This window comes from Pseudomonas sp. GZD-222, assembly GCF_049310525.1.
GTDB lineage: Bacteria > Pseudomonadota > Gammaproteobacteria > Pseudomonadales > Pseudomonadaceae > Aquipseudomonas.
In genome coordinates this window covers 1-46,096 of sequence record NZ_JBMOWO010000135.1, presented here as the reverse complement: position 1 = coordinate 46,096, position 46,096 = coordinate 1, and the positions used below count along the sequence as shown (strand labels likewise).

Annotated in this window: 38 protein-coding genes and 2 tRNA genes; 18 read left to right on the top strand and 22 right to left on the bottom strand. The window is 59.9% G+C overall.

From position 1 onward, the window contains the following. Positions 1 to 213: 213 nt before the first annotated feature. On the top strand, positions 214 to 486 hold the full coding sequence (locus tag ACO6VD_RS25645; RefSeq protein WP_157191111.1) for a TfoX/Sxy family protein: 273 nt from the start codon (positions 214 to 216) through the stop codon (positions 484 to 486). A 229-nt stretch (positions 487 to 715) separates the two neighbouring features. Beyond that, the gene (locus tag ACO6VD_RS25640) at positions 716 to 1,033 is read left to right on the top strand and encodes a Rieske (2Fe-2S) protein (protein ID WP_422422693.1); all 318 of its coding nucleotides are present in this window, start codon (positions 716 to 718) and stop codon (positions 1,031 to 1,033) included. Here ACO6VD_RS25640 and sfsA read toward each other — a convergent pair. Next, entirely contained in the window at positions 1,023 to 1,736 is a 714-nt protein-coding gene (gene sfsA, locus ACO6VD_RS25635) for a DNA/RNA nuclease SfsA (protein WP_422422692.1), read from the bottom strand. The two genes, ACO6VD_RS25640 and sfsA, sit on opposite strands and share 11 nt — an antisense overlap. After that, entirely contained in the window at positions 1,736 to 2,908 is a 1,173-nt protein-coding gene (locus ACO6VD_RS25630; protein WP_422422691.1) for a pyridoxal phosphate-dependent aminotransferase, read from the bottom strand. The genes sfsA and ACO6VD_RS25630 overlap by 1 nt, the downstream gene beginning before the upstream one ends. Positions 2,909 to 3,119: 211 nt before the next feature. On the opposite strand from ACO6VD_RS25630, the gene dksA reads away from it, so the two are divergent. The 15 genes from dksA (at position 3,120) to ACO6VD_RS25555 (ending at position 24,000) form a co-directional block, all read left to right on the top strand. Beyond that, positions 3,120 to 3,566, top strand: coding sequence for an RNA polymerase-binding protein DksA (gene dksA / locus ACO6VD_RS25625; protein WP_422422690.1), 447 nt, complete (start codon positions 3,120 to 3,122; stop codon positions 3,564 to 3,566). A 72-nt stretch (positions 3,567 to 3,638) separates the two neighbouring features. Continuing rightward, a complete protein-coding gene (gluQRS, locus tag ACO6VD_RS25620; protein WP_422422689.1) occupies positions 3,639 to 4,532 on the top strand; it encodes a tRNA glutamyl-Q(34) synthetase GluQRS in 894 nt (297 codons plus the stop codon). A 261-nt stretch (positions 4,533 to 4,793) separates the two neighbouring features. Continuing rightward, a complete protein-coding gene (locus ACO6VD_RS25615) occupies positions 4,794 to 4,970 on the top strand; it encodes a hypothetical protein (protein ID WP_003250005.1) in 177 nt (58 codons plus the stop codon). Beyond that, the gene (locus ACO6VD_RS25610) at positions 4,954 to 7,908 is read left to right on the top strand and encodes a sensor histidine kinase (protein WP_400170267.1); all 2,955 of its coding nucleotides are present in this window, start codon (positions 4,954 to 4,956) and stop codon (positions 7,906 to 7,908) included. Before ACO6VD_RS25615 ends, ACO6VD_RS25610 begins: the two co-directional genes overlap by 17 nt. A 22-nt stretch (positions 7,909 to 7,930) precedes the next feature. Next, positions 7,931 to 9,370, top strand: coding sequence for a sigma-54-dependent transcriptional regulator (locus ACO6VD_RS25605; protein ID WP_422422688.1), 1,440 nt, complete (start codon positions 7,931 to 7,933; stop codon positions 9,368 to 9,370). Between the two features lie 701 nt (positions 9,371 to 10,071). Next, the gene (locus tag ACO6VD_RS25600; RefSeq protein WP_400170269.1) at positions 10,072 to 11,460 is read left to right on the top strand and encodes a polynucleotide adenylyltransferase PcnB; all 1,389 of its coding nucleotides are present in this window, start codon (positions 10,072 to 10,074) and stop codon (positions 11,458 to 11,460) included. 2 nt (positions 11,461 to 11,462) lie between these two features. Beyond that, complete coding sequence (folK, locus tag ACO6VD_RS25595) at positions 11,463 to 11,939, top strand: 2-amino-4-hydroxy-6-hydroxymethyldihydropteridine diphosphokinase (RefSeq protein ID WP_422422687.1); 477 nt, start codon at positions 11,463 to 11,465, stop codon at positions 11,937 to 11,939. Positions 11,940 to 12,191: 252 nt separating this feature from the next. Then, positions 12,192 to 12,992: a 3-methyl-2-oxobutanoate hydroxymethyltransferase gene (panB, locus tag ACO6VD_RS25590; protein ID WP_422422686.1), complete on the top strand. Its 801-nt coding sequence runs from the start codon at positions 12,192 to 12,194 to the stop codon at positions 12,990 to 12,992. Further along, entirely contained in the window at positions 12,989 to 13,846 is an 858-nt protein-coding gene (gene panC / locus ACO6VD_RS25585) for a pantoate--beta-alanine ligase (RefSeq protein WP_422422685.1), read from the top strand. Before panB ends, panC begins: the two co-directional genes overlap by 4 nt. Positions 13,847 to 13,970: 124 nt before the next feature. Further along, positions 13,971 to 15,635, top strand: coding sequence for a glucose-6-phosphate isomerase (gene pgi, locus ACO6VD_RS25580; protein WP_422422684.1), 1,665 nt, complete (start codon positions 13,971 to 13,973; stop codon positions 15,633 to 15,635). Positions 15,636 to 15,722: 87 nt separating this feature from the next. After that, positions 15,723 to 17,657, top strand: coding sequence for an acetate--CoA ligase (gene acs, locus ACO6VD_RS25575; RefSeq protein ID WP_422422683.1), 1,935 nt, complete (start codon positions 15,723 to 15,725; stop codon positions 17,655 to 17,657). 39 nt (positions 17,658 to 17,696) lie between these two features. Next, entirely contained in the window at positions 17,697 to 18,566 is an 870-nt protein-coding gene (locus tag ACO6VD_RS25570) for an oxygenase MpaB family protein (protein WP_422422682.1), read from the top strand. A 125-nt stretch (positions 18,567 to 18,691) separates the two neighbouring features. Beyond that, positions 18,692 to 19,870 carry an acetyl-CoA C-acetyltransferase gene (locus ACO6VD_RS25565; RefSeq protein WP_422422681.1) on the top strand — a complete coding sequence of 393 codons (1,179 nt, stop codon included), beginning with the start codon at positions 18,692 to 18,694 and terminating at the stop codon, positions 19,868 to 19,870. A 79-nt stretch (positions 19,871 to 19,949) separates the two neighbouring features. After that, positions 19,950 to 20,966 carry a class I SAM-dependent rRNA methyltransferase gene (locus ACO6VD_RS25560; protein ID WP_422422680.1) on the top strand — a complete coding sequence of 339 codons (1,017 nt, stop codon included), beginning with the start codon at positions 19,950 to 19,952 and terminating at the stop codon, positions 20,964 to 20,966. 91 nt (positions 20,967 to 21,057) lie between these two features. Continuing rightward, the gene (locus ACO6VD_RS25555; protein WP_422422679.1) at positions 21,058 to 24,000 is read left to right on the top strand and encodes a DUF748 domain-containing protein; all 2,943 of its coding nucleotides are present in this window, start codon (positions 21,058 to 21,060) and stop codon (positions 23,998 to 24,000) included. A 114-nt stretch (positions 24,001 to 24,114) separates the two neighbouring features. Here the strand turns inward: ACO6VD_RS25555 and ACO6VD_RS25550 are convergent, their stop codons facing one another. The 16 genes from ACO6VD_RS25550 to rlmE all read right to left on the bottom strand — a co-directional run bounded on the left by ACO6VD_RS25550 (position 24,115) and on the right by rlmE (position 40,053). Further along, positions 24,115 to 24,465: a BON domain-containing protein gene (locus ACO6VD_RS25550; RefSeq protein WP_400170279.1), complete on the bottom strand. Its 351-nt coding sequence runs from the start codon at positions 24,463 to 24,465 to the stop codon at positions 24,115 to 24,117. Positions 24,466 to 24,723: 258 nt separating this feature from the next. Beyond that, on the bottom strand, positions 24,724 to 26,829 hold the full coding sequence (pnp, locus tag ACO6VD_RS25545; protein WP_400170280.1) for a polyribonucleotide nucleotidyltransferase: 2,106 nt from the start codon (positions 26,827 to 26,829) through the stop codon (positions 24,724 to 24,726). A 250-nt stretch (positions 26,830 to 27,079) separates the two neighbouring features. After that, positions 27,080 to 27,349, bottom strand: a complete 270-nt coding sequence (rpsO, locus tag ACO6VD_RS25540) for a 30S ribosomal protein S15 (protein WP_010222985.1) — start codon at positions 27,347 to 27,349, stop codon at positions 27,080 to 27,082. Positions 27,350 to 27,502: 153 nt separating this feature from the next. Then, a complete protein-coding gene (gene truB / locus ACO6VD_RS25535) occupies positions 27,503 to 28,420 on the bottom strand; it encodes a tRNA pseudouridine(55) synthase TruB (RefSeq protein WP_400170281.1) in 918 nt (305 codons plus the stop codon). Positions 28,421 to 28,423: 3 nt separating this feature from the next. Next, entirely contained in the window at positions 28,424 to 28,825 is a 402-nt protein-coding gene (rbfA, locus tag ACO6VD_RS25530; RefSeq protein ID WP_400170282.1) for a 30S ribosome-binding factor RbfA, read from the bottom strand. 121 nt (positions 28,826 to 28,946) lie between these two features. Continuing rightward, positions 28,947 to 31,445 carry a translation initiation factor IF-2 gene (infB, locus tag ACO6VD_RS25525; protein WP_422422678.1) on the bottom strand — a complete coding sequence of 833 codons (2,499 nt, stop codon included), beginning with the start codon at positions 31,443 to 31,445 and terminating at the stop codon, positions 28,947 to 28,949. Positions 31,446 to 31,472: 27 nt separating this feature from the next. Further along, positions 31,473 to 32,954: a transcription termination factor NusA gene (gene nusA / locus ACO6VD_RS25520; protein WP_038606771.1), complete on the bottom strand. Its 1,482-nt coding sequence runs from the start codon at positions 32,952 to 32,954 to the stop codon at positions 31,473 to 31,475. 59 nt (positions 32,955 to 33,013) lie between these two features. Continuing rightward, positions 33,014 to 33,472, bottom strand: coding sequence for a ribosome maturation factor RimP (rimP, locus tag ACO6VD_RS25515; RefSeq protein ID WP_400170284.1), 459 nt, complete (start codon positions 33,470 to 33,472; stop codon positions 33,014 to 33,016). A gap of 129 nt (positions 33,473 to 33,601) precedes the next feature. After that, positions 33,602 to 33,678 (bottom strand) — tRNA-Met (locus ACO6VD_RS25510). 97 nt (positions 33,679 to 33,775) lie between these two features. Further along, positions 33,776 to 33,861, bottom strand: a tRNA-Leu gene (locus tag ACO6VD_RS25505). Between the two features lie 19 nt (positions 33,862 to 33,880). Further along, complete coding sequence (secG, locus tag ACO6VD_RS25500; RefSeq protein ID WP_400170285.1) at positions 33,881 to 34,267, bottom strand: preprotein translocase subunit SecG; 387 nt, start codon at positions 34,265 to 34,267, stop codon at positions 33,881 to 33,883. Positions 34,268 to 34,270: 3 nt separating this feature from the next. Further along, positions 34,271 to 35,026, bottom strand: coding sequence for a triose-phosphate isomerase (tpiA, locus tag ACO6VD_RS25495; RefSeq protein WP_422422677.1), 756 nt, complete (start codon positions 35,024 to 35,026; stop codon positions 34,271 to 34,273). A 66-nt stretch (positions 35,027 to 35,092) separates the two neighbouring features. Then, complete coding sequence (gene glmM / locus ACO6VD_RS25490; RefSeq protein WP_422422676.1) at positions 35,093 to 36,433, bottom strand: phosphoglucosamine mutase; 1,341 nt, start codon at positions 36,431 to 36,433, stop codon at positions 35,093 to 35,095. 16 nt (positions 36,434 to 36,449) lie between these two features. Then, on the bottom strand, positions 36,450 to 37,301 hold the full coding sequence (folP, locus tag ACO6VD_RS25485; RefSeq protein ID WP_422422675.1) for a dihydropteroate synthase: 852 nt from the start codon (positions 37,299 to 37,301) through the stop codon (positions 36,450 to 36,452). Positions 37,302 to 37,309: 8 nt separating this feature from the next. After that, positions 37,310 to 39,217, bottom strand: a complete 1,908-nt coding sequence (gene ftsH / locus ACO6VD_RS25480) for an ATP-dependent zinc metalloprotease FtsH (RefSeq protein ID WP_400170289.1) — start codon at positions 39,215 to 39,217, stop codon at positions 37,310 to 37,312. A 212-nt stretch (positions 39,218 to 39,429) separates the two neighbouring features. Further along, the gene (gene rlmE / locus ACO6VD_RS25475) at positions 39,430 to 40,053 is read right to left on the bottom strand and encodes a 23S rRNA (uridine(2552)-2'-O)-methyltransferase RlmE (protein ID WP_422422674.1); all 624 of its coding nucleotides are present in this window, start codon (positions 40,051 to 40,053) and stop codon (positions 39,430 to 39,432) included. 101 nt (positions 40,054 to 40,154) lie between these two features. Here rlmE and yhbY point away from each other — a divergent pair, with 101 nt between their 5' ends. After that, positions 40,155 to 40,463, top strand: coding sequence for a ribosome assembly RNA-binding protein YhbY (gene yhbY, locus ACO6VD_RS25470; protein WP_038606752.1), 309 nt, complete (start codon positions 40,155 to 40,157; stop codon positions 40,461 to 40,463). 12 nt (positions 40,464 to 40,475) lie between these two features. Here yhbY and ACO6VD_RS25465 read toward each other — a convergent pair whose 3' ends face one another. The 4 genes from ACO6VD_RS25465 to carA all read right to left on the bottom strand — a co-directional run bounded on the left by ACO6VD_RS25465 (position 40,476) and on the right by carA (position 45,840). Further along, entirely contained in the window at positions 40,476 to 40,871 is a 396-nt protein-coding gene (locus tag ACO6VD_RS25465; protein ID WP_422422694.1) for an MFS transporter, read from the bottom strand. A 28-nt stretch (positions 40,872 to 40,899) separates the two neighbouring features. After that, on the bottom strand, positions 40,900 to 41,382 hold the full coding sequence (gene greA, locus ACO6VD_RS25460; protein ID WP_422422673.1) for a transcription elongation factor GreA: 483 nt from the start codon (positions 41,380 to 41,382) through the stop codon (positions 40,900 to 40,902). Next, positions 41,379 to 44,600 carry a carbamoyl-phosphate synthase large subunit gene (carB, locus tag ACO6VD_RS25455; RefSeq protein WP_422422672.1) on the bottom strand — a complete coding sequence of 1,074 codons (3,222 nt, stop codon included), beginning with the start codon at positions 44,598 to 44,600 and terminating at the stop codon, positions 41,379 to 41,381. Before carB ends, greA begins: the two co-directional genes overlap by 4 nt. A 103-nt stretch (positions 44,601 to 44,703) precedes the next feature. Further along, a complete protein-coding gene (gene carA, locus ACO6VD_RS25450; RefSeq protein ID WP_422422671.1) occupies positions 44,704 to 45,840 on the bottom strand; it encodes a glutamine-hydrolyzing carbamoyl-phosphate synthase small subunit in 1,137 nt (378 codons plus the stop codon). Between the last annotated feature and the right edge of the window lie 256 nt (positions 45,841 to 46,096).

Genomic DNA, 46,096 nt, shown 5'->3' with positions numbered 1-46,096 from the left:
TTTTGTTTCTTTTTCCTCCTCTCCCCCCCCCCCCCCCCCCCCCCCCCCCCCCCCCCCCCCCCCCCCCCCCCCCCCCCCCCCCCCCGCTCCCACAGAGACCGTTTTCCAGCTTCGATGGCAAAACGCCGCGTATTTTCCAAGTGCCGCTACACTGCTCATTGACCCGCCAGCGATTCCTTCTGAAGACCCGTTCAGCCGTCGCAAGGAGGCTTGATGAACGATGAACTCCAGCATCTGAAAAACCTTGGCAAGACTTCTGCGCAGTGGCTGCATGCGGTCGGCATCCACAGTGCTTCGGATTTACGCCGTCTGGGGGCGGTAAATGCCTACAAAGCGGTGCGCACCCGTGGCTTCCGGGCCTCGAAGGTACTGCTCTATGCGATTGAAGGCGCCTTGCTCGACGTACACTGGAATGACATTCCGGCCGAACGCAAGGAAGCCCTGAACCAACAGCTCGACGCAAAAGCCGTTCAGAAAAATAATTGAAAATAGTGAGTCACGGCAGTTGACACCGTAATGAGAATCGTTATGATTATCACAACTGGTCGCGAGACTGGTTGGATAACCTGAAAGCCCCTGGTTCGGACTCTCAGATTATCTCCTCATCAGGCTAATCACGGTTATTGACCCGGCTCTTTGCCGGGTCTTTTTTTTGCCCGGAGTTGGTATCGTTTGATAGCGTCAAACCAACAGTGACTCCAGGTAACTCCCCGCTATGCATTTTCTCTGCTCATCCGACCAATTAGGCGAAGGCCGCAGCCGTGGCTTCAGCGTTGACGACAGCGCCGTGTTTGCCGTGCGCCGCGCGGGTCGTGTTTACCTGTACCGCAACCGCTGCCCTCACCGCGGCATCCCGTTGAACTGGGAGCCCGACCAGTTTCTCGACAGCAGCGCCAGCCTGATCACCTGTGGTCGGCACGGTGCACTGTTTCTGATCGAATCTGGTGAATGTGTGGCCGGTCCTTGCGCAGGTGAACAGCTGGATGCCCTGGACTGCCTTGAAGACAGCCAGGGTATCTGGCTCATTCCCTAAGCAGTACCGGCAACGCCCGATCGACGTAGACCTGCTCGCCATCGATCCGCGTGCCGTAGGCCAGTACCTCGACGCCGTCTGCCACTGCAGCTCGCAATGCCTGCGCATACGCGGCATCGATCTCCTCGGCAGGCCGCACGGCCTCGATTCCACTGAGATTTACACAGTACAGCTGTACCGCCCGAACGCCTTGCCGGGCCAGTGCCGCCAGTTCACGCAGGTGCTTGGCGCCGCGCTGGGTAACCGCATCGGGAAAGGCCGCGACGGTCGAGCCGTCAAAGCCCAGGGTTACGCTCTTGACCTCGACATAAGCGGGCCCATCGGCGAACTCCAGGCGAAAGTCCACGCGGCTGCGTTCCTCGCCGTAGGCTACTTCGCGCTTCAACCCGGTAAAACCGGCAAGCTCGCGGATAACCCCAGCCCGAAGGGCTTCCTCGACCAGAGCATTGGCCCGCCCGGTATTCACACAGGCCAGGCGGCCCTGCGGCGTTTCACTGATTTCCCATGTCCCCGGCAACTTGCGCTTGGGGTCATTGGAACGGCTGAACCAGACCTGCCCGCCTTCGACCATACAATTGAGCATTGAGCCGGTATTGGGACAATGGATGGTGATCTGCTCGCCGCTGGCCAGTTCAATGTCGGCCAGAAAGCGCTTGTAGCGGCGCAGTAGACGTGCGGTTTCAAGGGATGGAGAAAAATGCATCAGCCTTGCCAGCTCCGCAGACCACGGGCAATTCGCTCCACCGCTTGCTGCAAACGCGGCAGGCTTTGGGTGTAGGCAAAACGAACGTGGTGCCCGGCCTGGTAGCGGCCGAAGTCCAGGCCCGGGGTAAAGGCTACATGCTCGGTTTCAAGAAAGTGCTGACAGAACGCGAAGGCATCACCACCAAAGGCGCTGACATCGGCGTACAGGTAAAAGGCACCCTGCGGCTCCACGGCAATCTTGAAACCCAGTTCGCGCAGGGCGGGCAGCAGGAAGTCGCGGCGACGGGCAAACTCGGCGCGGCGCTCTTCCAGAATCGCCAGTGTTTGCGGCTGGAAACAGGCCAGCGCGGCATGTTGCGCCATGCTCGGCGCACTGATGTAGAGATTCTGCGCCAGCTTTTCCAGGTCACCTACAGCTGCCGGTGGGGCCACCAGCCATCCCAGGCGCCAGCCGGTCATTCCGAAATACTTGGAAAAACTATTCAGGACGAAGGCCTGGTCATCGACCTCCAGCACACTGGCGGCCTCCATCCCGTAGGTCAGCCCGTGATAGATCTCATCGACCACCAGATGGCCATTGTGAGCACGGGTCGCCGCCGACAGGCCGGCCAGCTCGCTACGATCGAGCACCGTGCCGGTCGGATTGGCCGGGGACGCCACCAATGCGCCGACGGTGTCCTGATCCCAGTAACGTTCAACCAGGTCCGCAGTGAGCTGGTAGTTGACTTCAGGGCCTACTGGCACCAGTTGCGCACCGCCTTCAACGAGGCGCAGAAAGTGCCGGTTGCAGGGATAGCCGGGATCCGCCAGTAGCCAGTGCTTGCCCGGGTCAACCAACAGACTGCTGGCCAACAGCAAGGCGCCCGAACCGCCTGGGGTAATGAGGATTCGCTCAGGATCGATGCTCAGGCCATAGCGCTGCTGATAAAAGCCGGCAATGGCTTCACGCAGTGCCGGCAAACCGCGGGCGGCCGTGTAGCGGGTGTGCCCGGCAGCCAGTGCAGCCTGGCCAGCTGCAACGATCGGCGCAGCCGTGGTGAAGTCCGGCTCGCCGATTTCCAGGTGAATCACATCATGGCCGCTGGCTTGCAGCTCGTTGGCGCGTGCCAGCAGGGCCATGACGTGGAAGGGTTCTATGGCGCGGCTGCGCGCACTGTAGGACTGGGCCATCAACCTTCTCTCAAATGGGTCTAGAATAATGATTCTACCCGTGTGCCGAGGCGAACGTGTGGCTAAACCTGCTGTCAACCACGAAGACAACCGGGAGTAGCGCGCCCCGATTCGATCTGGTAAGTTCGGCGGCTCGCAGTCGCAGGGCCGGCGGGCGCCGGAGATGGAGCAGCCTGCGCAATGGATTAGAAGAGTGAGAGGCGGTCTATTCATGTCCACCCAAGAAAAGCAACAAAGCAGTCAACTCGTTCGCGGCTTCGAACCCTATAAAGAATCCAAGGGCGAGGAGTACATGGGTGTCCCAATGCGCGCGCACTTCACCAAACTCCTGCACAAGTGGAAGCAGGAGCTGATGGAAGGCGTAGACAAGACTGTGGACCACATGAAAGACGAGGCAGCCAACTTCCCTGACCCGGCCGATCGCGCCAGCCAGGAAGAAGAGTTCGCCCTTGAGCTGCGTAATCGCGACCGCGAACGCAAGCTGATCAAGAAGATCGACAAAACCCTGCAACTGATCGAAGACGAAGAGTACGGCTGGTGCGAAAGCTGCGGCGTGGAAATTGGTATTCGCCGCCTCGAAGCACGTCCTACCGCAGACCTGTGCTACGACTGCAAAACCCTGGCGGAAATCAAGGAAAAGCAGGTCGGCAAAGCCTGATCTGACCAGAACGGGGCGCTCAAGGCGCCCCGCTTCATTTATAGCTGTGACGATTGCCCAGTACCTGCCTCCATGAGCACGAACAACCCTCGCTACATCGGGCGCTTCGCCCCCACCCCCAGCGGCTTCCTGCACTTCGGCTCATTGGTCGCGGCACTCGCCTCCTGGCTTGATGCCCGAGCGGTCGGCGGCCAGTGGCTGTTGCGCATGGAAGATATCGACCCGCCCCGTGAAGCCCCGGGTGCCCAGGCGGCGATTCTGCACACCCTGGAAAGTTATGGCCTGGAGTGGGATGGCGAGGTGGTCTATCAGAGCCACCGCCACGCTGCCTACGCCGAAGTGGTTGAACGCTTGTTCCGCCAGGGTCTTGCTTACGCCTGCACCTGCTCGCGCAAGCAGCTGGAAGGCTACAACGGGATTTATCCCGGCCTCTGCCGCAATGCCGGTCATGGCCAGCAGGATGTCGCCATTCGCCTGCGTGTACCGGAACTGACCTACCGCTTCGAAGACCGGGTCCAGGGGCATTTCGAGCAGCACCTGGGGCGTGAGGTCGGCGATTTCGTCATCCGCCGTCGCGACGGCCTGTATGCCTATCAACTGGCGGTCGTACTGGATGACGCCTGGCAAGGCGTGACTGACATCGTGCGCGGCGCCGACCTGCTGGATAACACCCCGCGCCAGCTTTACCTGCAAGAACTGCTGGGCCTGTCGCAACCGCGTTACCTGCACGTCCCGCTGATTACCCAACCCGATGGCCATAAGCTGGGCAAAAGCTACCGCTCCGCGCCGTTACCCTCCGAGCAAGCCACCCCACTGCTCCTGCGGGCCCTGCGTGCACTAGGACAACCGACCGAGGCGAGCATGCTGCAAGGCACGCCGACAGAAGTGCTGGCGCATGCGGCATCGCACTGGAACCCCGACGCTATCCCCCGGCGCCTGAGCGTGCCTGAAGCGGACCTGCACTGACGCTAGTTGTAGGAGCGGATTCACCGGGGCGCCGGACCGCCGCGATGGACTGCGTAGCAGTCCCGGCAATTTGGGGCCGCGCTGCGCCCCATCGCGGATAAATCCGCTCCTACCACAGACCTCACCCAAAGCAGTTGCCCCTGCCCGGAAAGCTCAATAAATTCAATTCTTTGGCAAAAACGCACAAGCCCGTTACCATCGCCTCAGCCATTTGCGCCAATAATAAGTTCAAGCCGCAGCGCCCTAACCTTTGAGGCCAGCATGTATATCTATCGTTTGGTCCTGCTTCTGGTCGTGGGGATCTATCTGTTCTCCCCGGCCATCATGGACTGGTGGATCGAGCCAACCGGTGCCTGGTATCGCCCGTACCTGCTCTGGCTGATCCTGATCGTCGTGACCTTTATCCTGCAGAGCCAACGTGATGCCGATGAGCTTTAGCCTGACCCAGATGATCCTGATCAGCGCCGCCTACCTGCTGGTGCTGTTCGGCGTGGCCTGGGTCAGCGAACGCGGCATGATCCCGCGCTCGATCATTCGCCACCCCCTGACCTACACCCTGTCGCTGGGTGTCTACGCCAGTGCCTGGGCCTTCTATGGCTCGGTCGGTCTGGCGTACCAGTACGGTTACGGATTTCTTGCCTGCTACCTGGGTGTATCCGGAGCCTTTCTGCTGGCGCCGGTGCTGCTTTACCCGATTCTCAAAATCACCCGCACCTATCAACTGTCGTCGCTGGCCGACCTGATCGCCTTTCGCTTTCGCAGCACCTGGGCCGGCGCGCTGACCACCATCTTCATGCTGATCGGTGTGCTGCCGTTGCTGGCCCTGCAGATCCAGGCGGTGGCCGACTCGATCAGCATCCTCACCGGCGAGCCGGTCAAGGCTCGTGTCGCCTTGGCGTTCTGTGCCCTGATTACCCTGTTCACCATCTTCTTCGGCTCCCGGCATATCGCTACCCGGGAAAAACACGAGGGACTGGTATTCGCCATCGCCTTCGAGTCGGTGATCAAGCTGCTGGCTTTGGGCGGCATTGGCTTGTATGCCCTGTACGGCGTGTTTGGCGGACCGCATCAACTGGAAGTCTGGCTGCTGCAGAACCAGACCGCCCTGGCCGCCCTGCACACACCATTGCAGGAAGGTCCATGGCGCACCTTGCTGCTGGTGTTCTTCGCCTCGGCCATCGTCATGCCGCACATGTACCACATGGCCTTTACCGAAAACCTCAACCCACGCTCGCTGGTCAGCGCCAGCTGGGGCCTGCCGCTGTTCCTGCTGCTGATGAGCCTAGCCGTACCGCTGATTCTCTGGGCGGGCCTGAAGATGGGCGCCAGCACCAGCCCCGAATACTTCACCCTGGGCCTGGGAATCGCCGCCAACAACCAGGCGCTGGCGCTACTGGCCTATGTTGGCGGGCTGTCGGCCTCAAGTGGCCTGATCATTGTGACCACCCTGGCCCTCTCGGGCATGGCCCTGAACCACCTGGTGCTGCCGCTGTACCAGCCACCGGCCGAGGGCAATATCTATCGTTGGCTGAAGTGGACCCGGCGGGCGCTGATCGTCGCCATCATCGCCGCCGGCTTCGGCTTCTACCTGACCCTTGGCAGCCAGCAAGACCTGGCCAACCTCGGCATCGTCGCCTTCGTCGCCACCTTGCAGTTCCTCCCGGGCGTGCTCTCGGTGCTGTACTGGCCGACCGCCAACCGCCGAGGTTTCATTGCCGGTTTGCTGGCCGGGATCCTGGTATGGATGGTGACCATGTTGTTGCCACTGGTAGGCAACCTGCAGGGTTTCTACATCCCGCTGCTGAACATGATCTACGTGCTCGACGACACCAGTTGGCACATGGCGGCGATTGCCTCGCTGGCGGCAAACGTATTGTTGTTCACCCTGATTTCGCTGTTCACCAACGCCAGCACCGAAGAAGTCAGTGCCGCCGAAGCCTGTGCGGTGGATAACGTGCGCCGCCCGCAACGGCGCGAACTGCATGCCGCCTCACCACAGGAATTTGCCACCCAGCTGGCCAAGCCCCTGGGTGCCAAGGCTGCACAAAAGGAAGTGGAACAGGCCCTGCGCGATCTTTACCTGCCGTTCGACGAGCGCCGCCCCTATGCCTTGCGCCGCCTGCGTGATCGTATCGAAGCCAACCTGTCGGGATTGATGGGACCAAGCGTGGCCCAGGACATGGTCGAGACCTTCCTGCCCTACAAGTCCGGGAATGAAAACTACGTCACCGAAGACATCCACTTCATCGAAAGCCGCCTTGAAGACTATCACTCGCGCCTGACCGGCCTTGCCGCCGAGCTCGACGCCCTGCGCCGCTACCACCGCCAGACCCTGCAGGAGCTGCCCATGGGCGTCTGCTCGTTGGCCAAGGATCAGGAAATCCTGATGTGGAACAAGGCCATGGAAGAACTCACCGGCATTCCCGCCAAACGCGTGGTCGGCTCACGCCTGACCACCATCAGCGAACCCTGGCGCGGGCTGTTGCTGGGCTTCACCAACATCCCCGATGAACACCTGCACAAGCAGCGTCTTGGCCTGGATGGTCAGACTCGCTGGCTGAATCTGCACAAGGCAGCCATCGACGAGCCTTTGGCACCGGGTAACAGCGGTTTGGTGGTACTGGTCGAAGACCTCACCGAAACCCAGGCGCTGGAAGACAAGCTGGTGCACTCCGAACGCCTGGCCAGTATCGGCCGCCTGGCTGCCGGTGTGGCCCACGAGATCGGCAACCCGGTTACCGGCATCGCCTGCCTGGCGCAGAACCTGCGCGAAGAACGCGAGGATGATGGCGAGATCACCGAGTTGAGCAGCCAGATCCTTGAGCAGACCAAGCGCATTTCACGCATCGTCCAGTCGCTGATGAGCTTTGCCCATGCCGGCAGTCACCAGCACAGCGACGAGCCGGTGTGCCTGGCCGAAGTGGCGCAGGACGCCATCGGTCTGCTGGCCTTGAACCGGCGCAATTTCGAAGTACAGTTCTTCAACCTGTGCGACCCCGAGCACTGGGTCGATGGCGACCCGCAACGCCTGGCCCAGGTCTTGATCAACTTGCTGTCCAACGCCCGCGACGCTTCACCACCCGGCAGCGCCGTGCGCGTCAAGAGCGAAGCGAGCGAGCATACCGTCGACCTGATCGTCGAAGACGAAGGCAGCGGTATTCCGAAAAACATCATGGATCGTCTGTTCGAACCCTTCTTCACTACCAAGGACCCGGGCGAAGGTACCGGACTGGGGCTTGCTCTGGTCTATTCCATCGTGGAAGAGCATTATGGACAAATCACCATCGACAGCCCGGCCGATACCCAGAGCCAGCGTGGCACCCGGATCCGAGTGACCCTGCCACGTCATGTCGTAGCGACGTCCGCTGTGAACTGAGACCGTCGAGAGAATTGAATCAATGCCGCACATTCTGATCGTCGAAGACGAAACCATCATCCGCTCGGCACTGCGTCGACTACTGGAACGGAACCAGTATCAGGTCAGCGAAGCCGGATCGGTGCAGGAAGCACAGGAGCGCTTCAGCATTGCCACCTTCGACTTGATAGTCAGTGACCTGCGCCTGCCAGGCGCTCCGGGTACCGAACTGATCAAGCTCGGCCAGGGTACGCCGGTGCTGATCATGACCAGCTACGCCAGCCTGCGCTCTGCCGTCGACTCAATGAAGATGGGCGCAGTGGACTACATCGCCAAGCCTTTCGATCATGACGAAATGCTCCAGGCCGTGGCGCGCATCCTGCGCGACCGCCAGAACGCGCCAGCGGCCCCCGCCGAAGCACGCGGTAACGGCAAGACGGGTACTGCTGACAAAGGCAGCAGCAATGCCGCCAACGGTGAAATCGGCATCATCGGTTCCTGCCCGCCGATGCAGGACCTGTACGGCAAGATCCGCAAAGTCGCGCCGACGGACTCGAATGTACTGATTCAGGGTGAATCCGGCACCGGCAAGGAGCTGGTTGCCCGCGCCCTGCACAACCTCTCGCGCCGCGCCAAGGCACCGATGATCTCGGTGAACTGCGCAGCCATTCCGGAAACCCTGATCGAGTCGGAACTGTTCGGTCACGAGAAAGGTGCGTTCACCGGTGCCAGCGCCGGTCGTGCCGGCCTGGTCGAAGCCGCCGACGGCGGCACCCTGTTCCTCGACGAGATCGGTGAACTGCCACTGGAAGCACAGGCTCGGCTGCTGCGCGTTCTGCAGGAAGGCGAGATCCGACGAGTCGGTTCGGTGCAGTCGCAGAAAGTCGACGTACGCCTGATCGCCGCCACCCACCGTGACTTGAAGAACCTGGCCAAGGTCGGCCAGTTCCGTGAAGACCTTTATTACCGCCTGCACGTTATCGCCCTCAAGCTGCCTGCCCTGCGCGAGCGCGGCGCCGACGTCAACGAAATCGCCAATGCCTTTCTCGCCCGCCAAAGTGCACGCGTGGGTCGTAACGACCTGCGTTTTGGCCACGATGCCGAACAAGCCATCCGTCACTATTCCTGGCCGGGTAACGTCCGCGAGCTGGAAAACGCCGTTGAGCGCGCAGTGATTCTCTGCGAGAGCCCGGAGATTTCCGCCGACCTGCTGGGCATCGATATCGAACTGAGCGACCTGGACGACGACGAGCCGTTCGCCAGCCTGGCGGGCAATGGCAGCACGGCCAGTAACACCAGCCATGAGCCGACTGAAGACCTGTCCCTGGAAGACTACTTCCAGCACTTCGTGCTCGAGCATCAGGACCACATGACCGAGACCGAACTGGCACGCAAACTCGGGGTCAGCCGCAAGTGCCTGTGGGAGCGTCGCCAACGCCTGGGCATCCCGCGGCGCAAGAGCGGCGCCACCAGCGACAGCTGATCCCTTTCAGCTGTCACCGAGGTACAACGCGGTAACACGGGCAAATGTGAAAAAACTGTTACCTCGCCACAATCTCGTAACAAAAACCGGGGCTTACGGTAACGAAGCCCCGGTTTTTTTTCGCCCCTCGAAGCCCTCAGAATCGCTCCAAGCCCTTGTTTTACTGGGGTTTGCGAAAGTTGGCACGGCACCTGCTATATGTTTGGTACAAGAACAATAACAAGCACTGCAAAAGACAATAAAAATAAGACGTATCGGCTCACGCACAATAAGAACAAGACGGCGGAGGCGCAGCTAACTGATTCTTTTGGAGAGGAGTTGTATTTGGGGCTTGCCCCACAACCAGGCAGAGAATAATAAAAACTGCACTCAAGCAGGGCCTGAACTGGTTGGATCGCATGATCATTGCAACCTCAGCGACCAAAGCAATCCGTTTGCTCTTGAATCCCGGTTAGGGAGATCGTCCACAAGCTTTGCGTTTTGTGGATAGGGCACTCAACAAAAACAAGAAGCCCGGCAAAAAAACAATAAGAGCACGCAACTACTTCTTGGGGAGCTTCGGCTCCCCTTGTAGTTTCTCCCTCCTGCATCACCCCGCTTCGCTAGCGCCTACACCATCCCCCCAGTAAATGCTAGAATCCCCGCCCATCATGCGGCCATTCTTCGTTTTTGGCCGAACATTCCTTCAAACAGTGCATCCCATGCTGAAGAAGCTGTTCCAGTCGTTCCGTCCTCCCGTACGTGGTCCGCACCACAAGCGCACCACGCCTGAAGTGATCAATAGCGGTCAACACTCGCTGCAACGTGGCCAATTCAGTCGTCATGCGGTGAGCATCGTTGAGCGCCTGCAAAATGCTGGCTACCAGGCCTACCTGGTCGGCGGCTGCGTGCGTGACCAACTCCTGGGCATCACTCCCAAGGACTTTGACGTCGCCACCAGCGCCACCCCCGAACAAGTTCGTGCCGAATTTCGCAATGCGCGCATCATCGGTCGCCGCTTCAAGCTGGTTCACATCCATTTCGGTCGTGAAATCATCGAAGTCGCCACCTTCCGCGCCAACCATCCGGAAAGCGAAGCTGAAGATACTCACACCTCGTCACGTAACGAGAGTGGGCGGATCCTGCGCGACAATGTCTACGGCACCCTGGAAGAAGACGCGCAGCGTCGCGATTTCACCATCAACGCCCTTTACTACGATCCGGTCAGCGAGCGCATCCTCGACTACGCCAATGGCGTACACGACATCCGCAATCGTTTGATCCGCCTGATCGGTGACCCGACCCAGCGTTACCAGGAAGACCCGGTGCGGATGCTGCGTGCCGTGCGTTTCGCCGCCAAGCTGAACTTCGGCATCGAGAAGCACACGGTGCAGCCGATTCGCCAGCTGGCGCCGATGCTGCGCGAGATCCCGTCTGCCCGCCTGTTCGAGGAAACACTCAAGCTGTTCCTCTCCGGGCATGCCGCCGACACCTTCGAAATGCTCGTCGACCTGGAGCTGTTCGATCCGCTGTTCCCGGCCAGTGCCGAAGCCCTGGAAGAACATCCGACCTACACCCATACCCTGATCAGCCAGGCGCTGATCAACACCGACCTGCGCATCAAGCAGGGCAAGCCGGTAACACCTGCGTTCCTGTTTGCCGCGCTGCTCTGGCCAGCGTTGCCGGGTCGCGCACTGCGCCTGCAAAGCCGTGGCATGCCGCCGATTCCGGCGATGAATGAAGCTGCCCATGAGCTGATCAGCGAACAGTGCCAGCGCATTGCGATCCCGAAACGCTTCACCCTGCCGATCCGCGAAATCTGGGACATGCAGGAACGCCTGCCACGTCGTAGTGGCAAGCGCGCCGACCTGTTGCTCGACAACCCGCGTTTCCGTGCCGGTTATGACTTCCTGCTGCTGCGTGAAAGCGCTGGCGAGGAGACCGACGGCCTGGGCCAGTGGTGGACCGACTATCAAGACTGCAATGACAGCGAGCGCCGCGACATGATCCGTGACCTGGGCAGCCGCGACGAAGGCACCGGTGCCGGCCCGCGCAAACGCAAGCGCAGCCCGAGCAAGCGCAAGCGTGCTGATGGCGGCGCAGGCGAATAAACATGGAACGCGTGTACATCGGCCTGGGCAGTAACCTGGATGAACCGCAAGAGCAGCTGCACAGCGCCATCAATGCGCTGCGCGAGCTGCCCGGAACAGCATTGACGGCGGTTTCTGCGTTCTACAGCAGCGAATCGCTGTCCCCTGGCCAGCCGCGCTATACCAATGCCGTAGCCGCTGTGGACACTGAACTGGCGCCCCTTGACCTGCTCGACAGCCTGCAGGCCATCGAGGCCGCCCAGGGCCGTGAACGCAAGGTGCGCTGGGGCCCGCGTACGCTGGACCTGGATATCCTGTTGTATGGCGATCGGCTGATCGACATCCCGCGCCTCAAGGTCCCGCACTACCACATGCATGCGCGACCGTTCGTCCTTTACCCATTGGCCGAACTGGTCCCGGACAGCTTCCTGCTGGCCGACCAACGCAGCCTTGCCCAGTTACTGGCAGATTGCCCGTTCGTCGGTCTGGAACGCCTGTAAACCGGGCGTTCCCCCATTCGGTAACGCTTGTAACCGCGCAATCGTAACAATGCGGTAACAGGGTAATTGACTTCAGCCCCCTCCCTCACGACTATAGGCGTCCGACGGCGCCTGTGCGCCGTAAAAAGGCGTATATAGGCCTGGAACAGGTCGTAACTAAAACACCACGATCGATGATGTGCTGTTCCAGAAGATGAATACACGCGTTGTACGCAGTCGTTTTTCACAGCGCCTGAATGAGGATTCCTTTTCATGCCAGATGTAACCCTGACCACCCTGCAGAGCCTCAAGGCCAAGGGTGAGAAAATAGCCATGCTGACCTGCTACGACGCCACCTTCGCCCAGGCTGCCAGCCGTGCCGGCGTGGAAATCCTGCTGGTGGGCGACTCCCTGGGCATGGTCCTGCAGGGTCATGACAGTACCTTGCCGGTGACCAATGCCGAGATGGCCTACCACACCGCCTGCGTCAAACGTGGTAACGAAGGCGCGCTGATTCTCGCTGACCTGCCGTTCATGGCCTGTGCCACTATCGAGCAGGCTTTCGCCAACAGCGGCGCCCTGATGCAAGCGGGTGCGCACATGGTCAAAGTCGAAGGCGCCGCCTGGCTCGCAGACACCATCCGTCTCCTGGCCGAACGCGGCGTTCCGGTTTGCGCGCATATGGGCCTGACCCCGCAGACCGTGAACATTCTCGGCGGCTACAAGGTCCAGGGTCGTCAGGAAAACCAGGCGCGGCAAATGCGTGCCGATGCTATCGCCCTGGAGCAGGCAGGCGCCGCCATGCTGTTGCTCGAATGCGTGCCCAGCGAGCTTGCCGCTGAAATCACCCAGGCAGTGAGCATTCCCGTAATCGGTATCGGTGCCGGCAGTGCCCCCGATGGCCAGGTCCTGGTACTGCACGACATGCTCGGCTTGTCGTTGACCGGACGCGTACCGAAGTTCGTGAAAAACTTCATGGTCGGCCAGAGCGACATCCAGGGCGCCCTCAAGGCCTACGTAACAGCGGTCAAGGACGTCAGCTTCCCAGGCAGCGAACACGGGTTCAGTGCATGAATACAGTCAAGACCGTCCGCGAACTGCGCGCTGCCGTAGCGCGGGCGCGCAGCGAAGGCAAACGCATCGGCTTCGTGCCGACCATGGGCAACCTGCACAGCGGCCACGCCGCACTGGTGACCAAGGCTGCTCAGCGCGTCGATTTCGTCGTTGCGAGCATCTTCGTCAACCCGCTGCAGTTCGGTCCCAGCGAAGACCTCGACAAGTACCCGCGGACCCTCGCCGCCGACCAGGAGAAACTGCTCCAGGCCGGCTGCCATCTGTTGTTCGCCCCGACTGTCGAAGAGATGTACCCCGACGGTATGGACGGCCAGACCCGCGTCAACGTTGCCCAGCTGTCCGAAGGCCTTTGCGGCGCCAGCCGTCCAGGCCATTTCGAAGGGGTGGCGACGGTAGTCAGCAAGCTGTTCAACATGGTCCAGCCGGACCTGGCCGTGTTCGGCCAGAAAGACTTTCAGCAACTGGCCGTGATCCGCGCCCTGGTGCGCGACCTGAACATGCCGATCCAGATCATTGGCGAGCCGACCGTACGCGCCGAGGACGGCCTGGCACTGTCGTCGCGCAACGGCTACCTGAGCGAAGAACAACGGGCCATCGCGCCAGCGCTGTATCGCTTGCTGAGCCAGATGGCCAGCGCCATCGAGCACGGCGAGCGTGACTACCCAACGCTGATCGCCAATGCCCAGCAACAGCTGGAACAGGCCGGTTTTCGCCCGGACTACCTGGAAATTCGCCAGGCCTTGAACCTGCGTCCGGCGACGGCCGACGACCGTGATCTGGTAATTCTGGTCGCTGCCTTCCTCGGCGCTACCCGCCTGATCGACAACCTGCACCTGAATCTCGACGACAAGTAATCAGGTCGCCAGCGGAGCCCACTCCCTGTAACCCAGGCTGCATGCCTATAATTGGCATCAGCCTGCTAACAGCGCGCTGTTTTCAGTGTCCAAGGCAGTTCACGCAATAAGGAAACCTGCAGCGATGGCGTATTACCGCACCCCTCATGATGTTACTGCCCTGCCCGCCTGGCAGGCGCTCCAGCAGCACCGCGAAGCCATGCAGGACTTCAGCATGCGCGACGCATTCGCCGCCGAGCCACAACGCTTTGAACAGTTTTCCCTGAGCACCTGTGGCCTGTTCCTTGATTACTCGAAAAACCTGATCAATGGCCAGACCCGCAACCTGCTGATCAACCTGGCCAATGAAGTCGGCCTGCAAGAGGCGATCAAGGCTTTGTTCGCCGGCGAGATTCTCAATGCCTCCGAAGGCCGTCCAGCCCTGCACACCGCACTGCGCCGCCCGGTAGGCGACAAGTTGAGCGTCAACGGCGTCAACGTCATGCCGGACGTGCACAAGGTGCTCAACCAGGTCACTGAACTGGTTGGCCGCATCCATGACGGCCTGTGGCGCGGCTACAGCGAAAAGCCGATCACCGACGTGGTGAACATCGGTATCGGCGGCTCGTTCCTCGGCCCCGAGCTGGTCTCCGAGGCACTGCTGCCCTACGCCCAGCGGGGCGTGCGCTGCCATTACCTGGCCAATATCGACGGCAGCGAGTTCCATGAGCTGTCGGCCAAACTGCGTGCCGAAACCACGCTGTTCATTGTCTCGTCGAAATCCTTCAACACCCTCGAGACTCTGAAGAACGCCCAGGCCGCTCGTGGCTGGTACCTGGCCCAAGGTGGCTCGGAAGCCGAGCTGTACAAGCATTTCATTGCCGTTTCGAGCAACAAGGCCGCTGCCGTAGCGTTCGGTATTCGCGAAGAGAACATCTTCCCGATGTGGGACTGGGTCGGCGGGCGTTACTCGCTATGGTCAGCCATCGGCTTGCCGATCGCGCTGGCCATCGGCACTGCGAACTTCAAGGAATTGCTGTCCGGTGCCTACACCATGGACCAGCATTTCCAGAACGCACCGTTCGAACAGAACATGCCGGTGCTGCTGGCCCTGCTCGGTGTCTGGTACGGCAATTTCTGGGGCGCGCAAAGCCACGCGATCCTGCCGTATGATCATTACCTGCGCAACATCACCAAGCACTTGCAGCAGCTGGACATGGAATCCAATGGCAAGAGCGTCCGCCAGGACGGCACGCCGGTAAATCACGACACCGGCCCAGTGATCTGGGGTGGCGTCGGTTGCAACGGTCAGCATGCTTACCACCAGTTGCTGCATCAGGGCACCCAACTGATTCCGGCGGACTTCATCGTTCCGGTGGTCAGCTTCAACCCGGTTGCCGACCATCACCAGTGGCTGTACGCCAACTGCTTGTCGCAGAGCCAGGCATTGATGCTCGGTAAAACCCGCGCAGAGGCCGAAGCAGAGTTGCGACAGAAGGGCCTGAGCGACGCCGAGATCCAGAAACTCGCCCCGCACAAGGTGATCCCGGGCAACCGTCCGAGCAACACGCTTGTGGTCGAGCGAATCAGCCCGCGGCGCCTTGGCGCGCTGGTGGCGATGTACGAACACAAGGTGTTCGTACAGAGCGTGATCTGGGGCATCAATGCCTTCGACCAGTGGGGTGTGGAGCTGGGCAAAGAGCTTGGCAAAGGCGTTTATCAGCGTCTGACCGGCGGCATCGAAGACGCGGCCGAAGATCCATCGACCCAGGGCCTGATCAACTTCTTCCGCAGCCGTCACCGCGGTTGATCGCCTGCGCTACCCCAGGCTGAACGAACGCAGCCGGGGGTAGCGGCTACACTGTCCTGACAAAAACAGTCAGGACAGGACCCCGCCATGTTCGATATCAGCGCCTATCCCCATGCCGATGCCATCAGCAAAGCGGCGCAACTGAGCCAAGCCGAATACCAGCGCCTGTACCGTCAGTCGATTGAAGCCCCCGATACCTTCTGGGCCGAACAGGCCAAAGCGCTGGACTGGATCAAGTCCTGGAGCAGCATTCAGCAAAGCGACATGAAAACCGGCCAGGCCGCCTGGTTCAAAGGCGCGCAACTCAACGTCAGCTACAACTGCATCGACCGCCACCTGGCCACGCGAGGCGAGCAGCCGGCGATCATCCGCGAAGGCGATAACCCCACCGACTCCAGCGTCATTACCTACCGCGAACTGCACCAGCAAGTTTGCCGCCTGGCCAATGTCCTCAAGCAACGCGGGGTAAAAAAAGGTGACCGCGTGTGCATCTACATGCCCATGGTCCCGGAGGCCGCCTTCGCCATGCTTGCCTGCAGCCGAATCGGCGCGATTCATTCGGTGGTGTTCGGCGGTTTCTCACCCGATGCTCTGCGTGACCGTATTCTCGACGCCGATTGCCGGACCGTAATCACTGCCGATGAAGGCATTCGCGGCGCCAAGACCGTGCCGCTGAAGAACAACGTCGACAAAGCCCTGCTCAGTTGCCCTGCAGTCAGCACCGTGGTGGTGATCAAGCGCACGGGGGGCAAGATCGACTGGAGTGAAAGCCGCGATCTCTGGTACCACGAAGCGATCAATCAGGTCAGCGATGACTGTCCGCCCGAGCCAATGGACGCTGAAGATCCGCTGTTCATCCTCTACACCTCCGGCAGCACCGGCAAACCCAAAGGCGTGCTGCACACCACCGCCGGCTACCTGTTGCAGGCTACGTTGACCTTCAAGACCGTGTTCGATTACCGCGAAGGCGAAGTGTTCTGGTGCACCGCCGATGTCGGCTGGGTCACCGGCCACAGCTACATCGTCTATGGCCCGCTGGCCAATGGTGCTATCACCTTGATGTTCGAAGGCGTGCCCAACTACCCCGACACCTCGCGTTTCTGGCAGGTGGTCGACAAGCACAAGGTGAACATTTTCTATACCGCCCCCACCGCCCTGCGCGCCTTGATGCGTGAAGGTGAAGGTCCGCTGCAGAACACCTCGCGCAAGAGCCTGCGCCTGCTTGGCAGCGTCGGCGAACCGATCAACCCGGAGGCTTGGGAATGGTATTTCAATGCGGTGGGCGAGCAACGCTGCCCCATCGTTGATACCTGGTGGCAGACCGAAACCGGCGGCATCATGATCAGCCCCCTGGTAAGCAGCCGACGGATAAAGCCTGGCTGTGCCACCCAGCCGATGTTCGGTGTGCAACCCGTACTCCTCGATGACAAGGGCAAGCTCATCGAAGGCCCCGGCAGCGGCATGCTGGCGATCAAGGCCAGCTGGCCCGGGCAGATCCGCAGCGTGTATGGCGACCCGCAACGGATGATCGACACTTACTTCAAGCCCCTGCCCGGCTACTACTTCACCGGCGACGGCGCTCGCCGCGACGAAGACGGCGACCTGTGGATAACCGGGCGTATCGATGACGTGATCAATGTCTCCGGACACCGTATCGGCACTGCCGAAGTTGAAAGCGCGCTGGTATTGCACGACAGCATCGCCGAGGCCGCCGTAGTCGGGTACCCTCACGATCTCAAAGGGCAAGGCATCTATGCCTTTGTCACACCGATGAACGGGGTGAGCCCGGACGACACGCTCAAGCAGGCGCTATTGGCTCTGGTCAGCAAAGAGATCGGCAGCTTTGCCAAGCCGGAACTGATCCAGTGGGCCCCGGCCCTGCCGAAAACCCGCTCAGGCAAGATCATGCGGCGCATTCTGCGCAAGATCGCCTGTAACGAGCTGGACAACCTCGGTGACACCTCGACCCTGGCCGACCCCAGTGTGGTCCAGGGCCTGATCGACAAACGATTGAACACATAAAAGGCAGCCCTTCCTGGCTGCCTCGCAAACAAGGTAACCATGGAAGCGATTCGCCGCCGCATCGAAACCCAGGTGATGAGCCTGACCGGCTTGTCCCTGGGGCAGCTTGATCTGGAAAACCCCAAGGGCGACCCTGGCCTGTTCGGCCCGGACAGCATCAGCTGGCGTGTGCACGGCGACTTCCCGAGCATGCTGATCGGCGGTATCAGCGCCTTGCTCCTGCAACTGCTGCACCCGCTAGCCCTGGCCGGGGTCTGGGATCACTCCAACTTTCGCCAGGACCTGCTCGGGCGCCTGCGCCGCACCAGTCAATTCATCTCCGGCACCACCTTCGGCGCCACCGGTGATGCCAACTGGCTGCTCGAAAAGGTCCGTACCATTCACTTGCAGGTAGTCGGCACCAGCGCTGACGGGCGCCCTTATGCCGCCAGCGATCCCGACCTGCTGACCTGGGTACATGTGGCTGAGGTCAGCAGTTTTCTTGCCGCCCACCTGCGTTACCGCAACCCCGACCTGTCCCTCGCCGAACAGGACGCCTACTACGCCGAGATCGCTCTGATCGCTGAACGTCTGGGGGCCCGTGATGTGCCACGCTCGTCTCAGCAGGTAGCCGACTACCTGCAGGCCATGCGCCCACAGCTGTACGCTGATGAACGCAGCCATGAGGTGGTGCAAGTGCTGCTCGATGCCCCTGCGCCCAGCCGCCTGGCGAAACCGGTGGGTAGCCTGATGCTGCGGGCGGGTATCGAGCTGCTGCCGGCATGGGCCAGCGACATGCTCGAACTGCAGCAGAATCCCTTGCAGCGGCGCTTGCTTCGCCTGGGCATAAACACCACCGCGCCGGTCCTGCGCTGGGCCATGCGCGATGGCTCGGCGCACCGCGCAAGGCGGCGCATGGGTATCCACTGAAGGCGACCGAGCGGTTCGCCATTGGCGGTACCCTGAACATCTATGCCACCATGGCGGCCGATCAAGGCCCCGCAGGGGCCTGTGCTGTTCTGACGCCAAATCGAATAAGAGTGAGGACCCGCGCCATGCAAGATGTCGTTATCGTTGCTGCCACCCGTACCGCTGTCGGTAGCTACCAGGGAGCGCTGGCCGCTATTCCCGCCGTCGACCTCGGTGCGGCGGTGATTCGCCAGTTGCTGACCCTGACTGGCATTGATGCCGAACTGGTCGATGAAGTCATTCTCGGCCAGGTGCTGACCGCCGGTGCCGGACAGAACCCTGCACGCCAGGCCGCAATCAAGGCGGGCCTGCCCCACGCCGTGCCGGCCATGACCCTGAACAAAGTCTGCGGCTCCGGCCTCAAGGCCCTGCACCTGGCAACCCAGGCAATCCGCTGCGGCGACGCTGAAGTGATCATCGCCGGCGGCCAGGAAAACATGAGCCTGGCCAACTATGTGATGCCCGGCGCCCGCACCGGTTTGCGCATGGGCCACAGCACCCTGATCGACAGCATGATCAGCGACGGTCTGTGGGATGCCTTCAATGACTACCACATGGGTATCACCGCCGAGAATCTGGTGGAAAAGTACGGCATCAGCCGTGAAGATCAGGATGCCTTCGCTGCCGCCTCCCAGCAAAAAGCCACCGCCGCCATCGAAGCACGACGCTTCGTTGATGAAATCACCCCGATTCTGATTCCTCAGCGCAAGGGCGATCCGATTGCCTTCGCCACTGACGAACAACCGCGTGCCGGCACTACTGCCGAATCCCTGGGCAAGCTCAAGCCGGCCTTCAAGAAAGATGGCACCGTCACTGCCGGTAACGCCTCGTCGCTCAACGACGGCGCCGCTGCCGTGATGCTGATGAGCGCGGCCAAGGCCCAACAGCTGGGGCTGCCGATCCTGGCGCGAATCAAAGCCTACGCCAATGCCGGTGTGGACCCTGCGATCATGGGCATCGGCCCGGTCAGTGCTACCCGTCGCTGCCTGGAAAAAGCCGGCTGGGACCTGGCCGACCTGGACCTGATCGAAGCCAACGAAGCCTTCGCCGCCCAGGCCCTGTCGGTGGGCAAAGAACTGGGCTGGGATGCCAGCAAGGTCAACGTCAACGGCGGCGCCATTGCCCTGGGGCATCCGATCGGCGCTTCGGGTTGCCGGGTGCTGGTAACCTTGCTGCATGAAATGATCAAGCGCGACGTCAGTAAAGGCCTGGCCACACTGTGCATCGGCGGTGGTCAGGGTGTAGCACTGGCTATCGAACGCTGATAGCGCCAGGAGGGGCCGCAACGGCCCCTCCACTGGCTTGAGCTGATAGACTGCACGTCCGCAAACCAAGGCCACGTGCATGTCCCTCTTGAATCAGGCGCTGCGCGCCGCCCTCGACGCCCGCCAGGGCCTTATCGCCGAACTGCATGCCCAGGGCACCGACTGCTATCGCCTGTTCCATGGCAGCCAGGAGGGCGCCAGCGGCCTGACCGTTGACCGTTACGGCCCGCAACTGCTGGTGCAGAGCTTCCACCAGACGCTTGAAACCGATGCCTTGCTTGAATTGCACGGCATGGTTGAGGCGCACCTCGGCCTTGAACTGTTGCTGGTCTACAACGATCGCTCCCAGGGCAACAGCCGCATCGACCGACGTGACCCGGTGTACCAGGCCAGTGAGACGGCCCTGGGCGATCTTGTCGGCCATGAGTGGGGCCTGAACTACCGTGTGCGTGGCCGCCACGCAGGTCAGGACCCGCTGCTATTCCTCGACCTGCGCAATGCTCGGAGCTGGGTCAAGCAACACAGTGCCGGCAAGCGTGTTCTGAACCTGTTTGCCTACACCTGTGGTGTCGGCCTTAGCGCGGCAGCGGGTGGCGCCAGTGAGGTGTGCAACCTGGACTTTGCCGAAGGCAACCTGGCAGTGGGCAAGGAAAACGCTGCGCTCAACCCGCAGCTGGCGCCGATGAGTTTCATCCAATCCGACTACTTCCCGGCAATCCGCCAGTTCGCCGGCCTGCCCATCAGCCAGCGACGCGGTCACAAACTGCCGCCTTACCCGCGCCTGGAGCAGCGCCAGTTCGACCTGGTGTTTCTCGACCCGCCGGCCTGGGCCAAGAGCGCCTTCGGCACCGTCGATCTGCTGCGTGACTACCAGAGTCTGCTGAAACCGGCCCTGCTCAGTACCGCCGAAGACGGTGTGCTGATCTGCTGTAACAACCTGGCCAAGGTCAGCCTCGACGACTGGCGCGAACAAGTGCTGCGTTGCGCCGAGAAAGCCGGGCGACCGGTACGCGACTGGCAGGTACTCGCACCCGCCAGCGACTTTCCGTCGCAGGACGGCCAACCACCGCTCAAGACCTTGATTCTTCAGCTCTGAAGCAAAAAATCGGTAAATTCCGAGCTATCTTCGGAACCGTTTTTACGTGCCATACTCCAAGCACTCCCGTTCCAGACAGACGACGCCGCACATGCCCAAAGGATTGAAACGCGCCATCGGCGCCATGTTGGCCGCTTTGGCCCTGTACAGCCTGCTTGGCTTTCTGATTCTCCCAGGAGTGGCGTTGCGCATCGCCAACCAGCAGTTGGCCAATTACGCCACGGTGCCTGCCCACCTGCAGCGCATCGAGCTCAACCCGTTCAGCCTTGAGCTGACGCTGTGGGGCCTGCAGATTGGCGAGCCGGGCAAGGAGCAGGTTGGCTTCGAACGCCTGTACGCCAACCTGCAGCTGGACAGCCTGTGGACCGGCGCCCTGCACCTGGCCGGCGTCGAGCTGGTCAAATCGCGGACCGAATTGCTGTTCGCCAAGGATGGCAGCCTGAACCTGGCGCAACTGTTCAAGCTTCCGCCCAGTGAGCCACAACCCGAAGCGCCGCCAAGCGACCCGTTCCCGCTGCGCATCGATAGCATCAAGCTCGCTGAAGGCTACCTGCACTTCGAGGACCTGCGGCCCAGCGAACCTATCGAATTCCTCTACGACTCGATGAACCTGGAGTTGAAGAACCTCAGCACCCTGCCCGAAGACAGCTCCGACATGACCCTGGTGGCGGTCGGCCCGCACGGTGGCCGGATCGACTGGAGTGGCACCCTGAGCCTTGTGCCGATCGCCTCCGAAGGCACCCTGAAAGTAACCGAAGGCAAGATGAAAGCCTTCTGGCCCTATGTCCGCGATGCCGTACCGCTGGTCCTGGAAGAAGGTGTCATCAGCCTCGACACTCACTACAAGCTGAACCTGTCGAAGGAAACCGAACTGCTGCTCGACAACACCTCGGTCAGCATCGCACCGTTCGCCATCAAGGCGCCGGATGGCCGGCCATTGGCGCGCCTGGCACGGTTGGATGTCAGCGAAACCTCGATCGACCTGGCCAAACAACTGGTCACCGTGGGCAAGATCCGCAGCGAAAAACTGGAAACCTGGGCAGCCCTGGAGGCTGATGGCCAACTCGACTGGCAAAAGCTGTTTGCCAGCCAGCCGGCCAAGGCAACGCCGAAAGAAAAAGCCGAACCTGCGGCAGCCGAGCCTGACAAACAGGCACAAGCAGCGGCGGCCGAGCCAGGAAAACCCTGGCAGGTCCTGCTCAAGGACGTGCAATTACGTAACTACCAGGTGCATCTGGCCGACCGCTCGCAGAAGGAGCCGGTAGCGCTGGATGTCGGCCCGCTGAATCTCGACCTGCAGAACTTCGATAGCCTCAACCAGTCACCTTTCAACCTCAAGCTCGATACCGGTGTGGGTAAATCAGGCAAGCTGCAAGCCGCCGGTGAAGTCAATCTGGCGCCCATAACCGCGAAGCTCAAAGTCAGCACCCAGGATATCGACCTGCGCATCGCCCAGGTCTATATCAGCCCGTTCATTCGCCTGGAGCTGCGCAGTGGCATGCTCGGCAGTGACCTCAACGTCAATCTCAGCAACGTGGAACCGTTGGCCTTCAGCATCGACGGCAAGGCCCAGGTCAACCAACTGCATACCCTGGACACCATCAAGGACCGCGACTTCGTCAAATGGCAGCAGCTCACCCTTGATGGTTTGTCTTACCGCCACGGTGATGCCCTGAGCATCGGCAAAGTCAGCCTGAAGCAACCCTACGCGCGCTTCATGATCAACGAAGACCGTACCACCAACGTTGATGACTTGCTGATCCCGCAGCCCGCCACCGCGCAATCCAGTGCCCAGGCGAAAGCGAAGGCACCGGCCAGCAGCGACAAGCCACTGGGCATCCGCATCGGCGCAATCGACATCAACGATGGCTCGGCGAACTTCGCCGACTTCAGCCTGACCCCCAACTTCGCCACCGCCATCCAGCAGCTCAACGGCCAGATTGGCACCATCGATAACCGCCAGCCGAAACCGGCCAAAGTTGACATCAAGGGCAAGGTCGATCGCTATGCGCCAGTGACCATCAAAGGCGCGCTGAACCCCTTCGACCCGATGGCAAGTCTGGATATCGCCACCAGCTTCAAACGCGTCGAGCTGACCACCCTGACGCCTTACTCGGGCAAATTTGCCGGGTTCCGCATCCGCAAGGGCCGACTGAACATCGATCTGCACTACATCATCACTCAGGGCAGGCTCAAGGCCGAGAACAAGGTGGTGGTCGAGCAACTGCAACTGGGCGAGAAAGTCGACAGTCCGGATGCGGTGGACCTGCCGATCCGCCTTGCAGTGGCCTTGCTCAAGGATACCGAGGGCAAGATCTCCATCGAACTGCCGGTTACCGGTGACCTCAACGATCCCCAGTTCAGCGTCATGCCCATCGTCTGGCAGACCCTGCGCAACCTGGTACTGCGCGCTGCCCAGGCACCGTTCAAGTTCATCGGCGGCCTGATCAGCGGTGGCGATGCCCAGGACCTTGGCAGCGTTGCCTTTGCCGCTGGCTCCAGTGATCTGGCAGCCGATGCCCAGAGCGCACTCGACAAGCTGGCAGCCGCGCTCAAGGAACGCCCTGCCCTGCGTCTGGAGATCGAAGGCACCAGCGCCCAGAGCAGCGACGGGCCGCTGATTGCCCAGCAGCGCCTGGAGCGTGAATACCAGAGCACCTATTACAAGATTCTCCAGCGTCGCGGTGACAAGGTGCCGGCTCAGGCGTCCGACCTGAAAGTCCCGGATGGCGATAAGCCGGCAATGCTTGAAGGCATCTATCGCACCCGTATGAAGAAGCAGCCGCCCGCCGAGTGGGAACAGCTGGACCGCGAACAGCGCACCACGCAGTTACGTGACGCGGTGCTCAAGTCCTGGGGTGAAAGTGCGCTGCTGCTACGCCAGCTGGGTCAGGCTCGGGCCAGCAGCATCAAGGACTACCTGGTCGACAAGGCCAAGCTGGAAGATGATCGGGTGTATTTCATCGATGCCAGCCTCGGCCAGGCGGAAGCAGATGGGCGGGTAATCACACCGCTGCATCTGGATGCCGAATAGCCTTCCCACAACAAAGAAGCCCCGGCAACCAGTGCCGGGGCTTTGAGTGACCAAGTCCTTTTGGTCTTTCGCATGAACCTGTAAAGGTCAGCGATTCGGGACAAACTCTTCTGGTCAGTCGGTTTTCAGGCCATCAGCCGAAACCGCCTTAACGCCATCGATCTTCTTGGTGATCATAACTGCCGTGTCTTTCTGCGACTTGGTCAGAGCAGTATCGGAAGACAGGGAAACCACGCCTTTATTGGTTTCTACCTTGATGTCGGTGCCTGGAATACCTTTTTCGGTCATCAGGTCGGATTTGACCTTGGTGGTGATCCAGGTGTCTTTGGTCGCTTCTGTTGCCTGAGTCATTTCACCGGCAGCAAGGGTCAGCGGAGCCTGGGCAGGCTGTTGGGCGAATGCCGCGTTAGCCAGGGTCAGAGTCAGGGCGGTGGCAGTAGCGGCAGCAATAGCGAACTTCTTCATACGAGACACTCCTGTTTTTCGAAAAGTCTGCGCCGTAAGTCCTGGCAGCAGGGGTATGACTACCGTTGCAGGGCCTGTGCCAGTTTTCGCCATTAATTATTCCCTTATAAATCAATACATTACGAGATCACGCAAAAGCCGCAGTCGTGCAATTTGCAAGGCCTGGCAAAATCCTGCATGCAAGATGCAAGTCCGCAAGACAATTACTGCAGGCATAAAAAAAGGACCCCGGAGGGTCCTTTTCTTTACGCTACGTTCTTAGACGCCGGATGCCTTGGCAGCGGCAACGTCCTTGATCGACAGCTTGATACGACCGCGGTTGTCCACGTCCAGTACCAGTACTTCAACTTCCTGACCTTCTTTCAGGATGTCGGTCACTTTCTCAACGCGAGCATCGCTCAGCATGGAGATGTGAACCAGACCGTCCTTGCCCGGCAGGATGTTGACGAAGGCACCGAAGTCAACGATGCGCTCGACTTTACCGACATAGATCTTGCCGATTTCAGCTTCAGCGGTGATGCTCAGAACGCGCTGACGAGCAGCTTCAGCGGCTTCTTTGGTTTCACCGAAGATCTTGATCGAGCCGTCGTCTTCGATATCGATCGAAGCCTTGGTTTCTTCACAGATGGCACGAATGGTCGCGCCGCCTTTGCCGATAACGTCACGGATCTTGTCGGTGTCGATCTTCATGGCGATCATGGTCGGAGCATTTTCCGACAGCTCGCTACGCGATTGACCAATGATCTGGTTCATCTGACCGAGGATGTTCAGGCGCGCTTCCAGGGCCTGGCCCAGGGCGATTTCCATGATCTCTTCGGTGATGCCGTTGATCTTGATGTCCATCTGCAGCGCGGTAACACCTTTGGCGGTACCCGCTACTTTGAAGTCCATGTCGCCCAGGTGGTCTTCGTCACCGAGGATGTCGGTCAGGATGGCGAACTTCTCGCCTTCTTTAACCAGACCCATGGCGATACCGGCCACTGGTGCCTTCATCGGTACACCGGCGTCCATCAGGGCCAGGGAAGCGCCACAGACCGAAGCCATGGAGCTGGAACCGTTGGACTCGGTGATTTCCGATACGACACGGATGGTGTACGGGAACACGTCAGCGGCAGGCAGCATGGCCTGAACCGAACGACGGGCCAGACGGCCGTGACCGATTTCACGACGACCAGCGCCGCCCATGCGACCACACTCGCCCACCGAGAACGGAGGGAAGTTGTAGTGCAGCATGAAGGGGTCTTTCTTCTCGCCTTCGAGGGTGTCCAGCAGCTGGGCGTCACGGGCAGTACCCAGGGTCGCAACGACCAGGGCCTGGGTTTCGCCACGGGTGAACAGCGCCGAACCGTGAGTCTTCGGCAGAACGCCGACTTCGATGTTCAGCGGACGAACAGTCTTGGTGTCGCGGCCGTCGATACGTGGCTTGCCGTTAACGATGTTTTCGCGAACGGTGCGGTATTCGATTTCACCGAAGATCTCTTTGACTTCGCCAGCCGATGGCTGGCCTTCTTCACCGGAGAACTTGGCAATCGCCTGATCGCGCAGTTCGCCCAGGCGAGCATAACGGTCGGCCTTGACGGTGATGGTGTAAGCCTGGGAAACCGCTTCGCCCAGTTCAGCGCGAATGGCGCTCAGCAGGGAAGTGTTCTCAGCCTTGGCAGTCCAGTCCCAGGTAGGCTTGGCAGCTTCGGCGGCCAGCTCTTTGACAGCCTGGATAACAGCCTGGAATTCGTCGTGGGCGAACAGTACGGCGCCCAGCATCTGGTCTTCGGTCAGCTCTTTGGCTTCCGATTCAACCATCAGTACGGCGTCGGAAGTACCGGCAACGACCATGTCCAGGCTAGAGGCAGCCAGTTGCTCGTAAGTCGGGTTCAGCAGGTAGCCGGTGCTTTCGTGGAAAGCAACGCGCGCGGCACCGATCGGGCCTTCGAACGGAATGCCGGAGATAGCCAGGGCAGCCGAGGTACCGATCATCGCAGCGATGTCCGGATCGGTCTTCTTGCTGGTGGAAACGACGGTGCAGACAACCTGCACTTCGTTCATGAAGCCTTCTGGGAACAGCGGACGGATCGGACGGTCGATCAGACGCGAGGTCAGGGTTTCTTTCTCGGAAGGACGGCCTTCACGCTTGAAGAAACCACCAGGGATTTTGCCGGCGGCGTAGGTCTTTTCCTGATAGTGAACGGACAGGGGGAAGAAGCCTTTGCCTGGATCGGCCTGTTTGGCACCGACCACGGTCACCAGTACGGTGACATCGTTGTCGACGGTGACCAATACGGCGCCGGACGCTTGACGAGCAATACGGCCCGTCTCGAGGGTAACGGTCGATTGACCGAACTGGAATTTCTTGATTACCGGGTTCACGGTTTCCTACCTTCTTCAGTGGCTCTGGGGGAACTGGTTCTTGCGAATTCTTGGGCAGAACAGGGAATCGGCCCTGTTGGCAGTCCAGATAAAACTAGAGGTTGGAAGCCTGCCCTGCCGTTGCGGAAAACCGCTCAGGCGAGACAGACAGCCAACCTCATAGATACGCGCGGCGTGCTCATCGCTGCCAATGCCAGGCACTGGAAGCGATGAATGCAGCACGCCGTGCACACCACTGGCCAGGCCGCTATTAGCGACGCAGACCCAGGCGACCGATCAGGGCGCTGTAACGAGTGGTGTCTTTGCCCTTCAGGTAGTCCAGCAGCTTACGACGCTGGTTAACCATGCGGATCAGACCACGACGGGAGTGGTGGTCTTTGCCGTTGGCCTTGAAGTGGCCTTGCAGCTTGTTGATGTTGGCGGTCAGCAGTGCAACTTGCACTTCTGGGCTACCGGTGTCACCGGCGGCTTGCTGGTATTCGCCAACGATCTTTGCTTTTTCTTCAACGCTGAGTGCCATCTGGCTTCTCCAAATCAAGGGAAACCGAACAAACGGTTTCCAATAGGCCAGGGACAAATCCCTGTATTCATAAAGTGAGGCATGACCATGCCTATTAACAGCCATCCTCTTTACCACCAGTGCCAGGCCAGAGCCTGATACCGAAGGTTTCGATCATTCCGACCGAATCAAGCGACGTGGCGCAATGCGCCCGTCTTCGCTCACTTCACCGATACCAATGAAGCGACCGTTGTGATCTTGCACCCGAACCATGCCGAATTTCGGCGCCTCGGGGGCTCTTACCGGCTGACCATGCAACCAGTAGAACGCGCTGTGCTCGGAAAACTGCAGCAGCGGCCAGTCTTGCAAACCGCTGTCCGACGGCATCAGGAAACGGTCAACCGCTTCGTTGCCACCTTCGGCGTGGACCGCTTCGAGTTCTTCGAGGGTCACGGTCTGGGCCAGCTCAAAGGGCCCTGCGTGGGTGCGACGCAGTTCGGCGACATAAGCGCCACAACCGAGCTGCTCGCCGATATCTTCGACCAGCGTACGGATGTAGGTACCTTTGCTGCAGCCGACCGACAGTCGAACACGGGTGCCTTCGCACTCGAGCAATTCCAAGCGGTTAATAGTAACAGAACGCGCCTCGCGCTCCACTACTTCCCCGGCACGCGCGAGCTTGTACAGCGGCTGGCCGTCGCGTTTGAGGGCCGAGTACATCGGCGGTATCTGACTGATTTCACCACGAAATTGTGGCAGAACAGCTTCAACATCGGCGCGACCAACGGTCACGTCGCGAGACTTGACCACTTCGCCCTCGGCATCGCCGGTGGTGGTGGTCTGCCCCAATTGCATGACCGTCTCGTAACCCTTGTCGGAGTCGAGCAGGTACTGGGAGAACTTGGTGGCCTCACCGAAGCACAGCGGCAGCACGCCACTGGCCAGCGGGTCGAGGCTGCCGGTGTGGCCGGCCTTCTCGGCATTGAGCAGCCAGCGAACCTTTTGCAAGGCCGCATTGGAGGTAAACCCCAACGGCTTGTCGAGCAGGATGATGCCACTGACGTTACGACGGATACGCTTGACCTGGGCCACCGCTTACTCCTTGGTGTCCAGGGGCGTGTCGGAAGCCTGGTGCAGCTTGTCTTCGGCGACTGCGCGTTCGATCAGGGCCGACAGGTGGGCACCGCGACTGATGCTTTCGTCATAGTGGAAATGCAATTGCGGCACACTGCGCAGCTGCATTTCCTTGCCCAGGTGCACGCGCAGGAAACTGGCCGCGCCGTTGAGCACCTTGAGGGTCTGCTTGATGTCGTCTGCGCCTTCCTGGCCCATGGAGGTGATGAACACCTTGGCATGGCCAACATCGCGGCTAACATCCACAGCGGTAATAGTGACCACGCCGACGCGCGGGTCTTTGACTTCACGACGGATCAACTGGGCCAGCTCGCGCTGAATCTGATCGCCAATGCGTTGGGTACGGCTATATTCTTTTGCCATTTTTGCTACCTGTAACTAAAGCGGCAAACGCCCGACCAGGCTTGAGCCTGACCGGGCGTTGCGTTCAGAGGCACTGGCGACCGCCTTGCGACGGGCGTTTCGCGCCTCCCATGCTCGATGCTTAGAGCGTACGAGCCACTTGGACTTTCTCGAAGACTTCGATCTTGTCGCCGACCTTGACGTCGTTGTAGCTCTTCACGCCGATACCGCATTCCATGCCGGCACGTACTTCGGACGCATCGTCCTTGAAGCGACGCAGCGATTCCAGCTCGCCTTCGAAGATCACCACGTCTTCGCGCAGTACGCGAATCGGACGGTTGCGGTAAACCACACCCTCGGTGACCATGCAGCCAGCAATGGCGCCGAACTTCGGCGAACGGAATACATCACGCACTTCGGCGATACCCAGGATGTTCTCGCGAACATCGCTGCCGAGCATACCGGTCAGGGCTTTCTTGACGTCTTCAATGATGTCGTAGATTACGTTGTAGTAACGCATATCCAGACCTTCCTGCTCGACGATCTTGCGCGCGCCGGCATCGGCACGCACGTTGAAGCCGAACAGTACTGCATTGGAAGCCAGGGCCAGGTTGGCGTCGCTCTCGGTGATACCACCGACACCGCCACCAATCACGCGAACCTGTACTTCGTCGTTGCCCAGACCACTCAGAGAGCCCTGCAGAGCCTCGAGAGAACCACGTACATCGGACTTGAGCACGATGTTGAGGGTTTTCTTCTCTTCCTGGCCCATGTTCTCGAAAATGTTCTCGAGCTTGCCAGCATGTGCGCGAGCCAGTTTGACTTCGCGGAACTTGCCTTGACGGAACAGGGCAACTTCGCGGGCCTTCTTCTCGTCAGCCACTACCGACAGCTCGTCACCGGCATCCGGGGTGCCGTCCAGGCCGAGAATCTCGACCGGGATTGCCGGACCGGCTTCCTTAACAGGCTTGCCGTTTTCGTCGAGCATGGCCCGTACACGGCCGTAGTTCGAACCGCACAGGACCATGTCGCCTTGACGCAGGGTACCGTCTTGAACCAGCACGGTAGCTACCGGGCCGCGGCCCTTGTCCAGACGCGATTCGACGACCACACCACGACCCGGGGCCGACGGAGTAGCCTTGAGTTCGAGGATCTCGGCTTGCAGCAGAACAGCTTCAAGCAGCTCGTCAACACCGGTACCCATCTTCGCCGAAACCTTGACGAACGGCGTGTCACCACCCCATTCCTCGGAAGTGACGCCTTCGACGGACAGCTCGTTGCGGATACGATCCAGATCAGCACCTGGCTTGTCGATCTTGTTCACTGCAACAACCAGTGGAACGCCAGCTGCCTTGGCATGCTGAACGGCTTCACGGGTTTGCGGCATCACACCGTCGTCCGCCGCGACCACGAGGATCACGATGTCGGTGGCCTTGGCACCACGAGCACGCATCGCGGTGAACGCGGCGTGACCAGGGGTGTCGAGGAAAGTGACCATACCGCGGTCAGTTTCAACGTGGTAGGCACCGATGTGCTGAGTAATACCACCGGCTTCGCCAGCGGCTACCTTGGCACGACGTATGTAGTCGAGCAGCGAGGTCTTACCGTGGTCAACGTGGCCCATTACGGTCACGACCGGCGCACGGGCGAAGGTCTCACCTTCGAACTTCAGCGATTCTGCCAGGGAGTCTTCCAGGGCGGTATCACTGACCAGGGTAACCTTGTGGCCCAGCTCTTCAGCAACCAGTTGAGCGGTCTCGCGATCGAGCACCTGGTTGATGGTCACCGGAGTGCCCAGCTTGAACATGAACTTGACGACTTCAGCGCCCTTGACGGACATCTGGTTGGCCAGATCGGAAACGGTGATGGTCTCGCCGATCTGTACGTCGCGGATAACCGGACCAGTCGGGCTTTGGAAACCATGGGCATTGCGCTTCTTCGGCTTGCCCTTGCCACGACCACCACGACGGAAGCCATCGCTTTCTTCGTCGGTAGTACGCGGAGCGGCACGCGGGGTTGGCGCCTTTTCCTTTTCCTTGACCTTGACCGAAACACGCGGTGCTTCGTTGCGGCGCTCGCCACCACGACGATCGTCGTCACGGGACTTGTCGCTACGACGCACGTCGTCTTTCTTGCGCTCGGCAACAGGTGCCGGCGCTGCGTCAGCAGCAGCGATTACCGGGGCAGGAGCCGGGGCAACCGGGGCAGCGGCAGCAGGCGCTGCAGTCGGCTGGCGACGCGCTTCTTCATCGGCACGCTGACGCGATTCGGCATCGGCCTTCTCACGCGCAGCATTTTCAGCTGCACGGCGCTCTTCCAGCTCACGTTTCTGCTCGGCCTGGATTTCTTCAGGGCTGCGCTGAACGAATACTTTCTTCTTGCGTACTTCTACGCTGATGCTCTTGCTACCGGCAACACGCAGGGTGCTGGTGGTTTTGCGCTGCAAGGTAATCTTGCGCGGCTCTTCCACCTTAGCCTTGTGGCTGCTCTTCAAATGAGCCAGCAGAGCCTGCTTCTCATTATCGGTCACTACTTGACCGGCGTCGGTGTGCGGCAGACCTGCCTCACGCATCTGCTGCAGCAGGCGCTCTACCGGTGCAGCGACCTCTTGGGCCAATTCTTTCACCGTGACTTGCGTCATGCACTTCTCTCCTCAGGCCGCGCCTAATTACTCGAACCAATGGGCTCGGGCGGCCATGATCAACTTGCCGGCACGCTCTTGGTCGATGCCGTCGATGTCGAGCAGGTCGTCAATCGACTGCTCGGCCAGGTCTTCGCGGGTAACTACGCCGCGCACCGCCAGTTCCATCGCCAAATCCTTGTCCATACCCTCAAGCGAGAGCAGGTCTTCGGCCGGATGGGCGTCTGCCAGCTTTTCCTCAGTAGCGATGGCTTTGGTCAACAAACGATCCTTGGCACGAGCACGAAGCTCATTGACGATGTCTTCGTCAAAGCCGTCGATGTTGAGCATTTCTTCCAACGGTACGTAGGCAATCTCTTCCAGGCTGGTGAAGCCTTCATCGACCAGCACCTGTGCCAGCTCTTCGTCGACTTCCAGCTCGTCGATGAAGTTGCGCAGGATGTCACCGGTTTCAGCTTGCTGCTTGGCCTGGATGTCCGATTCGGTCATCACGTTCAAAGTCCAGCCGGTCAACTGGCTGGCAAGACGCACGTTCTGGCCACCACGGCCGATCGCTTGGGCCAGGTTGTCGGCACCCACAGCGATGTCCATGGCGTGGGCATCTTCATCGACGATGATCGCCGCGACTTCAGCCGGCGACATTGCGTTGATGACGAACTGTGCAGGGTTGTCGTCCCACAGGACGATGTCCACACGTTCGCCGCCCAGTTCACCGGACACTGCCTGGACTCGCGAACCGCGCATGCCGATGCAGGCACCCTGCGGGTCGATGCGCTTGTCCTTGGAGCGTACGGCGATTTTGGCACGCGAACCCGGATCACGGGATGCGGCCATGACTTCGATCAGGCCCTCGGCGATTTCCGGCACTTCGATGCGGAACAGTTCGATCAGCATCTGTGGCGCGGTACGCGACAGGATCAGCTGTGGGCCACGGTTCTCGGTGCGAATTTCCTTGAGCAGAGCGCGCAGGCGCACACCGACACGGAAAGTCTCGCGAGAGATGATGTCTTCACGGGCCAGCAACGCTTCGGCGTTGTTGCCCAGGTCAACGATGACGTTGTCACGGGTGACCTTTTTGACGGTACCGGAGATGATCTCGCCCAGTCGTTCGCGATAGGCATCTACTACCTGGGCGCGCTCGGCTTCACGGACCTTCTGGACGATGACTTGCTTGGCGGTCTGGGCGGCGATACGACCGAACTCGATCGATTCGATCTTCTCTTCGATTACGTCACCGACTTTCGCTTCAGGATGAGTCTCCTGAATCTTCGCCGGCCAGACTTCGATTGCAGGATCATCCAGATCCTTTTCTTCGACGACTGTCCAGCGACGGAAGGTTTCGTAGCTACCGGTGTGGCGATTGATTTCCACACGCAGGTCGACTTCGTCGTCAAAACGTTTTTTGGTTGCAGTGGCCAGAGCCACTTCCAGCGCTTCAAAAATTACGCCGGCCGGTACGCCCTTTTCGTTGGATACCGACTCAACAACCAGCAGTACTTCTTTGCTCATCGTACGCCTCGCCTTTCGCAAGCCATTGGATCCGCGCGGTCCGCGGGATCCGGCACGTCTCAGTCAAAACTGGGAATAATGTTGGCCTTGTCGATCGAATCGATCGGCAACAGGAACTCTTGGTTGTCTACCTGGACAACCACATCCTGCTCCTCCACGCCACGGAGAAGGCCCTGAAAGTTACGACGACCTTCAAAGGGCGTACGCAGCTTGATCTTCACTTGTTCGCCGGCATGCGAAGCAAACTGTTCCAAAGTGAACAGCGGGCGTTCCATGCCAGGAGAGGACACTTCAAGGGTGTACTCGGAACTGATCGGATCTTCGACATCGAGAACACCGCTGATCTGACGACTGACAATCGCGCAGTCATCAACCAGGATTCCATCCTCTTTATCGATATAGATACGCAGTACCGAATGTTTGCCTTGAGAGATGAATTCGATCCCCCAGCATTGATAGCCAAGAGCCTCGACCACCGGGGCCAACAAGGCCTGCAACTGTTCTAGCTTGCTCGACACCTGAACCCCCTCGTGCATGCTATGCAAATAAAAAATGGGCAAAGCGCCCATCCCTGATACGCCGTTGAATACCGGCGCTATGACTGTTCAGCCAAGAAAAAGCCCCTGAAAAAGGGGCTCCGCTGAAACTGGTTGCGGGGGCTGGATTTGAACCAACGACCTTCGGGTTATGAGCCCGACGAGCTACCAGACTGCTCCACCCCGCGACAAAGCTGGGGCGAAAGTATACGACCGAACCCTGTTAGGGTCAATCTAACCTCCACCTACAAGAAAGCCCGCTGTAGCGGGCTGTCTTGTTTCAATTGGTACCGAGAAGGGGACTCGAACCCCTACACCCTATGGGCACAACCACCTCAAGGTTGCGTGTCTACCAATTCCACCACCTCGGCAATACTACTTTGAAACCCGTTACTTCTGCTCTTGGGCTGGAGGAACATCGCCAGTATTAGTGGCTCCGCTCTTCTGCTCCTGGAGCACCGGTACATCATCTGTTGCCGGTTTTTGCTGCTTCACTTCCAACACTGCTGGATCTGGCAACCCTACTTGAGTCAGCTCATGAGCTTTCTCTTTAGCAAAGTATCCTAACCCAAGAGCAGTTAAGAAGAAAGAGGCAGCTAGTATAGCAGTAAACTTACTCAGAAAGGTAGCAGAACCTTGGCTTCCGAACACAGTATTTGAAGCACCTGCGCCGAAAGATGCACCCGCTTCCGCACCTTTACCCTGTTGCAGCAACACCAGCACTACCAAACCCAGTGCGCCCAACAGATGAAACACAACGATGACTGTTTCCAGCATTTTTCAGTTTCCTGCGGCGCGACAAATTGCACCGAATTCGTCTGCGTTCAGGGACGCCCCACCAATCAGGCCCCCATCGATATCCGGCATGCCGAACAGTTCAGCCGCATTGGCCGCCTTCACGCTGCCGCCGTATAGAAGCCGCACATTCTTCGCGACTTCGGCATTCTCTGCCGCCAGCTGAGCGCGGATGGCTGCATGCACATCCTGAGCTTGCTGTGGCGTGGCCGTCAGACCCGTACCAATGGCCCATACAGGCTCATAAGCAATCACCGCTTGGGTGAAGGCATCAACACCGAACGCTTCGATGATGCTACCCAACTGACGCCCGACAATCTCAAGCGTTTTACCCGCTTCGCGCTCTTCGAGGGTTTCCCCTACGCAGAACACCGGCTTCAAACCACAAGCCTGTGCCGCAGCGAACTTGCGATTAAGCACTTCGTCGTTCTCGCCAATGATCTGGCGGCGCTCGGAGTGCCCAATCAGTACCAGCTCGCAACCTGCCTCAGCCAGTTGACTCGGTGCAATTTCACCGGTCAGTGCGCCTTGCTCAGGCTGTACCGCAGAATTCTGAGCGCCTACAGTGATCGACTTGCCCTGCAATCCATCAACCACTTGATTGATGTACAGCGAGGGAGGAAACACCGCGACCTCAACACCGCTCGGCAAGGCCTGATTACTCAAGCTCTTGATCAGCTCAGCGACGCTGGCGCGGGTACCGTGCATCTTCCAGTTACCAGCTACCATAGGGCGACGCATGCTGTACCTCGTCGGTCAAAGTGGGCGCAGATGTTACCCAACCAAATCACTGCTGGCAAGCGTATTTCAAACGCAAACATCACTTACCAGTTTTGCCAGGGTTTCGGCATGGGCGCGAACCTGACTTTCGTCGTCGCCCTCGACCATTACCCGCACCAAAGGCTCTGTTCCGGACTTGCGCAACAACACGCGACCACGCCCGGCCATTTCCTCGGTTACCCGGGCAGAGGCTTCTTTCACCGCCGGATGCTCCAGCGGGTCGACCTTGCTTGCGCCGAAGCGCACATTGATCAGGACCTGTGGGCACTTGCGCAGGGCCTGACGAGCCTGAGCAAGGGTCTCACCGCGACGCTTGAGGGCCATCAGCACCTGCAGCGCAGCAATGATCGCATCACCGGTGGTGGTGTGGTTGAAGCAAACCACATGCCCCGAGTTCTCGCCGCCGAGCACCCATTCGCGCTCCAGCAGCTCGGCCATCACGTAGCGGTCACCTACTTTGGCACGCACGAAGGGGATATCCAGGTCCTTGAGCGCCAGCTCCAGGCCCAGGTTGCTCATCAGGGTGCCAACCACCCCGCCCTGCAACTTGCCACGCTCCTGCAGGTCACGGGCGATGATGAACAGCAACTCATCGCCATCGACGATCGCACCGGTATGGTCAACCATCAGCACCCGGTCGCCGTCGCCATCGAAGGCAATACCCAGGTCGGCATGACCGACCAGAACTGCTGCCTGCAGCGACTCGATATGAGTCGAGCCACAGCCTTCATTGATGTTCAGACCGTCCGGCTGCGCCGACAGCACCGTGACATCGGCGCCGAGCTCGCGGAACACACTTGGCGCCACCTTGTAGGTAGCACCGTGAGCACAGTCGACCACCAGCTTGAGGCCCGCAAAATCGGTACTGGTCGGTACACTGCTCTTGCAGAATTCGATATAGCGCCCGGCTGCGTCGTTGATTCGCGAGACCTTGCCCAGCTTGCTGGACTCGACCACGGTCATTGGCTGATCGAGCAACTCTTCGATCATCAGCTCAACTTCGTCCGGCAACTTGGTGCCCTGGCCGGAGAAGAACTTGATGCCGTTGTCGTCATGAGGATTGTGCGAGGCACTGATGACAATGCCTGCTTCAGCATGGAACGTGCGGGTCAAATAGGCGATTGCCGGGGTCGGCATTGGCCCAAGCAGCATCACATCTGCACCTGCGGCGGAAAGACCGGCCTCCAGGGCTGACTCGAACATGTAACCGGAAATACGTGTGTCCTTGCCGACCAGCACCCGACAGGCACCCTGTTTGCGAAACGCCATGCCCGCGGCCCAGCCGAGCTTGAGCATGAAATCAGGGGTGATCGGGTATTCACCGACGCGGCCACGAATACCGTCGGTACCAAAATATTTTCTGCTCATAGATGCTCCATCACGCTTATTCGGCGGTTTGAACCGCTGCAATCATCCGCACTACATCGGCGGTTTCGGCGACATCGTGAACACGCAGGATGCTCGCACCCTTGGTCATCGCCAACGCAGCCAATGCCAGGCTGCCGTAGAGTCGCTGTTCGACCGGACGATCAAGGGTCTGTCCGATCATGCTCTTGCGCGAAACACCCACCAACAATGGGCGGCCAAGGCGATACAGGAACTCCATGTGTTTAAACAGGCTGAGGTTGTGCGCAAGCGTCTTGGCAAAACCGAAGCCCGGATCGAGGATGATCCGTTCGGCATCAATACCCACCGCCGCACATGCCACCATCCTTTGCTCAAGATAGCTCGCCACTTCGACGGTGACATCTTCGTAATGAGGATTGTCCTGCATGTCGCCCGGTTCGCCACGCATATGCATAAGGCACACCGGCAAGCCGGTTGCCGCTGCCGCATCCAGGGCGCCATCACGACTGAGTGAACGAACATCGTTGATCAAGCCAGCACCGAGCCTGGCCGACTCGCGAATAACCGCGGGCGTCGAGGTGTCGACTGAGATTACCACGTCCAGCTCGCGATTGATCGCTTCGACCATCGGCGCTACCCGCTCCAACTCTTCGAGCACAGAAACCGCCCTGGCACCAGGCCGGGTGGATTCACCGCCTATATCGATCAGGGTTGCACCGGCTGCGACCATTGCCTCGGCATGACGCAGCGCTGCATCCCGCTGATTGAAGCGGCCGCCGTCGGAGAAGGAATCGGGAGTGATATTGAGAATACCCATGACATGGGTACGGGACAAATCAAGAACCCGGTTGCCGCAAGGCAACCGGGTTGGGTACTGCTGTGAGGTCATAAGAGCCCTTAGATTTGCGCCGCTGGGCCGCCGATCGGCGATTCCGGACGATCACCTTGCTGCGCAGGGGTGCCCGAAGTGCCTGATCCACCTTCCCAGTCACGCGGCTCACGTGGAGTGCGACCAGCCATGATGTCGTCGATCTGCTCGGCATCGATGGTTTCGTACTTCATCAAGGCATCGGCCATCGCATCAAGCTTGTCACGGTTGTCCGTGAGGATCTGCCTGGCAGTGGCGTAGCACTGATCGATGATGCTGCGCACCTCGGAATCGATCAGCTTGGCGGTTTCACCCGAGACGCTAGCGTGCTGGGAACCGGCACTGCGACCCAGGAACACCTCGCCTTCTTCCTCGGCATACATCAGCGGACCGAGTTTTTCAGACAATCCCCACTTGGTAACCATGTTTCGGGCAATCTGACTGGCACGCATGATGTCGTTGGAGGCGCCGGTAGTCACACCGTCAAAACCAAGGGTCATTTCCTCAGCGATACGACCGCCATACAGCGAGCAGATCTGGCTGATCAACGCACGCTTGGACAGGCTGTAACGGTCCTCCTCCGGGAGGAACATGGTGACACCCAGGGCACGACCACGCGGAATGATCGAAACCTTGTAGACCGGGTCATGCTCAGGCACAACGCGACCGACGATGGCGTGACCGGCTTCGTGATAGGCGGTGTTCTGCTTCTCTTTCTCGGACATGACCATGGATTTGCGCTCGGCACCCATCATGATCTTGTCTTTGGCCAGCTCGAACTCTTTCATCTCGACAACACGTTTGCCACCACGAGCAGCGAACAGCGAAGCCTCGTTGACCAGGTTGGCAAGGTCAGCACCGGAGAAACCAGGGGTACCACGGGCGATAACCGCAGGATTGACGTTCTCGCCGACCGGCACCTTGCGCATGTGTACTTTGAGGATCTGTTCACGACCGCGGATATCCGGCAGCCCGACCACAACCTGACGGTCGAAACGACCAGGACGCAGCAGCGCCGGATCGAGCACGTCCGGACGGTTGGTCGCGGCGATAACGATGATGCCGTCGTTCATTTCGAAGCCGTCCATCTCTACCAGCAACTGGTTGAGAGTCTGCTCACGCTCGTCGTGACCACCGCCCATGCCGGCGCCACGGTGGCGACCAACGGCGTCGATCTCGTCGATGAAGATAATGCACGGTGCGTGTTTCTTGGCCTGCTCGAACATGTCGCGAACACGGCTGGCACCAACACCGACGAACATTTCGACGAAGTCGGAACCGGAGATAGTGAAGAACGGCACCTTGGCTTCACCGGCAATGGCCTTTGCCAGCAGGGTTTTACCGGTACCCGGTGGGCCGACCATCAGCACGCCACGAGGAATACGACCGCCCAGGCGCTGGAACTTGCCTGGATCGCGCAGGAACTCTACCAGTTCGCCGACTTCTTCCTTGGCTTCGTCGCAACCCGCGACATCGGCCAGGGTGGTCTTGACCTGGTCTTCGGACAGCAGGCGCGCCTTGCTCTTGCCGAAACTCATCGGCCCGCCCTTGCCGCCTGCACCACCTTGCATCTGGCGCATGAAGAACATGAATACGGCAATGATCACCAGGATCGGGAAGCTCGCGACCAGCAGCTGGGTCCAGATGGACTGTTGCTCAGGCTGCTTGCCTTCAACCACGACGTGGTTGTCGACCAGATCGCCGATCAGGCCGTTGTCTGCAATGGCAGGACGGATGGTCTTGAAGCTGTCGCCATCAGTGCGCTTGCCGGTAATGACATAGCCATCGACCGCTACGCGCTCGACCTTGCCATCCTTGACCTGCTGAATGAAGTCGGAATAGTTGAGGGTCTGCGGCTCATTCGGGCTGGAGAAGTTGTTCATCACCGTCACCAGGACAGCCGCGATGATCAACCACAGGATCAAGTTCTTTGCCATATCGTTCAATTAGCTACCCTCTGAAGCCGGCTGACGGCGCAGCCGTGCCTCGCATGATATTCACCGGCCTAACTTACTACATAACCTGCACATCTGCAGGCGCCGTCTGTAACCCTTTGTGAAACCTAGACTACACGATGTTCATCCAGGTCAGGCAGGACGGCCGATTGGAAATAACTATCGGACACCCTGAAAGCCACCAGCCTGAAGCCTTACTCGCCGCGATAACCGCGCGCCAGCATGTACTGCTCACGGGAGCGACCCCGCGAGGAATCCGGTTTGAGCATTATGATCTTGTCGAACTTTTTACGGGCATCTTTCAGATACACGTCAAATCCTTCGCCCTGGAAAATCTTGATCACAAAATCGCCACCGGGCTTGAGCACCCGGGCTGCCAGGTCGAGCGCCAGCTCGCAGAGGAACATGGCCTTGGGCATGTCCACGGCAGGCGTACCACTCATATTGGGGGCCATATCGGAAATCACAAGGTCTACATGTGAATTACCGACCGCCTCGAGAATCTGCGCCAGAACTTCATCCTGAGTAAAATCGCCACGAATGAAGGTGACATCCGGAATGCTGTCCATTTCCAGGATGTCAGAAGCAATCAGACGACCCTGACCGCCGATCAGACGGCTGGTCACCTGCGACCAGCCACCAGGGGCCGCGCCGAGGTCGATGACGCTCATGCCAGGGCGGATCAAACGGTACTTTTCCTGGATTTCCAGCAATTTATAGCTCGCACGCGAGCGATAACCATCCTTTTGCGCCTTTTTGACGTAAGGATCGTTGAAGTGTTCTTTCAGCCAGCCAAGGCTTGTCTTGGAACGCGCCACTGGGCACCTCGATGATTAGGGTCGTGATTAACTGGGCGGATCCACGGGCCCTCGGGTAAAATGGCCGCCATTTTTACAGAATCAGACACAAGGGTCAGATTATGCCGCTCAATAACGAGCAGAAGAAACAGTACAAATCCATTGGCCACGATCTGAAACCAGTTCTGATTGTGGCAGGCAATGGGCTGACTGAGGGCGTTATCGCCGAACTCGAACGCGCTCTGGCCGATCACGAACTGATCAAGGTCGAGATTCGTTCGGAAGACCGGGAAGAACGTGCTGCCGCAATCGCCGCGCTGTGCAAGGCCGGCCGCGCCGAACTGGTACAGACCATCGGCAAAAAGGCGCTGATCTACCGCCGCAACCCGCAGCCGAACAAGCAGCTGTCGAATATCCATCGCTACAAGTGATGGTCGCCGCGGTCAGTGGCGCGCTATGCGCGCCCTGCCCGGCACCGGCTGCATGACCAGCAGCAAGCCGGTAATACCCAGAACCAGATAACAGAACAACTGCCAGCGCAGCTCTTCGGGCAATCCCACGCGCACGGCAAAATACGCCATACACGCCAGCATCGCCATCAACAGCAACTGCCCTCGCATGTCCCGCCACAGACTGGACAGGCCCTGCGCCTGAACCAGCACCAACACCTGTACACCTGCGCAAAACGCCGCAAACGCCACCAGCAATGATGCCATCAGACTGCCAATATCTTCGATCAGCAGCGGCGCCAGGCCAACTTTACCCAACGCCGGCAGCAGACAGAAATGCAACATCCACAGGCCACCAACCCAGAACACCTGGGTCAGTTGCCAGATCACCGTGGCCGCAGCAAAGCCGCGGCGGCGGTCAGATGTGCTTGACTTCGACAATCTCGTACTCGACCGTCCCGCTTGGCGTCTTGATCACCACGGTATCACCCTCTTCCTTGCCAATGATGGCACGGGCGATCGGAGCGCCGACCGAGAGCTTGCCATTCTTGACGTCAGCTTCGTCCTCACCAACGATCTGGTAAGTCACCTGCTCGCCGGACTCGGTGTTTTCCAGGTCCACGGTGGTGCCAAAGATCACCTTGCCGGTGTGGGCAATGGTGGTGACATCGATCACGACCGAGTTCTGCAGACGACCTTCGATATCGCGGATACGCGCCTCGACCATACCCTGCTCTTCACGGGCAGCGTGGTACTCGGCATTCTCCTTGAGATCGCCCAGCTCGCGGGCTTCGCCAATGGCCTGACTCAGGCGCGGACGCTCGGTCTTGCTCAGGAAAAGGTGCTCTTCCTCCAGGGCGCGAGCGCCCTGGACGGTCATCGGGTACTTGGTAATGCTCATGCTTTGAGTCCTGCATGCAGATCCTGCAAGCGGCGAACGGTCTTTTCCGGACCAAATTTCAGCGCTTCACAGATGGCTTCACCGGCCGCAATGGTGGTGGTGCAGTAAATCTTGTGCTGCAACGCATTGCGACGAATCGAGTAGGAGTCAGCGATCGACTGACGACCTTCGGTGGTGTTGATGATCAGCGACACTTCGTCGTTCTTGATCATGTCGACCACGTGCGGACGACCTTCGGTCACCTTGTTCACGCGACGCACTTTCAGGCCAGCCGCTTCGATAACCTTGGCGGTACCGACGGTGGCAACCACTTCGAAGCCCAGGGCGATCAGGTCACGGGCAACGCCGGCCACTTGTGGCTTGTCGTCGTCACGCACGCTGATGAACGCGGTACCGCCGGTTGGCAGTACTTCGCTGGCACCCATCTGGGCCTTGGCGAAGGCTTCACCGAAGCTGTCGCCGACACCCATGACTTCACCGGTGGATTTCATCTCTGGGCCGAGGATCGGGTCAACACCCGGGAACTTGGCAAACGGGAACACCGCTTCTTTGACGCTGTAGAAGTTAGGAATGATTTCCTCGGTGAAACCGATTTCTTTCAGCGATTTACCGGCCATGACGCGCGCGGCGATCATCGCCAGCGATGTGCCGATGCACTTCGAGACGAAAGGCACGGTACGCGAAGCGCGCGGGTTGACTTCGATCACGTAGATCTTGTCGCCCTGCAGGGCCAGCTGAACGTTCATCAAGCCGACAACACCCAGCTCAAGCGCCATCTTCCTGACCTGCTCACGGACTTCGTCCTGAACATGGGCTGGCAGCGAGTACGGTGGCAGCGAGCAAGCCGAGTCACCGGAGTGAACACCCGCCTGTTCGATGTGCTGCATGATCGCGCCGATGACTACGTCCTTGCCGTCGCAGACCGCATCCACGTCCATCTCGATGGCGCAGTTGAGGAAGTGGTCGAGCAGCACCGGGCTGTCGTTGGAGACTTGTACCGCTTCACGCAGGTAGCGCTTGAGCTCGTCCAGCTCGTAGACGATTTCCATCGCACGGCCGCCCAGCACGTAGGACGGGCGCACCACCAGTGGGTAACCGATAACACCGGCGGCACGAATTGCTTCGTCTTCGCTGCGCACGGTGGCGTTTGGCGGCTGCAGCAGGTTCAGACGCTGAACCATGTGCTGGAAACGCTCACGGTCTTCGGCACGGTCAATGGCGTCCGGGCTGGTGCCGATGATCGGCACGCCGGCTTCTTCCAGCGCACGCGCCAGTTTCAGCGGGGTCTGGCCACCGTAGTGAACGATTACGCCTTTTGGCTTCTCGACGCGAACCACTTCCAGCACGTCTTCCAGCGTCAGCGGCTCGAAGTACAGGCGGTCGGAAGTGTCGTAGTCGGTGGAGACGGTTTCCGGGTTGCAGTTGACCATGATGGTCTCGTAACCGTCTTCACGCAGGGCCAATGCCGCATGTACGCAGCAGTAGTCGAACTCGATACCCTGGCCGATACGGTTAGGACCGCCACCCAGGATCATGATCTTGTCGCGCGTCGACGGGTTGGCCTCGCACTCTTCCTCGTAGGTCGAGTACAGGTAGGCGGTGTCGGTGGCGAACTCGGCGGCGCAGGTGTCAACGCGCTTGTAGACCGGGAACACTTCCAGCTTGTGGCGGTGACGGCGCAGGTTCTTGTCGGTGATACCCAACAGTTTGGCCAGACGCTGGTCGGAGAAGCCTTTGCGTTTCAGACGCAGCATCAGGTCCTTGTCGATGGCCGACAGGGCCAGGGTCTTGACCTTCTCTTCGTCCTTGATCAGGTCTTCCATCTGCACCAGGAACCAGTGATCGATACCGGTCAGGGCGAAGATTTCGTCGCAGGTCATGCCGGCACGCATGGCGTCGGCCACGTACCAGATACGCTCGGCGCCCGGTACGGTCAGCTCGCGCTTGAGGATGCTGTTGGCATCCGGGCTGGTCAGGTCAACTTTCGGGTCCAGACCACTGACACCGACTTCCAGACCGCGCAGGGCTTTCTGCAGCGACTCCTGGAAGGTCCGGCCGATAGCCATGACTTCACCCACGGATTTCATCTGGGTGGTCAGGCGGGCGTCGGCTTTCGGGAATTTTTCGAAGGCAAAGCGCGGCAGCTTGGTGACGACGTAGTCGATCGACGGCTCGAAGGAAGCCGGGGTGCGGCCGCCAGTGATGTCGTTCTGCAGTTCGTCGAGGGTGTAACCGACAGCCAGCTTGGCGGCGATCTTGGCGATCGGGAAACCGGTGGCTTTCGACGCCAGGGCCGAGGAACGCGATACCCGCGGGTTCATCTCGATCACGACCATGCGGCCGGTGTCCGGGCAGATGCCGAACTGAACGTTGGAACCGCCGGTTTCAACGCCGATCTCACGCAGCACCGCCAGGGAGGCGTTGCGCATGATCTGGTATTCCTTGTCGGTCAGGGTCTGTGCCGGTGCAACGGTGATCGAGTCACCGGTGTGCACGCCCATCGGGTCAAAGTTCTCGATGGAGCAAACGATGATGCAGTTGTCCTTTTTGTCGCGGACCACTTCCATCTCGTACTCTTTCCAGCCGATCAGCGACTCGTCGATCAGCAGTTCCTTGGTCGGCGACAGGTCCAGACCACGGGCGCAGATTTCTTCGAACTCTTCACGGTTGTAAGCAATACCGCCACCGGTGCCGCCCATGGTGAAGGACGGACGGATGATGCACGGGAAGCCGAGCTTCTCGAGCACTGCGTTGGCTTCTTCCATGCTGTGGGCGATACCGGAGCGCGGGCACTCCAGACCAATGGCCTTCATCGCCTTGTCGAAGCGCGAACGGTCTTCGGCCTTGTCGATGGTATCGGCGTTGGCACCGATCATTTCTACGCCGAACTTTTCCAGGACGCCTTCGCGCTCCAGGTCCAGGGCGCAGTTCAGAGCGGTCTGGCCACCCATGGTCGGCAGCAGTGCGTCAGGACGCTCTTTTTCGATGATCTTGGCCACGGTCTGCCATTTGATCGGCTCGATGTAGGTGGCGTCGGCCATGGCCGGGTCGGTCATGATGGTGGCTGGGTTGGAGTTCACCAGGATGACGCGGAAACCCTCTTCGCGCAGGGCTTTGCACGCCTGGGCGCCGGAGTAGTCGAATTCACAGGCCTGGCCGATCACGATCGGGCCAGCGCCGAGAATCAGGATGCTTTTAATGTCTGTACGTTTTGGCATGGGTATCACTCAATTCCGCAGGTCAGTCGGCAAGCCGCTTTGAACATTCTTGGGACAGCACCTGAACGCGGCTTGCACCGGTTCAGGGCCTTCTCGCAGGTGCTCAGCGGCGCTTGGCCATGGCATCGATGAAACGGTCGAACAGTGGCGCGACATCAGTCGGGCCCGGGCTGGCTTCAGGGTGACCCTGGAAGCTGAAGGCGCTCTTGTCGGTGCGCTCGATACCCTGCAGGGTACCGTCGAACAGCGACTTGTGAATGGCGCGGACGTTGCCCGGCAAGGTGGCTTCGTCGACCGCAAAACCGTGGTTCTGGCTGGTGATCATCACCACGCCGGTGTCCAGGTCCTGGACCGGGTGGTTGGCACCGTGGTGACCATGACCCATTTTCACGGTCTTGGCACCGGAGGCCAAGGCCAGCAGTTGGTGACCGAGGCAGATGCCGAAGACCGGGATTTCGGTTTCGAGAATGTCCTTGATCGCCTGGATCGCGTAGTCACATGGCTCCGGATCGCCAGGGCCGTTGGACAGGAACACGCCATCAGGATTGAGCGCCAGGACTTCGCTGGCCGGGGTTTGCGCCGGCACTACGGTCACGCGGCAACCGCGCGCTACCAGCATGCGCAGGATGTTCAGCTTGACGCCGAAGTCGTAGGCAACCACGTGGTACGGCAGCTCGGCGGCATCGATGGTCGCGTGGCTGTCGGTTTTCAGCTCCCAGACGCTGGAGCGCCATTCGTAGCTGGACTTGGTGCTGACAACTTTCGCCAGGTCCATGCCCTTGAGACCAGGGAAACCGCGAGCGGCGGCAATTGCAGCCTCTTCGCTGATGTTGTCGCCGGCGAGGATGCAACCGTTCTGCGCGCCCTTCTCACGCAGGAGACGCGTCAGACGACGCGTGTCGATACCGGCGATCGCTACCACGTTGTGGGCTTTGAGGTAGTCCGGCAGCGACTGTTTGTTGCGCCAGTTGCTCGCAATCAGTGGCAGGTCGCGAATCACCAGACCGGCCGACCAGACACGGTCGGACTCGGCGTCTTCCGGCGTGGTGCCAGTGTTGCCAATGTGCGGGTAAGTCAGGGTAACGATTTGCTGCGCATAGGAAGGGTCAGTCAGGATTTCCTGATAGCCGGTCATTGCGGTGTTAAACACCACCTCACCAACGGTTTGACCGTCGGCTCCAATGGCTTCACCGCGAAAAATGCTGCCATCAGCAAGGGCGAGTATGGCTGGCTTAGTCAAGAAGACCTCCCGTAAATCTAGCCTGAAGGGGCGATCGCAGGTTGCAAAAAAGCGGAATGACGTATAGACACGTCACCCCGCTTTCTTCGTCGAATTATCTGCGCGCTTTTAGTGGACACACTAAAGCTGTAGCTTACAGAAAAACGCTTTTTTGGTCTACCACTGATGTGCCTGAAAGGCGCAGGAATGCGACAGTGGGAGCGGGCTTGCCCCGCGATGCGGTGCAACGGGCTATCAGCAATCGCGGGGCAAGCCC

Excerpts from the sequence above, each read along its gene's own strand:
- ACO6VD_RS25645 (WP_157191111.1), top strand. The coding sequence starts at position 214 with ATGAACGATGAACTCCAGCATCTGAAAAACCTTGGCAAGACTTCTGCG.
- ACO6VD_RS25640 (WP_422422693.1), top strand. The coding sequence starts at position 716 with ATGCATTTTCTCTGCTCATCCGACCAATTAGGCGAAGGCCGCAGCCGT.
- sfsA (WP_422422692.1), bottom strand. The coding sequence starts at position 1,736 with ATGCATTTTTCTCCATCCCTTGAAACCGCACGTCTACTGCGCCGCTAC.
- ACO6VD_RS25630 (WP_422422691.1), bottom strand. The coding sequence starts at position 2,908 with ATGGCCCAGTCCTACAGTGCGCGCAGCCGCGCCATAGAACCCTTCCAC.
- dksA (WP_422422690.1), top strand. The coding sequence starts at position 3,120 with ATGTCCACCCAAGAAAAGCAACAAAGCAGTCAACTCGTTCGCGGCTTC.
- gluQRS (WP_422422689.1), top strand. The coding sequence starts at position 3,639 with ATGAGCACGAACAACCCTCGCTACATCGGGCGCTTCGCCCCCACCCCC.
- ACO6VD_RS25615 (WP_003250005.1), top strand. The coding sequence starts at position 4,794 with ATGTATATCTATCGTTTGGTCCTGCTTCTGGTCGTGGGGATCTATCTG.
- ACO6VD_RS25610 (WP_400170267.1), top strand. The coding sequence starts at position 4,954 with ATGCCGATGAGCTTTAGCCTGACCCAGATGATCCTGATCAGCGCCGCC.
- ACO6VD_RS25605 (WP_422422688.1), top strand. The coding sequence starts at position 7,931 with ATGCCGCACATTCTGATCGTCGAAGACGAAACCATCATCCGCTCGGCA.
- ACO6VD_RS25600 (WP_400170269.1), top strand. The coding sequence starts at position 10,072 with ATGCTGAAGAAGCTGTTCCAGTCGTTCCGTCCTCCCGTACGTGGTCCG.
- folK (WP_422422687.1), top strand. The coding sequence starts at position 11,463 with ATGGAACGCGTGTACATCGGCCTGGGCAGTAACCTGGATGAACCGCAA.
- panB (WP_422422686.1), top strand. The coding sequence starts at position 12,192 with ATGCCAGATGTAACCCTGACCACCCTGCAGAGCCTCAAGGCCAAGGGT.
- panC (WP_422422685.1), top strand. The coding sequence starts at position 12,989 with ATGAATACAGTCAAGACCGTCCGCGAACTGCGCGCTGCCGTAGCGCGG.
- pgi (WP_422422684.1), top strand. The coding sequence starts at position 13,971 with ATGGCGTATTACCGCACCCCTCATGATGTTACTGCCCTGCCCGCCTGG.
- acs (WP_422422683.1), top strand. The coding sequence starts at position 15,723 with ATGTTCGATATCAGCGCCTATCCCCATGCCGATGCCATCAGCAAAGCG.
- ACO6VD_RS25570 (WP_422422682.1), top strand. The coding sequence starts at position 17,697 with ATGGAAGCGATTCGCCGCCGCATCGAAACCCAGGTGATGAGCCTGACC.
- ACO6VD_RS25565 (WP_422422681.1), top strand. The coding sequence starts at position 18,692 with ATGCAAGATGTCGTTATCGTTGCTGCCACCCGTACCGCTGTCGGTAGC.
- ACO6VD_RS25560 (WP_422422680.1), top strand. The coding sequence starts at position 19,950 with ATGTCCCTCTTGAATCAGGCGCTGCGCGCCGCCCTCGACGCCCGCCAG.
- ACO6VD_RS25555 (WP_422422679.1), top strand. The coding sequence starts at position 21,058 with ATGCCCAAAGGATTGAAACGCGCCATCGGCGCCATGTTGGCCGCTTTG.
- ACO6VD_RS25550 (WP_400170279.1), bottom strand. The coding sequence starts at position 24,465 with ATGAAGAAGTTCGCTATTGCTGCCGCTACTGCCACCGCCCTGACTCTG.
- rpsO (WP_010222985.1), bottom strand. The coding sequence starts at position 27,349 with ATGGCACTCAGCGTTGAAGAAAAAGCAAAGATCGTTGGCGAATACCAG.
- rbfA (WP_400170282.1), bottom strand. The coding sequence starts at position 28,825 with ATGGCAAAAGAATATAGCCGTACCCAACGCATTGGCGATCAGATTCAG.
- infB (WP_422422678.1), bottom strand. The coding sequence starts at position 31,445 with ATGACGCAAGTCACGGTGAAAGAATTGGCCCAAGAGGTCGCTGCACCG.
- nusA (WP_038606771.1), bottom strand. The coding sequence starts at position 32,954 with ATGAGCAAAGAAGTACTGCTGGTTGTTGAGTCGGTATCCAACGAAAAG.
- secG (WP_400170285.1), bottom strand. The coding sequence starts at position 34,267 with ATGCTGGAAACAGTCATCGTTGTGTTTCATCTGTTGGGCGCACTGGGT.
- tpiA (WP_422422677.1), bottom strand. The coding sequence starts at position 35,026 with ATGCGTCGCCCTATGGTAGCTGGTAACTGGAAGATGCACGGTACCCGC.
- glmM (WP_422422676.1), bottom strand. The coding sequence starts at position 36,433 with ATGAGCAGAAAATATTTTGGTACCGACGGTATTCGTGGCCGCGTCGGT.
- folP (WP_422422675.1), bottom strand. The coding sequence starts at position 37,301 with ATGACCTCACAGCAGTACCCAACCCGGTTGCCTTGCGGCAACCGGGTT.
- ftsH (WP_400170289.1), bottom strand. The coding sequence starts at position 39,217 with ATGGCAAAGAACTTGATCCTGTGGTTGATCATCGCGGCTGTCCTGGTG.
- yhbY (WP_038606752.1), top strand. The coding sequence starts at position 40,155 with ATGCCGCTCAATAACGAGCAGAAGAAACAGTACAAATCCATTGGCCAC.
- greA (WP_422422673.1), bottom strand. The coding sequence starts at position 41,382 with ATGAGCATTACCAAGTACCCGATGACCGTCCAGGGCGCTCGCGCCCTG.
- carB (WP_422422672.1), bottom strand. The coding sequence starts at position 44,600 with ATGCCAAAACGTACAGACATTAAAAGCATCCTGATTCTCGGCGCTGGC.